Origin of the sequence: Brucella pseudogrignonensis (assembly GCF_002252525.1) — a bacterium.
Lineage (GTDB): Bacteria > Pseudomonadota > Alphaproteobacteria > Rhizobiales > Rhizobiaceae > Brucella > Brucella pseudogrignonensis.
Window position 1 is genome coordinate 115,344 of record NZ_NNRM01000016.1, and the last position, 56,300, is coordinate 171,643.

Here is a 56,300-nt window from a genome sequence, read left to right on the forward strand (position 1 = left end):
CGAAAGCAGGACGGCCAACGGTGCGGTCGATGAGGATCGAGAGATAAAGCTCGCGCTCGATGTCTGCGCCATCTTCGATGTATAGACGGTTGACCTGCTTGCCAGCTTCACCGGTCTGCTTGGTCACGAGCGTGTTGCCGAGCATTTCCTTTGCATGGGAAACAACTTCTTCGATCGACTTTGCAAGGCGAACGCCGCCCTTTGCATCAGGACCGAGTTCCTTGAACTTGCCCTTGCCGCGTCCACCAGCATGGATCTGGCTCTTGACGACATAAAGCGGTCCTGGAAGCGTCTTTGCCCATTCTTCCGCCTGTTCGACGGAATAAACAGCCACACCATTGGCGATTGGGGCGCCGAAAGTGTGAAGCAGGCGCTTGGCCTGATATTCGTGAATATTCATCTGGTTGTCCTCTGCGGATTAACAGCCGGAAAAGGCCGGGCTGCTCTCAAGAGCGATCCGGCCTTGTCTGGAACTTATTTCAGTGACGGAGCGATACCGACGCAAGCTTCGCAAAGACCGGCAACAGATGCGACCGACTTTTCGAACTCGGCCTTTTCGTCCTTATCGAGATCGATCTCGATAATACGTTCAACGCCGTTGGCACCGATCACAGTTGGAACGCCGACATACATGTCCTTGACGCCATACTGACCGGAAAGCTGTGCTGCGACTGGCAGAACGCGCTTCTTGTCCTTGAGGTAGGATTCAGCCATCTGGATTGCAGAAGCAGCCGGTGCATAGAAAGCAGAACCGGTCTTGAGCAGGCCGACGATTTCTGCGCCGCCATCACGGGTGCGCTGAATGATCTTGTCGAGCTTTTCCTGGCTGGTCCAGCCCATCTTGACGAGGTCTGGAAGCGGGATACCGGCAACGGTCGAGTAACGAGCAAGCGGAACCATGCTGTCGCCGTGGCCACCAAGCACGAATGCAGTGACATCTTCGACCGACACGTTGAATTCTTCCGACAGGAAGTAGCGGAAACGGGCGCTGTCCAGAACGCCAGCCATGCCGACAACCTTGTGTGCTGGCAGACCGGAGAACTTCTGCAAAGCCCAGACCATCGCATCAAGCGGGTTGGTGATGCAGATGACGAAAGCTTCAGGCGCATATTTCTTGATGCCTGCGCCGACCTGTTCCATGACCTTCAGGTTGATACCCAGAAGATCGTCGCGGCTCATGCCTGGCTTACGCGGCACGCCTGCGGTTACGATGACAACGTCTGCGCCTTCGATTGCGGCATAGTCGTTTGCACCGGTGAACTTCGCATCAAAACCGTCAACCGGTGAAGATTCTGCAATATCCAGTCCCTTACCCTGCGGAGTACCTTCCGCAATGTCGAAAAGGACGACGTCGCCGAGTTCCTTCAGACCAGCAAGATGAGCGAGCGTGCCGCCGATCATGCCGGAGCCGATGAGGGCAATCTTGTTGCGTGCCATGATTGTTTCTTTCCTCAAGTTTGATCCAGAAACGCATGAAGCTATCCGGTTTCCTCCCGGAAAACGCGTCTGCGCTGCGAGGGTTCGATAGGACTCTTTGCAAAAAAACTCAACTCATTATTTTGCGACCAATGTTTTCAATCGGTTAGATTTATATGTTCTTACGTAAACGTAAGATATTTTGGCAAAATGGAGGCAACTGAGTCTTATCGTCCGGCTGTTACGCATTGCTCAGAACACGCCAGCCGGGCCGTCATTCATTTTTAAAGGCCATTCACGTCTATAGGAGGAAACACGATCAGCAAACAACCGCATTCAACCCAAGCTCTTGCCGAAGCAACATAGCCCTCGAATGCTATAAGTCGAGTCTGTGGCAGTTCGATGATGGAGCGCATCCCAAAAGCAGAGGAATGCGAACCGTCTCAGCCTGCTGATTTTTCTGCAAATGCTTCCAGATATTCCGCGCTCTGCATTTCAAACAGGCGGGAAGCCGTGCGATCAAACTCGAAGGCTTCTACGCCTTTGCTTGCTTGATAAAGCTTTTCAGGCTGTGCTTCGGCAGAGATGAAAAGCCGCGCGTGATGATCGTAAAGCACGTCGATCAGCAGAATGAAGCGCTTGGCCTCATTGCGACGCGAATAATCAAGCACCGGCACATCATCAACAAACAGCGTCTGATAGCGTGTGACGATGGCGATATAATCGTTGGCTGCAAGCGGCTGGGCGCACAGTTCATCGAAGGTGAAGCGTGCGGCCCCCGGCACTGCATGACGCACGGGAATATCGCGTCCCTTGATATGCACCACGTCTGGCTTTTCTTGCCGACCATCCTTATGCGCGGTCCAGGCGGCATCCATGCGCTTGGCCGTCTCGGAACCAAGCGGCGTCAGATAAACCGGCTGACGGTCGAGCTTTTCCAGTCGGTAATCGGTGCGTGAATCGAGATTGATCACATCAACATGCTGCTTAAGGATATCGACAAAGGGTAGAAACAGCTGACGGTTCAGCCCGTCGCGATAAAGATTGTCAGGCGCCACGTTGGATGTCGCGATCAGCACCACGCCGCGCGCAAACAATGCATTGAACAGGCGCGACAGGATCATCGCGTCGGCAATGTCGGTCACAGTAAATTCGTCGAAGCAAAGCACCCACGCCTGTTCGGCCAAAGCTTCAGCCACCGGCGGGATCGGATCTTCCTGCTTGGTTTCGCCTCGCTTCAATGCCTGACGATGCGCATTGATGCGCTCATGCGCATCAGCCATAAAATCATTGAAATGCGCACGGCGTTTGCGTTCGACCGGCAAAAGCTGGAAGAACATATCCATCAGCATGGTCTTGCCGCGACCAACTTCGCCATGAACATAAAGTCCTTTGACGGTGGCAACTTCCTTGCGCTTGCCAAACAACCAGCCAAGCGCACTCGATTTGCGCGAAAGACGTTTGGTGCAAACTTCCTCGATCAGCCGGTCATAGCGTGCAGTCAGTTCAAGCTGTGCGGGATCGGATTCGACCTCGCCTGCCTTGACCAGCGCGTCATAATGCTCGCGAACCGAGGGGAACGCCTTCAAATTACCATCGAAAGACATGATTGCCTGTCCCACCGCTCAATTACGAAAAAGGCGGAGCGTCTCACGACTGCCCCGCCTGTCTTTAACTCAATAGGCTTATCAACGCGACAGCGAAACTGCCTGACCGCTCGTGGTCTGACCGTCGAATCGGCCCTGACCGGAAGAATAAAGCGTAGCGACCGTGCCGCCATTCGCATCATAGAGCGAAAGCTGCTTGCCGCTGACCGACCAGGAAGCGAGGCTTCCGAGTTCACCCGGGCAACGCAGCGGACCAGCGCGATAGCCCTGACCATACTTGGTCTGTGGCGTTGCGATCTTACAATTCTGACCGGCAAGCGATGCATTCCATACGCCTGCGACAGTGCCCGGCGTCAGATCAGGTGCCGATTCGGGCGGCAGGCTTGCAACCTGCGTTCCGGCCGCTGGCTGCGACATGTCGGTCGTCGGCGCCGTCGGAAACGAGTTAGGAGCGTTCAGATTACCAGACTGTACGGAACTGACGGGAGCAGAACGCAGCGGTGCTGGTGGCGGTGGCGATGCATTGTTGTCAAAACCTCCGACTCGGGAGCTTTGGCAACCGGCCAAAATGACGCCCGCCGCAGCAATGCTGAGCAAACTTGCTTTTGAAATTCCCATCTGGTTCTCCAATTTCGCCAAAAGTCCTGGCATGTTCGTGGGGCTGACTATTCGGGGGAGTGCCCCTCGCACCGTCGAGTTTGAAAGCTCGACCTAAAAACAATATTGCACCGATAAAATGGCGATATGGTTAAAAAATCAACAGCAAGCTACCGTGAATTTATGCAAAAGCATCCATAGAAGGCTTGAAATAGCTTAGAAATTTTCAAAATGGCGCAGGAAGGACACAGTTTTTAGGTAAACACCGATCCACAAATTCAGCAATCAGACCGGGCTTGAGCCAATAACGCGCCGGTACTGGCAATTTGTGGGCTTTTCCGCCATATAGAGCGCATCCCGAAAAGTGTGAAACGGTTTTCGGACAAGATGCGCGTTAAAACAAATGCTCGGAACGCCGATCTGATCCAGTCAGAACGAAACACGATCCAGAGCCTTTCCGATATAGACAGGACCCGGAACCAGCAATGAGTAAGGCCATCTTCGCCAAGATGAACGGACTGGGCAACAAAATCATTGTTGCCGATATGCGCGGACGCAGCGATCGTATCGCTCCGACTGCTGCCATCCGTCTGGCCGGAGAAGAGGCAACTTCCTTTGACCAGATCATGGCGATCCATGATCCAAAAACGCCCGGCACCGATCATTATATTGAGATCATCAATTGTGACGGCACACAGGCGCAAGCCTGTGGCAACGGCACACGCTGCGTGGTGCAGTGGCTTTCCAATGAAAGCGGAAAACAGGATTACACTTTCCAGACACTGGCTGGCATCCTGACCGCCAATGAGCACGAAGACGGGCTGATTACGGTCGATATGGGCAAGCCGCATTTCGACTGGAAGGAAATCCCCCTCGCCCATGAAGTGGACGACACCCGCGCCATTGATCTGTCTGCTGGCCCTGCAGATGCGCCTGTTCTGCAAGCGCCGTCGATTGCATCCATGGGCAATCCGCACGCGATCTTCTGGGTCGAAAACGATGTCTGGTCCTATGCGCTCGATCAATATGGGCCCGGGCTGGAACATGATCCGATTTTCCCGGAACGCGCCAATATTTCCATCGCTCAGGTCACATCGCGCGACAGCATGAACCTGCGCACATGGGAACGTGGTGCGGGCCTTACCCTCGCATGTGGTTCTGCCGCCTGCGCTGCCGCCGTCTCAGGCGCACGTACTGGCCGTACCGAACGCAATGTCACCGTCAATGTCCCAGGCGGCCCGCTCAAGATTGAATGGCGCGAAGACGATCACGTCATGATGACCGGTCCCGCTGAATGGGAATTTGATGGCACATTCGATCCCGCAACCGGCGAATGGGAGTACGCCCCTAATCAGAGCAGAGGTGCTGCCTGATGGCCGTTGAAGTCGTAACTTTCGGATGCCGCCTCAACACCTATGAATCCGAGGTGATGAAGCGCGAGGCAGACAGCGCCGGCCTTGGCGAACTCAAAGATGGCGCGATCATCTTCAACACCTGCGCCGTTACGGCAGAAGCCGTGCGTCAGGCACGTCAGGCCATCCGCAAGGCACGCCGCGACAACCCGGAAGCCCGCATTATCGTCACCGGTTGTGCTGCGCAGACGGAATCGGCCAAATTCGAGGCCATGGATGAAGTCGACCTCATTCTGGGTAATGAGGAAAAGCTCAAGGCCAACTCCTATCGTATGTTGCCCGACTTCGGCGTGAACCAGTTCGAAAAGGTGCGCGTCAACGACATTATGGAAGTGCGCGAAACCGCGAGCCATATGGTCGATGCGATTGAAGGCCGCGCGCGCGCATTTGTGCAGGTGCAGAATGGCTGCGATCATCGCTGCACCTTCTGCATTATCCCTTATGGTCGCGGCAATTCACGCTCGGTGCCGATGGGCGGCGTGGTCGATCAGATCAAGCGCCTCGTCGATAATGGCTATCGCGAAGTGGTTCTGACCGGCGTGGACATGACCTCTTACGGTCCCGATCTGCCGGGAAGCCTGCGTCTCGGCAAGCTGGTGAAGACCGTTCTCAGTCAGGTGCCGGATTTGCAGCGCCTGCGCCTGTCATCCATTGATTCCATCGAGGCCGACGAAGACCTGATGGAAGCAATCGCCAACGAAAAGCGCCTGATGCCCCATCTGCATCTGTCGCTACAGGCAGGCGACGACATGATTTTGAAGCGCATGAAGCGTCGCCATCTGCGTGATGATTCCATCCGATTCTGCGCAGATGTACGCGCACTTCGCCCTGACATCGTGTTCGGTGCCGACATTATTGCAGGTTTCCCGACCGAGACTGAAGAGATGTTTGCAAACTCGATGAAGATCGTCGAGGAATGCGGGCTGACGCATCTGCACGTCTTCCCATACAGCGCACGCGAAGGCACACCGGCTGCACGTATGCCGCAAGTCAGGCGCGAAATCGTCAAGGAACGCGCAGCGCGTTTACGTGCCGTTGGCGACCGGGCTTATGAAAAACACCTCGCTTCTCTCAATGGCACTGTGCAGCGCCTGTTGATCGAGAAGGAAGGCATTGCCCGCACGGAAGGCTTTACGCTGGCCGCTGTTGATCAGGGTAATGCTGGCGAAATTATCGAACGAATTGTGACGGGGCATGACGGTGAAAAACTCCTCACCCGTCAGACAGAGCCGCAAGCGGCTTAAAGCTTAAGGGCATCAGATTTCATGGCAATGGGTTTCATCAAGAAAATGTTCTCCTTCGGCAAGAAGGAGGTTGAAGAAAAGCCGGTCGAACAGCCCGCTCCTGATGCCGTGGAAGCGGCTTTAGAAACACAGCTTCCTGAAACCGTCGAAGCGCCTAGCGAAACCGAAAACACTGTCGTTGAAGTGGTTATTTCCGAACCGGAAGTACCAGTGATCGCCAGTGAGCCTGAGCCTGAGCAGATTGAAGAGCCTGCCGCTGAACCGGTTGAGGAAGAAAAGGCAGAACCGGAGCATCCGGTTGCCGAGATCGAAATCCCGATTGAACAGCCACCGGTGATGGAACCGATCGTGGTTGAAGCACCTGTGCCAGAGCCCATTGTTGCGCCCGTCGTCGAGCCAGAGCCAGAGCCTGTTGCTGAACCCGAACAGGTTGAAATCGCGAAAGTTCCTGAAGTTTCAGAGGCACCCGTTGTTGAGGAAATAGTCGAGCCCGCAACTCAGCCAGAGGCAGCGAAGCCCAAAAAGGTCAAGGTCGCAAAGGCCGTTGAAGAACATCAGGAAGAAGCGCCGGTCGAGGCAGCGCCTGAGCCAAAGCTCTCCTGGTTCGAGCGCCTGCGTCGCGGCCTGCTGCGTTCATCGAATTCATTGAGCGATTCCATCAGCGGTATCTTCACCAAGCGCAAGCTCGATGAGGACACGTTGCAGGATCTTGAAGACGTGCTCATTCAGGCCGATCTCGGCCTTGAAACGGCCATGCGTGTGACCGATGCGCTGTCGTCCGGTCGTTATGGCAAGGACGTGACTGGCGAAGAAGTGCGCAACATCATGGGCGCGGAAATCGAAAAGGTGCTTGGGCCTGTCGCAAAGCCTTTGGAGCTTGATCTCTCGCACAAGCCGCATGTCATTCTGGTTGTCGGCGTCAATGGCACCGGCAAGACCACGACCATCGGCAAGCTTGCCGCAAAACTGACCGCTGGCGGCCTCAAGGTCATGCTTGCGGCAGGCGATACTTTCCGCGCTGCCGCCATCGAACAGCTCCATATCTGGGGCGAGCGCACCGGTTCCCCGGTTGTTTCGAGCAAGCTCGGGGCCGATGCAGCGGGCCTTGCCTATGATGCATGGAAGCAGGCCAAAGATGCGGGCAGCGATGTTCTTATCATCGACACTGCAGGCCGTTTGCAGAACAAGGCCGAACTGATGGACGAACTCGCCAAGATCGTTCGTGTTCTTGGCAAACACGATCCGGAAGCCCCACACACGGTTCTCCAGACCTTGGATGCAACCACCGGCCAGAATGCACTCAATCAGGTCGAGATTTTCAAGAATATCGCTGGCGTCAACGGCCTTGTCATGACCAAGCTTGACGGCACGGCACGCGGCGGCATTCTGGTGGCCATTTCGGCCAAGCACAAGCTTCCGATCTATTTCATCGGCGTCGGCGAAGGCGTCGACGATCTTGAACCATTTGCGGCCAAGGATTTTGCCCGCGCCATCGCAGGAGTTGCCTGATGGAGCATCCCGTTTTCGAACGCGATCCGTCGCAAAAGACCGAAGCAGAACGCAAGGAAGTCCCGCCGCTACTCAAGCTTGCGCTGGAACTCGGACCGCTGCTGGTGTTCTTTTTTGCCAATGCGCGTGGTGAAAGCCTGATCGAGCGCTTTCCGGTACTTGGCCAGATTGGCGAACCGATCTTTCTGGCAACCGCACTCTTCATGGTTGCAACCGTCATTGCGCTTGCCATTTCATGGTCGATGACACGCACCCTGCCGATGATGCCGCTCATTTCCGGCATCGTGGTTCTGGTGTTTGGTGCGCTGACGCTCTGGCTGCACAACGATACCTTCATCAAGATGAAGCCGACCATCGTAAACACGCTGTTTGGCGCGATCTTGCTCGGCGGGCTTTTATTCGGCAAATCCCTGCTTGGTTATGTGTTTGATTCGGCTTTCAAGCTGGATGCAGAGGGTTGGCGCAAGCTGACCTTCCGCTGGGGTTTGTTCTTCATCTTCCTGGCAATTGCCAATGAAGTGGTGTGGCGCAATTTTTCGACCGATGCCTGGGTTTCCTTCAAGGTCTGGGGCATCATGCCGATCACCATTGTCTTCACGCTTTCACAAATGCCGCTTATCCAGAAGCACACTTTGCCTGAGGCGAAAGCCGAATGAATAAGAACGTGATGAAAGCCGAATGAATAAGAGTTCGGTGCAGGCCGAATAACAAACGCATGAAAATGGAGGACGCCATGCCCCAGATCGACAAAAGACTCGATATCGAACAGTTCATCTGCCGCAGCGATAATTATGGCGTTCTCATCCATGATCCTGAAAGTGAGCTGACCGCGGCAATCGACGCGCCGGATGCGCACGCAATCGAAGCGGCGCTCAAGCGCCGTGGCTGGACGCTCGACTTCATTTTCACGACGCATCATCACCTTGATCACGTCGAAGGCAACGAGGCGCTGAAAGCCAAATTCGGCGTCAGCATCATCGGACCAAAGGCTGAGCAAAGCAAAATCCCGACACTTGACCGTACCGTTCAGGACGGCGACGAGTTCACCTTCGGACTTTTCAAGGTCAAAGTGATTTCCACGCCCGGTCACACGGCTGGCGAGATTTCCTTTTATCTGCCAGAAGCAAAAGTGGTGTTTACAGGCGACACGCTTTTTGCACTGGGCTGCGGTCGACTGTTTGAAGGAACACCGGATATCATGTTCCAGTCGCTGCAAAAGCTTGTGGCGCTGCCGGGCGATACTGCCGTTTATTGCGGCCACGAATATACGCAGAGCAATGCACGCTTTGCCTTGACCATCGATCCCGACAATTCGGCATTGAAGGAACGTGCAGCCGAGATTGCGCGGCTCCGTGCAGCTGATAAGATGACCCTGCCCTCCAGCATAGCGCTTGAAATGGCAACCAATCCATTTCTTCGCTGGCACGATGGCCGCATTCGCACGCGGCTTGGAATGCAGGGCGCAACTGATGAAGCGGTTTTCGCGGAAATCCGTAAGCGCAAGGATTTATTCTAGGACATTACCATGATGACGATTTCTCGCTTCAAACAGTTTCATGCAGCAGCTCTGCTCGGCCTTTCTCTTGCGATCCTTCCGCAGTCAGCGAACATGGCCTTTGCCGAAGACATTCTGGCAATTGCAACGCCACCGCAGACACCAGCTGACATCAACAATTTCAAGCTGACCGAAGACCTCCTGACGCGTATGGAAAAAATCCATACGCAGCTTGAGGATATGCAGCTTTCACCGACTGCCGAAGAAGGTCAGGATGCGCAGCCGTCGATGGATTCTATGGTCAAGAGCATCGAATCGCGCCCGCAAGTGGTTGAGGTGATGAAGGCGGAAAATATCGAGCCACGCGATTATCTTCTCGCCTATTTCGCCATGATGAGCGCGCTTGCAGCAGCCGATGCCGAAGAAGAAGATCAGCTTGTCGATGAAGTGAAGCAGATCAATCCCGAGCACGTCGCCTTTGGCAAACAATATGGCGACCGCATTCGCGAACTGATCGGGGAATAGAGTATCAAAAAAAACCGGCGAAGTTTCCTTCGCCGGTTTTTTCTTTCAAGATGATTGCCTTAGCAGCCGTAGTGCGTTGATTGTCACCAGAACGGTCGCGCCGGTATCGGCCAGAATTGCTGGCCAGAGGCCAGTGATCCCCAGCACCGTGGTCACAAGGAATACCGCTTTAAGACCAAGTGCGATTGTAATATTCTGATGAATATTACTCATAGTCCGCTTCGACAGATCGACCATCGCAGCCACATCACCGACGCGACCATGCAACACCGCTGCATCCGCCGTTTCCAGCGCCACATCCGTACCGCCACCCATGGCGATGCCAACATCGGCCGCAGCAAGCGCTGGCGCGTCATTGATACCGTCGCCAACCTTGGCAACAACCTGACCCGCATTGCGAAACTCGCCAACGATCCGCTGCTTGTCTTCCGGCAGGAGTTCGGCACGCACTTCGATGCCCAGATCCTTGCCGATAGCTTCTGCCGTGCGACGATTATCGCCGGTCAGCATAACGGTCCGAATACCGGCATCCTTCAGCGTCTTAAGCCCAGCGATCGCATCCGCGCGCGGCTCGTCACGCATGGCTATGGCACCTGCAATTTTGCCGTCTGCAACCAGAACAGAAACCGTCTTACCCTCATCATTACAGGCAGCAATCCGCGCCGCTAGATCGTCCGGAATGACAGAGATTTCATTGGCAGCCTTGCGCGAACCCAAGAACAGCTCAATCCCATCAGCTTTACCTGACACACCCTTGCCGCCATGTGCCTTACCTGCCGAAACGGCTGAGAGTTTCAGGCCACGCGTATCTGATGCACCGACAATCGCTAAGGCTAACGGATGGCTTGAACCTGCATCAAGAGATGCAGCCAGACGCAAGACTTCTTCTTCTGAAAGTGCGCCGGGCAGAACATCCGTTACCTGCGGCTTGCCTTCTGTCAGCGTACCGGTTTTGTCGAAACAGGCGGTCGTAATCTTGCCTATGGTTTCAAGAACTGCGCCCCCCTTCAGCAACAGCCCGCGCCTCGCACCGGCCGAAAGCGATGCCGCGATGGCAGCAGGTGTCGAAATAACCAGCGCACAGGGGCAACCGATCAGCAGAATGGCCAGACCTTTATAAATCCACTCACCCCATTCAGCACCCGCGACCAGCGGCGGCAGAATGGCAACCAGAGCCGCCACGACAACAACGCCCGGCGTATAGTAAGTCGAGAAGCGATTGATGAAACGCTCTGTGGGTGCTTTGGCTTCCTGTGCTTCCTCAACCAGCCGCACAACACGCGCAATCGTGTTGTCCTGCGCTGCGGCTGTCACTTTCACCCGCAACAGCCCGTCGCCATTGATGGTGCCTGCAAAGACGCTGTCGCCGACTGCCTTGCCGACAGGCGTGCTTTCACCCGTGACGGGTGCTTCATCGATTGCACTTTCACCCGAAATGATCTCGCCATCCGCAGGCATACGATCACCGGGACGCACCGCAATCACGTCGCCCACGCTCAGCTCTTCCGCTGGTACTTCTTTTGTGGAGCCATTGCTTTCCAAAAAGGCGGTCTTCGGCACCAATGCCGTCAGCGACTGAATGCTTGCGCGCGCCTTGCCTGCGGCCACACCTTCCAGCAATTCACCAACCAGAAACAGGAAGACGACAGCCGCAGCTTCTTCGGTCGCACCGATGATGACAGCGCCAATGGCCGCAATAGTCATCAGCATTTCAATCGAAAACGGCGTGCCATTGATGGCTGCGGAATAAGCACGCTTTGCAATCGGTATGAGGCCGATCAGCATTGCAGCCGTAAAGGCCCATAATTCAATCGGCGGATAAAGATGGCCAACAATATAGGCAACCACCAGACCACCGCCACAGGCGAGCATCATCTGGCCCTTGCCGCTCTGCCACCAGCGCTTCGGTTTTGCAGGCACCTTTGGCTGGATTTTGAGCGCCCCTGTCGATTGCGCGCTGGCTTTGTAGCCAAGTGCCGTAACCTTCGCGGCAATCTCGTCAACACTGGCCGAGCCGTCATGATTGACGGTCATGGTGCCATTTGTCACGGAAACAGACACATCCTGCACCCCGCCGACACGACGAACAGCCGTGTCGATCTTGGCGGCACAGGACGCACAATCCATACCCTCCACGCTGAAGCGTAAACTATCAGCGCCCGCTGTAATCTGCTTTGCTTCGGGTTCGTCATGAGCGTGATCATGATGAGCGTGGTCGTGCTTGTGGTCATGATCATGGCCGCTACAGCCTGCATGGTCATGGTTATGGTCATGGTCGTGATCGTGATCGTGATCGTGATGCTCATGCTTGGCAGGCGCTTTTTCGTCAGCCAATGGTTCGATGCCATAGCCAAGACTACGGACCTTTTTGGCAACACTTTCCAGATCACTGCTGCCATCATGGCGCACCGTCATCATGCCCGTCGTCACCGACACGGAAACATCCTCCACGCCCGAAACGCGGCGCACAGCCGTATCGATTTTCGTCGCGCAGGATGCGCAATCCATGCCTTCAACGCGAAAGCGGTTTTGTTTCAAAATCTCGTTCATGACCTGCCCCTATCGAGACCACTCTTGAATTGTCTGAAACAAGGTCTACATCCTCTAGTGACTAGAGGAGCAAGAGAAAAAATGATTACCAATGTTCCGATTGGCGAAGCATCGAAAGCCAGCGGTGTGAAAGTGCCAACTATCCGTTATTACGAGCAAATCGGGCTTCTCCCGGTGCCTCCGCGCACGGAAGGCAATCGCCGCCTTTATGACAATGCCGATATTCAGCGGCTGTTATTCATCCGCCATGCGCGCGATCTGGGCTTTGAAGTGGATGCGATCCGCACGCTTTTAGACCTTCAGGACAATCCAGACCAGTCGTGCGCTGCAGCTGATTCTATTGCACGCGCGCGCCTGATCGATGTCGAGCATCGCATCACCAAACTATTGTCTTTGAAAACTGAACTTTTGCGGATGCTGGATTGCACGGCACATGGCCGTATTGACCAGTGCCGCGTTATCGAAATCCTGGGCAATCACGAGGAATGCGTACATCCGAAGCACTGAACTTCAGACGCAACCATCAATAAGCGGCCATCGCCTTACTGTATCTTCTCGAATCGCGTCGCCTCGATTTTCAGCGTCCCGAGCTGCGTGCCTATGCGGGCAACAACCGGCGCATAGATGCCGGAATTGCCTAATGAAGCGAAAGAGATCGTCATCTTGCTGCGCGTGCTCAGATAGTCGATGGCCTTCTTGCCCTTTTGGTAGCCCGAGATCGGTACGAACTTGGCCGAACAGATCACCGATTCGCCCGTAAAGCCTTCCGTCGTGAAAGATTCTGTACCGTTGAACGCCAACCGGATGTCGGCACGGGTCTGACCATCGAAAACTTGAAGCGTGCGATTGCACACGGCTTTTGGATCTTTGGTTGGAATCATCAGCGCACTGAGCGGGTCACTCACATTGACCAGATCATTGGGGGCTGTTTCCACCCATGGATCGCGCTTTTTAACCGGCGGCAGATTTTCCGATTCCGTCACATTGCCACTCGAAAAACGTATCTTGGTACTCTTGTTCTTTCGCCCATGCTTGTAAGCAAGATCGAAAGCGGATGGAATAACTTTACCCTGAACCGAGTTGCCGCCAACATAGACGGTGCCGTCCGTATCATCGAAAACGCGCGCGATGCCTGATGTCTTGAAGCGGCCATTCACACCGTAACTTGAACCTTTGACGGTGGTTTCAATCGCAGAACGCGCGATCGAAAGGCCGAACATCGAGATTTCATACTCTGTTCGGTAGAGAGCGTCTGCCTGAGCGCTGCTTATTGCAGCCACACTCGCAATCGCCAATCCGGTTAGCAATGCAACACCCCGCCGCGCTGCCCCATTCTGCATCCACTCGCTTTTCACCGGCTTGAAGAAATGCGATTGCTCGATCATGCCAGATTTTCCTTTCACGATATTCGCCCCGTGAAGCACCGTGCACCCGCACGAACAGTGCCCCAGCAATCCAAATCCACGCATCGCGTCAGCAAAACCGATTCTGTTTTTCCGACCCATGCTGTAGTTTGTCTTTGCGCTTTTGACTATAAATGGCTCCAAATCTGCGTAGAATTCTCTTTCAGCATTAACTGTCGAACAGCAAAAATCGGCGAAGTTATGATCGGGAGGGTCTTCCGATACCGCAAAAGGCCGTAAATGCGCGCCTTTGGGCCATCATGGCGGAATCTATCTTGACTGTAATCGCTACTCTCACTATAGAAACGCGACTTTCCCAATAGGCCGCCTGTCCGAGATCGCGCGCCAGCAGCAGAAATACTGCTATGATTGCGTTGAATTCGGACATTCGAGTCGGGGCCTGAGAAACAAAAATTTGAAGGTGAGACCAAAATGTCCCGCGCTTGTGAATTGACCGGCACCTCGGTCCAGTACGGCAACAATGTAAGCCACGCGAACAACCGTACGCGTCGTCGCTTTCTGCCGAACCTCTGCAACGTTACGCTGATGTCCGAAGTTCTCGGCCAGAGCTATCGTCTGCGCATCTCCGCTTCTGCTCTGCGTTCGGTTGAGCATCGCGGTGGTCTTGATGCATTCCTCGTCAAGTCTGACGACAAGGAACTTTCGCAGCGCGCTCGCCTGCTGAAGCGTCAGATCGCTAAGAAGCAGGCTGAAGCTGCTGCATAAGCAATCAGCTTTTTAAAGTTTGACAAAAAAGGCTGACTCGCGTCAGCCTTTTTTGCTGGTTCCATCACCCAGGATAAAAAAATGCCTATTACAGGTCCTTCTTTTGCCCGGCTATTGCCGGCGGTGATAGCGATGTGTGCAGCTGTGGCTGCATCGAACATCCTTGTCCAATATCCTTTCCAGCATTTTGGCCTTGGTGAACTGCTCACCTATGGTGCTTTCACCTATCCGGTGGCATTCCTCGTCAATGATCTGACGAATCGCCGCTTCGGTCCATCAGCCGCACGCAAGGTCGTCTATGCCGGTTTTGTGCTGGGCGTCCTCATGTCGATCTGGCTTGCAACCCCGCGTATTGCCATTGCATCCGGCTCGGCATTCCTGATCGCACAGCTCATGGATATTACAGTCTTCAACAGCCTGCGTCAGAAGACCTGGTGGAAGGCACCCTTCGCAGCTGCAATGTTCGGCTCGGTCGTTGATACGATCCTGTTCTTCTCCATCGCCTTTGCTGCAAGCTTTGCGTGGATCGACGCGATGACCGGCATGCCCGATTCGTCGCTGGCAGAACCCGCCTCGTTCCTTGGCCTTGGCGTACCCCTCTGGGCTTCACTGGCTTTCGGTGACTTCTTCGTAAAGGTCGTGATGGGAACGCTGATGCTGGTACCTTATGGTGCCATTCTGGCGATTTTCGCACCGGCACTCTATGCGCCAGACCGCGTCAACGCTGCGAAAAACACTAATCTTTAGAAGTCACGATCCGTTGATCTGAAAAGAAATTGGTTTTTCTCAGCGAGTAAAGCCTATAAGAACCGCGCTTCGATAAAAAGACGGATGATCTTCCGTCTTTCTTTATCGGGGCCATTTTCTATATTGTTCACAAGAAGCATGATCCGCGAAGATTTATTTCCTTAGCGGTCTTAATGCTTCTTCGTTGAGATATTTATATTTAGATAAGGATGAATTAGATGTCCTTTAATAAGGAAAAACTTCCGCTCGTCATTATTACCGGCGCAAGTTCTGGCATTGGCTTGGCTACTGCGAAGATGTTTGCCGATCGCGGCCATCCGTTGCTGCTTCTTGCGCGTCGACTGGACGTCATGGAAAAGCTCAACCTGCCCAACACGCTCTGCAAGTCGGTCGACGTAACCGACCGAAAGGCGCTTGTAACGGCAGTTCAGGAAGCCGAAGCCAAGTTCGGCCCTGCGGATGTCATCGTCAACAATGCCGGTATCATGTTGCTGGGCGATGCAACGAAGCAGAACCCGGATGAATGGGACCGGATGCTTGAGGTCAATGTCAAAGGCCTTCTCAATGGCATCCATGCCGTCTCGGCAGGCATGGTGGCACGCAAACATGGCACCATCATTAACATCAGCTCCGTGGCAGGTCGCAAGACATTCGCTAATCATGTGGCCTATACGGCCACGAAATTCGCCGTACACGGGCTTTCTGAGAATCTGCGTGAGGAACTCTCGCCGCATGACGTTCGCGTTGTGACGATAGCTCCAGGTGCCGTCGAGACCGAACTTCTCAGCCACACCAACGACGCAGGCATCAAGGCAGGCTATGAAGCGTGGAAGAAGGATATGGGTGCGCCTGTGCTTTCAGCGGACGACGTTGCCCGCGCCATTGTCTATGCTTATGACCAGCCACAGGGCGTCTGCATTCGCGAAATCGTGCTCGCGGCAACCCGCCAGCAGGCTTAAAAGAGGCCCGAAAGCGCTTTCCCAAAAGTGGAATCCGGTTTTAAGATAAAATGCGCGCTCAAAATGCCCCTCTATCTTATGCCAAAACTCCATGAGTATGGTTCATGGAGTTTTGGTTAAGCCCGAGCGGCCATTGGACTTTTTCAAGGCGTGATGCGCCAGTGTCTCGGCGCCTTGGTATTATCGTCCGCCTGCGCGACGGCGTCCGCGGCCTTTGCCTTCTGCGCCCCGTTCTTCGAACAGGGATGCAAGCTGCTCGGTCATTGCACCGGCCAGCTCTTCCGCGTCCACGATGGTCACGGCACGCTGATAATAGCGGGTGACGTCATGACCGATACCAATAGCGATCAGCTCAACCGGCGAACGGGTTTCGATCTCTTCGATGACCGCGCGTAAGTGGCGCTCAAGATAATTGCCCGGATTGACCGAAAGCGTTGAATCATCCACCGGCGCACCGTCGGAAATCATCATCAGGATCTTGCGCTGTTCAGGACGAGCCAACAGGCGCTGATGCGCCCAGATCAGCGCTTCACCGTCGATATTTTCCTTGAGCAGGCCTTCGCGCATCATCAGGCCGAGATTGCGTCGTGCGCGGCGCCATGGCGCGTCTGCCCTCTTATAGATGATATGGCGCAAATCGTTGAGGCGGCCCGGATTGGACGGCTTGCCACGACCCAGCCATGCTTCGCGCGACTGACCACCCTTCCAAGCCTTTGTGGTGAAGCCGAGGATTTCGACCTTCACGCCGCAACGCTCCAGCGTGCGGGCAAGAATATCGGCGCAGGTCGCTGCAACCGTGATCGGACGACCACGCATCGAACCGGAATTATCGATAACCAGCGTTACGACCGTATCACGGAAATCCGTATCGCGTTCCATCTTGTAGGAAAGCGGCTGTGTTGGGTCGATAACGATACGCACAAGACGTGCACTATCGAGATAGCCCTCTTCCAGATCAAAATCCCAGGAACGGCTCTGCTGCGCCATCAGACGGCGCTGCAGACGGTTTGCGAGACGTCCAACAACGCCCTGCAGATTGGCCAGCTGCTTGTCGAGGAAGCCGCGCAGACGATCAAGCTCAGCCTCATCGCACAGATCGGTGGCTTCTACTTCCTCATCGAATTCGCGCGTGAAAACATTGTAATCGACATGCTCTGCGAAATTGGCAAAAGGCTGGTTCTGACGGCGCGTGTCGCCCGGCGTTTCCGCATCGACATCTTCGCTGTCGTCCATATCGTCGGAAGCCGCATCGGCGGCATCCATTTCGCCCTGTTCGCCTTCTTCGCTGGAACTGTCCGATTCTTCGCTTTCAGCCGAATCAGAGCCTTCCTGGCTTTCTTCGCCGCCTTCCTCATTTTCGTCTGAGTCGGGCGTCTGTTCGTTATCTTCGTCCTGCTCGTCGCTTTGCTCTTCCTGAGAAAGCTCCTCGGCCATATCCATGGAAGCGAGCATATCGCGCACGGTGCGTGCAAAAGCCTGCTGATCTTCCAGATTTTCGCCAAGACGGGCAAGCTCTGCACCGGCCTTTTGTTCGATCCACTCGCGCCAGAGATCTAGCACAGGGCCAGCTTCGACAGGAGCTTTGCGACCTGTCAGTTTTTCGCGCAACAGAAGCGAGATCGCTTCTTCAAGCGGCGCATCTTCCTTGTCGGTCACATCGGAGAAATTGGCGCGGGCATATTTATCTGCGAGCATAGTCGCAAGATTATCGGCAACACCGGCCATTGCGCGGGCACCAATGGATTCCACACGCGCTTGCTCGACCGCATCATAGATTGCGCGCGCCTGTTTGCCTTCCGGCGCTAGGCTTGCGTGAATACGGGCATTATGGCGCGCCTGTCGCAGCGCCATGGAATCACCCAGACCGCGCGTAACGGCAACATCATGCGCCGTCGGACGTTTTGGCAGATCAGGCAGGCGGGCACGATTGGCGGTCAGCGCCGGACGATCATTGCTGAAAGCCACTTCCAGCTCATTCTCGCCGGAAATAGCGCGCATGGTCGCGGTCATTGCCCGCTTGAACGGTTCGGAATCAACCGGCCCGTTTTTACGCTCGCGCGAATTATCGCCTATTGCTGACTTCTGGCCCGACATCTGCCTATCCTGACTTTATACAAAGCACCGCCGCCCGTTATGGGCGGCAGGTTTCATCCAGCCTTATGCCAATACGATATTGGCAGCAGATTCTGGAAGTTCCTCACCGAAAGCACGCTGATAGAACTCAGCCACCGTCTGGCGCTCAAGCTCATCGCACTTGTTGAGGAAGGTCAGGCGGAATGCAAAGCCGACATCATTGAAGATCGCGGCATTTTCAGACCATGTAATGACGGTACGCGGGCTCATCACGGTCGAAAGATCGCCGTTGATGAAAGCCTGACGGGTCATGTCGGCAACGCGAACCATCTTGTTCACGATCTCACGGCCTTCCGCATTCTGGTAATGCTTGGCCTTGGCGAGAACGATGTTCACTTCGTTGTCGTGTGGCAGATAGTTGAGCGTGGTGACGATCGACCAGCGGTCCATTTGGGCCTGGTTGATCTGCTGCGTGCCGTGATAAAGGCCGGTCGTGTCGCCCAAACCAACGGTGTTGGCGGTCGCAAACAGACGGAAAGCCGGGTGCGGGTGGATAACGCGGCTCTGGTCGAGCAAGGTCAGACGGCCCGAAGTTTCCAGAACGCGCTGGATCACGAACATGACGTCCGGGCGACCCGCATCATACTCGTCGAAAACCAGCGCAACATTGTGCTGATAGGCCCAAGGCAGAATGCCGTCCTTGAATTCAGTAACCTGCATACCGTCTTTTACGACGATTGCATCCTTACCGACGAGATCGATACGGCTGACATGGCTGTCGAGGTTGACGCGAACGCAAGGCCAGTTGAGGCGTGCAGCGACCTGTTCGATATGGGTCGACTTACCGGTGCCGTGATAGCCTGAAACCATCACGCGGCGGTTAAATGCAAAACCTGCGAGGATCGCGAGCGTCGTCTGACGGTCGAAAAGATAATCCGGATCGCGTTCCGGCACATAGGAATCGCCTGCCGCATAGGCCGGCACCCGCATGTCGGAATCAATTCCGAACACTTCGCGCACCGAAACCGTTGTATCCGGCAAATTGGCTATATCCCGCTCAACCTTGTTCATCATGCCTCCAGAGCGGCAGGACTGTCCGGCCGCGACATTCAAATTCGATCAGGGAGCCTTTCGGTGAACCGGATGACGCCCTTCTGTTCAGTTGCGGGCATCCGTAATCGCATCTGCGCGCAAGCGCAGTAGATGAATGTCCGTCAGGGCATTGAACATGCCCTGATACTCGGCCTCATAAAGCCCACAGAGGCTTTAGCAAAAACCTGCTGTCTTGAGCAATTGATAAGCCTGAATGACCTCGCGAAATCTTTCTTCAGACCCGCGGTCACCACCATTTGCATCGGGATGGTGTTGCTTCACAAGTTCTTTATAGCGCGACTTAATCATATCGCTAGTCGAATTTGCATCAAGACCGAGCGTCGCAAGCGCCTTTACTTCCAAAGTGCGCGGTTTACGCTGCACAGCTTTGGCAGTACCGGGATTGCTTTTCGCATCTTTGACGAAATTGAACGGATCGCGCAGACGATTGTGATAGGCAGCCGAACCCGAACGACGGGTCGCCATATCCGGCGACGTGCGTGCGGAAGCGGTGGAGTTGGATGCCGTCGACCAAGTCGGGCGATTGCCAGTGATCGCATCCTTCTGGAATTTCGAGATTTCGCCGTCGGACAAACCGGAGAAATAATTGAAATTCTTATTATATTCCCGGACATGATCCACGCAGAAATGAAGGTATTCACCCTCGCGCATGCGCCCGACCGGCGCACGATGCGTGCCCGGCTTATCGCAACCGTCCCACTGGCAGCAGGGACCGCTGGACTTCTTTTCCGCTTCCTTCTTGGGACGGATGCGGATGCTGTCGAAAAGTTTTGAGTGCGTTGTCATCGAATCGGATTATGCGAATTAAGAGTGACTAAACAAGAATTGACATTTCATCCTGAATGGTTTTGGCCATGAATTCAGGGCGAAATTTTGATGCAGATTGCAATTCCTGTGCGGATTTGCCCCACGGGTTGCCGCCGAGGCGACGTCTATATGAGGCACAACGTCTATATGGGGAGAACTGGCCAAAATGTCCATTCACAATAGCAAACAATCTTCAATGGAAGCCAAGCTTAGTGCAGCTTTCTCTCCGGAACGGCTTGAAATCATAAATGAAAGCCACCTCCATGCAGGCCATCATCACGAAGATCGTGGCCATCATGAGGTCTATGATGGTACCGGCGAAACACATTTTCGCGTGCGCATCGTATCTGCCAAGTTTGAGGGTATGAGTCGCATCGCGCGCCATCGCGCCATCAACGATCTTTTAAAAGAAGAGCTGGAAACCGGCGTTCACGCACTCGCACTGGAACCTACCGCGCCCGGTGAAACGACGCGCCGCTGATGTTTTATGCTGACGCCTTAAGCCATTTGCGCAGACGACCACGCGCATTGGCATAGGGCGAGGACGTGTTGAACTGGATCATGCGGCCCAGCGTATATTTTTCATACCAGAGGACGCCGTAAAGCTCAGTGTCCGTGCGCGCCTTGATTAAGGTCAGCAGCGCATTCTTTGCCGTTTCAAATCGCGATAAAAGCGCTTCAAAGGATAGCGTTTCGTAATCCCGGTAAAACTTGGCCGCTAAAGCACCAAGTTCATTCCATTTAAAATCTGTTTCCGGAAAATCGACTGCAAGCCCCTGATCACGCCGCTCGCACCATTTGAGCACCAGCTCGTTCCATCCGGTCAGATAGGCGACGAGATCATGCACGCTCATCAGCGTGCCCTTTGCATGACCTTCCATGGTTCTGGATTTGGCCTGCTCCGGCTTAACGCGTGAAAGATCGAGCACGAGCCGCGCATAATTTGTTTCAATTGCCTCAAGCAGTTCGTGTTTGCTGGATGGCACAGCCATCAGGATGAAACCTTCGCAACGACGACACCAGAAAGCGGTTTGCCATCGGCATCCAGCGGCACGATGCGCAGACGTGTGAGGCGGTTCTTTTCTTTTTTCAGCACCGAGAAGCGCTTTCCGTGGAAGGTAAATGCCTGCTTCACTTCCGGTATGGTCTGCGTTTCATGAATCACCAGGCCGGCAACGGTGGTCGCTTCCTCATCCGGAAGCTTCCAGCCGAGCGCGCGGTTGAGATCACGGATCGGCAAAGAGCCATCGACCAGAATGGAACCATCCGGCTGCAACCGCAGACCCTGCATGTCGATATCGTGTTCATCGGAAATGTCGCCGACAATCTCTTCGAGAATATCTTCCAGCGTTACCAATCCCTGCACATCACCGTATTCGTCAACAACGACGGCAATATGCGCCTTGCGGCGAAGAAACGCGTCAAGCTGGTCCTGAAGTGTGGTTGTGTCAGGCACAAACCACGGTTTGCGCGCCACTTTCATGATGTCGATGCGGGAAAAATCATTATCGACATCGTAAAGCGCGCGCAGCAGGTCCTTGGTATGGATGATGCCGACTATATTATCGATCTCATCCCGCCAGACCGGCATACGCGTGTGTGGGCTTGCAAGAATATCACCGACGATCTGATCGGCAGGCGCATCAGCATTGATCGTGCCCATGGATGTGCGATGCACCATGACATCGCTGACTTCCAGTTCTTTAAGATCCAGCAGACCGCCAAGCTGATCACGATCTTCCTTGATCAGCGATTTATCGCGGTGCAGCACTTCGACCGCACCGCGCAATTCTTCCTGTGCGGAAAGCATCGAACGGCCGGATGCGAGATTAACACCGAACAATCGGAGAATTTTGCGCACGATCCAGTTCACCAGCCCCGAAACCGGGCCGAGAAAAGTTACAACCGCTGAAACAGGGCGTGCAACATTCAACGAGAATCGGTCAGGGCTGGAAATGGCCCAGGATTTGGGCAGCACTTCAGCAAAAATGACCAGAATGATTGTCATCGCCAGCGTCGAATAAGCCACCCCTGCATCACCAAACAGGTGCAAGAAGATATTGGCAGCAATCGACGAGGCAAGAATATTGGCGAGGTTGTTGCCAATCAGAAGCACACCGATCAGCCGGTCGCGCCTTCCAATGAGATATTGAACCACTGTTGCGCGTTCATCGCCATTATGCGCGTAAGTGAGCATTCGGGCGCGGGATGCGGCGGTCAGTGCCGTCTCCGCGCCGGAAAAAAAGCCCGACAGAATGATGCAGAGCAGGATGATGCCACACATGATCCATAGCTCGAAAATCATTCTCGTATTCCTTTCAGGGTCAGACGGAGAGGCGTTCCTTCAGAAATTCCAATACTGCTGCAGGCGGTACGTCCTTGGCAATGAAGGATTGACCGATGCCGTGCGTCAGAATGAATGTCAGCGCGCCACGCGCCACTTTCTTGTCCTGTGCAATATAATCCATCAGCTTTTCAGCATCCGGCAGGCCACCCGGCACTTCATGCAACGATGTCGGCAGCCCGACAGCTTTCAGATGCGCTTCAACACGTTCGGCAGCCTCGACGCCACAAAGGTTCATCTTGACCGAAAAGCGATGCGCTAAGGCCATGCCAATGGCAACGCCTTCGCCATGCACCAGACGGCTTGAATCATAGCCGGTCGCGGTTTCAAGCGCATGACCGAATGTGTGTCCGAGATTGAGCAAAGCACGGTCGCCATTCTCACGCTCGTCGCGCGCCACAACCGCGGCCTTCGAACGGCAGGATTCGGCAATTGCTTGTGTGCGTGCAGCACCACCTGCAAAGACTTCACCCCAGTTCTTTTCAAGCCAGGCGAAGAAATCCGGACGGTCAATCAGGCCGTATTTGGCCACTTCTGCATAGCCTGCCCGGAATTCACGCTCACTCAGTGTATCAAGCACTTCCGTATCGGCCAGCACAAGCTGTGGCTGATAAAACACGCCGACAAGGTTCTTGCCAAACTGCGTGTTGATGCCGGTCTTGCCGCCAACGGACGAATCCACCTGTGCAAGCAACGAGGTTGGCATCTGAACGAAATTCATGCCGCGACGTACGATACCGGCAACAAAGCCGGACAGATCACCCACAACACCGCCGCCAAAAGCCACAACCGCATCGCCACGTTCAAGACGAGCAGCCAGCACAGCATTGGTCACAGTTTCCAGTGTCGAGAAGGACTTTGACTTCTCACCGGGCGCCACAATAACCGGCGTGGATTCGATACCTGCACGGGCAAAACTTGCCCTCAGAGCTTCGAGATGAGCCTTGGCAACATTTTCGTCGGTGACGATTGCCACACGAATCCCCGGCAGACGCTTAGCGACTTCTTCGCCAGCGCGCGCGATCAGGCCTTTTCCGATCAGAATTTCATAGGATCGGTCCCCCAGCGAAACCGGAACTGTCACACTGTCGGCGCTCAAAGGGGTATTCATGCAGATAGTCTCCTAATGCATGTTGCGGAAAATTTAGAAGCGGTTTTCCGATAACGACATGCGTAAAAACAACAAAATAGAGCGAGCGTGGCGTTTAAATTTAAGCGCGACACGCTCTATTATCAGGCTTCGCCCTTGGTGAGATGCGCGGTGAGAACGTCGATCAGTTCACGGGCAATCACTTCCTTCTTGTCGTCCCGCGTCATCACATGCAGATCAGCGAGCGCATAAACCGGATAGCGCACGTCCATCAACCGCTGCATCACGCCGCGCGGATCGTCATTCTTGAGAAGTGGGCGGTTCTGACGGCGCGAAACACGATCCATCAGCACATCAAGCTCGGCATTCAGCCAGATGGACACGCCATTGGCAGCAATCGCCTCACGGGTTTCGGCATTCATATAGGCACCGCCACCGGTGGCAAGCACCATCGGACCATCTTCAAGCAGCCGCAGGATAACCCGGCGCTCCAGATCCCGAAACTCGGCTTCGCCATAGGCATCGAAAAGTTCAGGCACGGTCATACGGGCTGCAGATTCAATCTCATTATCCGCATCTTTAAACGGCAGTCCGAGCATGGTCGCGACCTTGCGGCCGACGGTCGATTTTCCTGCCCCCATCAGCCCAACAAGAACAACGACTTTCGCACCAAGAAGCTGACGGACGGCATCCGCTTGCTCGTTAAGATTTGTCTGTTTTGTTGTGCTGCTCATTGACCTCATCCATTTCCTCCGGTTCCACATGAAAAACCGTGCGGCGTCAATCGCTTTCATCGGCTAAAGTGAACCGGACATGGGTTTTTATGCGCCGGAACTGCCCGTCCTTGCTTTCGTCTCAATAGCACAGCATAAACGCTTCATGCCCACGCTGACGCGCATCATTGCCTTGCTCGCTGTTATTGCCGCCATAGTCTATGGCGCAATGTTCTCACTTGCCAACTTTGTGAAACCGACGACCCACGAAATTACGGTCGAGATTCCCTCATCAAAACTGAAGCAGACCGTCGTGGCACCGCCACCGCCTGCCGTATCGGACAATGAACCGGTAACAAGCGAAACGGGACAGGAGTAATATGCGCGCTTCACTGGCCATCGAAAACTTTCTTGAAATGATGAGCGCTGAACGTGGAGCTGCTGGCAACACGCTTGAATCCTATCGCCGCGATCTTGAAGCTGCGGCCGATGTGATGCAGACGCGTGGCGTCAATCTGGCAGAAGCGAAGACCGAAGATGTCCGCCATGTTCTCGATGGCATGTCGAACGAAGGCTTTGCCGCCACCTCGCAGGCACGGCGTCTTTCGGCACTCAGGCAATTCTTCCGTTTTCTCTATTCGGAAGGCTTCCGGCAGGACGATCCGACCGGCGTTATCGATGCCCCTAAAAAGCAGAAGCCGCTGCCAAAAATCATGAGCGTCGAAAATGTCGGCCGTCTTCTTGATCGCGCCGATCTTGAGGCAAAGGAAGCGCCGGAACCGGCTGAGCGTATCAAGGCGCTGCGTCTGCACGCACTACTTGAAACACTTTATGCAACGGGCCTGCGTGTCTCGGAGCTGGTCACGCTGCCAGTCAGTGTGGCACGCACCGATCATCGTTTTCTGATCGTTCGCGGCAAAGGCTCGAAAGAACGCATGGTCCCACTGTCGCAAAAAGCGCGTGAAGCACTGCAGAATTTTCTCTCTCTGCGCGATTCATTGCCCGGCTATGACGACAATCCCTGGCTGTTTCCGGCTTTCTCCGAAAGCGGTCATCTGGCGCGACAGGTCTTTGCGCGCGAATTAAAAGGGCTTGCAGCACGAACCGGCCTGTCCAGCGCCTCGATCTCTCCGCATGTGCTGCGCCACGCTTTTGCCAGCCATCTTTTGCAAAACGGTGCTGATCTGAGAACCGTGCAGCAATTGCTCGGCCATTCGGATATTTCTACCACCCAAATCTATACGCATGTTCTGGAAGAAAGACTGCATAAGCTGGTAAGTGAACATCACCCGCTTGCCGATTAAGCGCTCTGCAGGTAAGAGAATTTCAGAAAAATTTGCAAGATGCGCATGAAGTAAATATGTAAGGCGTCGTAAAACAGCCGTTTTCTAGCGTGTTTTATGGCCAACATCTCTGGAAACGCACAATAGTCAGGCCCGATGTATAACTATCTCGATTTTGAAAAACCCGTCGCCGACCTCGAAGGCCAGATCCTTGAGCTGAAGAAACTCGCTCAGGAACAGGGCAGTGTCGAGATGAGCGACGAGATCAGCCGTCTCGAGAAACGCTCGGCCGATGCGCTTAAAGATATCTACCGCAAACTGACCCCATGGCAGAAGGCGCAGATCGCCCGCCATCCGGATCGTCCGCATTGCCTGGAATATATCGACAAGCTGTTCACGGAATTCACGCCACTGGCAGGCGACCGTCAGTTTGCCAATGACGAAGCCATTCAAGGCGGCTTTGCCCGCTTCAATGGTCAGGCCGTTGCCATTCTGGGCCAGGAAAAAGGCTCGGATACCAAGACGCGCCTCAAGCACAATTTCGGCTCGGCCCGTCCGGAAGGCTACCGCAAGGCTGTGCGCATCATGGAAATGGCTGACCGTTTCCAGCTGCCGCTGATCACCTTCGTCGACACTGCCGGTGCCTATCCAGGCGTGAGCGCTGAAGAACGCGGTCAGGCGGAAGCCATTGCGCGCTCCACTGCTGAATGCCTCAAGCTGCGCGTGCCTGTCATCTCGATCATCATCGGTGAAGGCGGTTCGGGCGGCGCGATCGCGATTGCTGTCGCAAACCGCGTCTATATGCTCGAACATTCGATCTATTCGGTGATTTCACCTGAAGGTGCAGCTTCGATCCTCTGGCACGATTCCACGCGTGCAAAGGATGCAGCTTCCAACATGCGCATCACTGCGCAGGATCTGTTCGATCTCAAGGTTATCGACGGCATCATCCCGGAACCGCTCGGCGGCGCACATCGCGGCAAGGATGCCGTTATTGCGGCTGCGGGCGACATCATCACCGCCTCGCTGCGCTCGATGAAGGATGTCGATGGCGAAACGCTCAAGCAGGAGCGTCGTCAGAAGTTCCTCGACATCGGTCGTAACCTTTAATTTACCAACAATTTCAAAAATTGGCTCCGGCGCGCCCTTGGTGCGCCGGATTTGCATCGTGCTATTATTTCCGCCATATTGCGGACATTCTGTTTTTTAGGTATTTGAGCAACGGTTTATCAACGATACCGAAAGGTTTAGTTGTTAATATCCGGGCACCGAAAAGTCAGATTTGCTTAAATGCGTCGGTGACGCAGCTTCGATCAGATTCTGATGAAAGTTGAATACTGGTTGTTCTACCTATTTGTTTTTACGCATTATCCTATGCAAAACCGCTTCGCACTTTTGCTGGAAATGCTCTAACAGGCTCGATGCGATATGAAGATCAGAACCGCACTTCTTGGAACACTCTTGGCATCGGCTCTGCTTGCCGGTTGTCAGGGCTCGTCCGTTTCCGATCTCAGCTTACGCGCTGAAAAACCTCTTTCCGAGAAAATCGTCGCCAAGATGAAATCGAAGGGCATGACGCGCACTTCGCCGGTGATGGTTCGTATTTTCAAGGAAGAAGGCGTCCTCGAAGTCTGGAAGCAGAAGAACAACGGCAAATACGACCAGATTGCCTCTTATGAGATCTGCAAATGGTCAGGCAAGCTTGGTCCGAAATTCGTAGAGGGTGATCGTCAGGCGCCAGAGGGCTTCTATAATGTTCGCCCGGCACAAATGAACCCGAATTCGCAATATCACCTTGCCTTCAACATTGGCTTCCCGAATGCCTATGACCGCGCGCACAACCGCACCGGACAGAATCTGATGGTGCATGGCGCTTGCTCGTCATCGGGTTGTTATTCGATGACCGACGAAAGCGTCAGCGAGATTTATGCCTTTGGCCGCGATGCCTTCAAGGGCGGTCAGCGCGACTTCCAGATTCAGGCTTTCCCGTTCCGCATGACCGCAGCCAACATGGCACGTTACAAGAGCGACCAGAACTACGCATTCTGGAAGATGCTCAAGCAGGGCTATGACGCTTTTGAAACAACCAAGGTTCCGCCAAAGGTTGATGTCTGCGAAAAGCGTTATGTCTTCAACGTGCCAACGCCGGATGGTCAGCCGCTTTCAGCGACCGATGCCTGCCCACCTTCGGTCGGCTCGGAATCCATGGCTTACACGTCTTCTTATGAAAAGACGTTCCAGTCCGCATTCAGCGCGGCACAGAAGAAGCCTTCGCCGTCCATTCAGGGCATCGCAGAAGCCAAGCTGGTCTCCGAATGGAGTGCTGCGCGTGCACGCGGCGAGAAGGTAACGCGCGAACCGCCGTCGCTTTCGCCAGCATCGGCTGAAACGCCAAATGCACCGGATATCCAGCCTGCGGCAACGCCGATCTCGGCACAGCCTGCGACAGCCATTGCTGCAACGCCAGCAGTTGCTACTCCGGCTCAGACTGCTGCTCAGACTGCGGCAGTCCCTGTTCCGCAGGAAAATCCGGCAGCGGTTTCACCGATGACCACCGCAAGCACGGTCCCAGATGCTGTTGCAGCACCTGCACCGGAAAAGAAGAAGGCCTGGTGGAAGCTGGGTGGTAACTAATACCAGATGGATAAAGACGCTCCCGTCTATGATCTGAGAGGGCTTAAGTGCCCTCTTCCCGTTTTAAAGACGCGCAATCGCCTGCAGGATTTGCCGAGCGGCGCGCTTCTCTGGGTCGAAGCAACCGATCCTTTATCCGGTATCGACCTTCCGCATTTCTGCACGCAGGAAGGCCACGCTCTGCTCAAGCAGGAGCGCGACGAAAACCTTCACCGTTTTCTTATTCAGAAGAAATAAGGTCTGGAGCATAAGTCCCATCGAAGTGAAACGAGGGTCGATAAGATTATGCTTCAAATAAAAAGGCTTAGAGCGCCGGTCTGATACAATCAGATCGAAACGCGCTCTAAAGCATATCGCAGAAAAGTGCGAAGCGGTTTTCGGAACAAGATGCGCATAAAAAACAAAGAGATAGAGAAAGCGCAGCGGATATACTAACCGCGACGCGCTCTAACGTGTTGAATAGCCCGGAATAGCCAGCGGATTGTCCATCATCGCAGCACGGTCTGGACGATCAATGCCTGCCTTGCCGAGAAACGCGTCGAAAAGCTCGCGCACATAGGTTTCCGGCAGATCCTTCACGATCATCACCAGCAGCGTTTCATGCTCATCCTTCGGCCATTTCGGCAGGCGTGCTGGCGGATGAAAGATTTTCTGCACACCATGAATGACCAGCGGGCGATCCGGGTCTTCGGCGATCTGAACAATGCCCTTCACGCGCAAGAGCTTTTCGCCATGGGTCGAGCGCAGCAGATCGAGAAACATCTCGAATGTCGAGAACGGGATCGGTTCCTTGTGACACAGAGAGAAGGAACGAATGGCATCATCGTGATGATGATGGTGGTGGTGGTGATGGCCGTGGTCATGATCGTGATCGTGATCACAATCCGGTCCGCAGACATGGCCATGCCCGGAATGCGTATCGTGATGATGGTGCGAATGATCGTGGTCATCATGATGGTGATGATGATCATCCTCATAAGCTTCCGCACGAAGCCAGCGCTGAACATCGGCCGTCTTTGTTTCCGGATTATAAAGCCCACATTCAAACAACGCCGCATAGCCGGTGCGGCCATCGGATGCTTCAAGAATATCGGCACCCGGATTAAGCTGTTCGAGCCGTGCCTTGAGGTCTGCAAGTCCGGCTTGCGCCTCCGGCAGATCAGCTTTGGTAATGATGATGCGATCAGCCATCGCTGCCTGACGAACAGCTTCCTCATGATTGTTGAGGGTTGCCATACCGTTGACGGCGTCAACCGTTGTCAGCACGCCATCAAGGCGCAGAACCTGCATGAGAACAGGATGACCCATGATTGAGTGCAGCACAGGTGCCGGATCGGCAAGGCCTGTCGTCTCGATGATAATCCGCTTCAATGCCTTGATGCGCCCGGTCTGGAGGCGGTCGATCAGGTCAGCCAGCGTATCGACCAATTCACCACGCACGGTGCAGCACAGGCAGCCGTCGGCAAGCTCGATCACACCTTCACTGGCCTTTTCCACCAGCAGGTGATCGATGCTCACTTCACCAAATTCATTGATGATGACTGCCGTATCGGTCAGCTCTGGATCTTTCAGCAGCCGGTTAAGCAGTGTCGTCTTGCCCGAGCCGAGAAAGCCGGTCAGTACAGAAACAGGAATTGGTTGTGGCATGATCTCAGACTTAGTTGATTGTGGCTGCATTCACACCGGCAGCTGCGCGCTGCGGGCGTGGCATCGGCACAGGAACCTGCGAAATATCAAGCTGACCGACTTTCGTCACCTTTGCAGGTGGAGCCGAAACAAGGCCGACTTCAACGGGAACCGGCTCGCGGGTCATCGCATGAATATAGGGCGAGTTGAGCTGCAAACGGCCCTCGACATCGCGACCGTCCCAGCGGTCGGCCATGGCCTGCTGGCTGCAGATGGCCTTGCGCATATCAACAGCCTGATAGGCGGCACTGTTTGCTGGCGGCACCATGCTGCCAAGCGTTGGCACTCCGGCACCATTGTTGCGGAAAGCATCGGTCATCAGCTGTGCTGCCTGAACCGCACGCGTTTCCTGACGATCAGCACCCAGAACGACAGCCAGAATGGTGCGACCCTGACGGGTCGCGGAGCTGGCCAGATTGAAGCCGGAAGCACAAACGAAGCCGGTCTTCATGCCATCAGCACCATCGAAACGGCCAAGCAGAATATTGTAGTTGGCCTGTGGCTTCTTGCCGTCGCCCGTATCGATGGCTTCGGTTCCAAAGTAATGGGCATATTGCGGGAACTCACGACGCAGCTGCACGCCCAGAACGGCCAAATCATGCGCGGTCGAATAATTGTTCGGATCATGCAGGCCATTTGGGTTTGCAAAATGCGAACCGCTCATACCGATGCGCTGCGCTTCTGCATTCATGCGCTGCACGAAAGCCGATTCCGAACCACCAACGGATTCTGCAACAGCAACCGCCACGTCATTGGCGGACTTTACCAGCATGATCTTGAGCGCAGTGTCGAGCGTCATCACGGAGCCCGGACGATAGCCCATCTTGCTCGGCGGCTCTTTCGAGGCATTGACGGTCATTTTCACTGGCGATTCAAGCGTCATCTGACCCGACTGAAGCGCGCGGAACGTGACATAAGCGGTCATCATCTTGGTCAGCGAAGCCGGATACCAGCGCTGGAAAGGATCCTGCGCGGAATAAACCTTACCGGTGGCAACATCGACAGCAATCGATGGATTAGCCAGAGCAGCAGACAAGGTCAGGGCCGAAAGAGCCGCTGCTGTGCAAAGGATTTTCAACGACTTCGAGATCATTCGTAGTTCCAATCAGCAAGAGCCGCAATGTCTGCGGGCGATCGATTCCGCTTCCTGTTGTATCAACCTGCTAAAGTGACAACGGCGTGCGAATACGTCATTCAAAAAGGAAGATTTACACTGCTTCTATCTAAGCCATATGGCAATCAAAAGGCAAATAGGGATTGCCCGCTTTCACTGAAACGTCATATCCTCACTACTTCTGCTTATTGAGAATCTCAGGATATTTCCGAAATGCCAGTGCTTAATCGTGTCGTCGAAACTGCAAGCGAGATCGCCGCATGGCGTCGCCATCTGCATCAGAACCCTGAACTGCTCTATGACGTTCACGAAACGGCACGCTTTGTCGAAGAAAAGCTGAAATCTTTCGGCTGCGATCTGGTCGAAACCGGCGTCGGACGCAGCGGCGTCGTCGCGGTCATCAAGGGTCGTCACGGTGATGGTCCGGCCATTGGCCTGCGCGCCGATATGGATGCGCTGCCAATCACTGAAACCAGCGGCGTTGAATGGGCATCGAAAAATTCGGGCAAGGCACATTCCTGCGGACATGATGGCCACACGGCGATGCTGCTGGGTGCCGCACAGTATCTCGCTGAGACCCGCAACTTCCGTGGTTCTGCCGTTCTGCTGTTTCAGCCAGCTGAAGAAGGCGGCGCTGGCGCGCTGGCCATGGTTCAGGACGGTGTCATGGATCGCTTCGGCATTTCGGAAGTCTATGGCGTTCACAATCTGCCAAGCCTTCCTGTCGGCCAGTTTGCCATGTGCAAAGGCCCGATCATGGCTGCCACCGATGAATTCGACCTTTCGATCAAGGGGCGCGGCGGCCATGCAGCGCAACCGCACCGCACGATTGATCCTATCCTTGCCGGTTCACAGCTGCATCTCGCCATTCAGGGCATTGTTTCGCGCAATATCGATCCGCTCGATTCCCTCGTGATCTCGGTCACGAAGTTTCACGCAGGCGAGGCTTATAACGTCATTCCTGAAACGGCCAAGCTTTCAGGCACAGTGCGCACCTTGAGCAAGGAAACCCGCGCCTATGCCGAAAAGCGTATTCGTGAAGCAGCAGCAGGCATTGCATCGGTCAGCGGTGCAGAAATTACCGTTCGCTACAAGAACAACTATCCTGTGACCTACAACCACGATGACCAGACTGATTTTGCAGCCCGCGTTGCAAAAAATGTGGCTGGCGAAGGCAAGGTGAAAACCGATGTGGCTCCGATGATGGCTGCAGAAGATTTCTCCTACATGCTGGAATCGCGCCCGGGCGCCTATATCTTCCTGGGCAATGGCGACACGCCCGGCCTGCATCATCCGGCCTATGACTTCAACGATGAAGCAATTCCTTATGGCGTGAGCTATTTCGTGTCGGTGATCGAAACAGCACTTGCTGCCTGATCCAGAGTTCAAAAGAAATGCGCCTGCCCCGCTTTTTGCGGGGTTGGCGAAAGCCATGAAAAACAGTATGTGTCGAAAAATGCTCGAACCATTGGAATCAATGGCAAATACGAGCGTTTCTGATGACTGGTCCCGTAGCTCAGTAGGATAGAGCGCAAGATTCCTAATCTTGAGGCCACTGGTTCGAATCCAGTCGGGATCACCATTCATCTTCCGGGCAGGCAAATCCCTTCGCGCTCAAATTATCTTGAAGTCCTGTGATTTTCCGTAACCTGTGCTATACCCGCTCACGGTCTTGCGGTGGGCTTCTTAGTCCCTCTAACTGGTTGGCATATTTTTTTGCCGTGCGCTCGTCTTGCGACAAGGCGCAGAACTGTTCCTGGAACCAAAAGCCTGACCGTGAACACATCCCCCAGGATCGTCCGAGACGATCGACCGTAATGCTGGCTGCTTTGACGGGCAGACCCGCGCCTTCGCAAAGCTGAAACTACCATGAGTGTTATGCCGGAAGCCCAGACTTCGACCAGTGAACCAACCGCGTCACTGGAAGCGAAAAGCAATTTCCGGATTATTGCCCTGATCGTTGCAAGCGCGATGCTGATGGAACAGCTCGACGCTACCATCCTTGCGACTGCACTGCCGACAATGGCCCGGGATTTTGATGTCGCCGCCCCTTCGATGAGCGTGGCGCTCACCTCCTATCTGCTCAGCCTTGCGATTTTCATTCCTGCAAGCGGCAAAATCGCCGATCGCTTCGGCACCCGAACCGTGTTCCGCTTTGCCATCGGCATTTTCATACTCGGCTCGATCCTTTGCGCGCAGGCACCAAATCTGCCCTTTCTGGTCTTTGCCCGTCTGTTGCAAGGTGCCGGCGGAGCCATGATGCTGCCAGTCGGGCGTCTGGTTCTGATCCGCTCGGTCGAGCGCAAGGATCTCATCTCGGCAATGTCATGGATGCTGGTCCCTGCCCTGATGGGCCCAATCCTCGGCCCTCCCATCGGTGGTCTGTTCGTGACCTGGCTCGATTGGCGCTGGATTTTCTACATCAATGTGCCGATTGGCATTCTGGGCATGATTTTCGTCTCGCTCTATATTGGCGAATATAAAAGCGACACCAGAGAGCCGTTTGATTTCGTCGGCTTGATCCTGTCCGGCATAGCACTTGGCGCGCTGCTTTTCGGCCTTGAAAGTGCAAGCACGACCAGCGGTCTGGCAGCCAAGTTCTTTGTGGTCGGCATCGTGTTTGCAATTGCAACCGTCATCCACTCGCGCCGCCATCCCGCCCCGCTTCTCGATTTTTCGCTGATGCGGATTGAGAGCTTCGGCACCTCGATGATTGCCGGATCGATCACCCGCATCACGCAAGGGGCGCATCCCTTCTTGTTGCCCTTGATGCTGCAGGTCGCCTTTGGCATTTCAGCGGTTTCTGCTGGTAATATGGTACTGGCCACAGCGCTCGGTTCCATGGCCATGAAAGCCTTTGCGCCCAAGATCATCCGCCGGTTCGGTTTCCGCTCGTCACTGGTGGTGAACGGCATATTCTCATCATGCAGCTATGCGATTTGTGGCTTCTTCGGCCCTGAATGGCCACATTGGCTGATTTTTGCCGTGCTGTTCATGTCCGGCTTTTCAATGTCGTTCCAGTTCACCGCCTATAATACGGTGGCCTATGATAAGGTTGATGAAAAGCGGATGAGTTCGGCCAATAGCTTTTACTCAACCTTCCAGCAGCTCATGCTGTCCTTTGGTGTGTGTATCGGCGCGCTGGCCCTTCATTCATCCATGGCCTGGCACGACCGAGACGTGCCACTGACCTCGGATTTCTCGATCGCCTTCTTTATCGTCACCGGCATATCGCTGACAGCAACTTTCTGGAACCTGCGCTTTGCAAAACACGCAGGCGAACAGATGCGCGGAAGATGAGGAATGGGGGCTTACCCCCCATAAGGCCAGTTGGCCTGCGAGAATACACCACCATCGACCCAGAGCGTCTGCCCTGTCACAAAACGCGCAGCGTCGGACGCCAGAAACAGCACCGGCCCTGATATATCCTCGGCAGAACCAACGCGACGCAGCGGCGTGATCCGGCTCCAGGTGTCTGCATAGTCGGGCTGTTCCTGCATTGTGCGTTCGTTGAGAATGGCGCCCGGCGCAACACAATTGACCCTGATACCATTCGGCCCAAGCTCAACAGCAGAGACTTTGGTAAACTGCTCGATACCGCCTTTTGATGCCGTATAGGAAACGAGGCTGGGAAAAGCGAGCTTGTTGCAGCCCGAGCCTATATTGATGATCGCACCGCCTTTGCCGACCTCGACCATGCGCCGGGCTGCAGCCTGTGTGTTGAGAAAGCAGCCCTTCATATTGGTGCGAATGACATCGTCCCAATCGTCTTCCGAAAGCTCCAGCAACGGCCCCCAGGTCTGAATACCGGCATTATTGACGAGCACGTCAGGCGCATCGCCATACCAGCTGCAGACTTCATCGAAAAATGCGTCAACGTCACTTCCAACGCCGACATCACAAGCGACACCCAGCGCCTGACCGCCTGAAAGCTCAATCTCTTCCATGAGTGTCTCTGCAGTGTCTTCATCGCCAAGATAGCTGAAAGCCACAGTGTAACCTGCTTCGGCAAATGCTGAGACCAGATGCCTGCCAATGCCGGTGCTGCCACCGGTGACGACCGCAAATCCACTCATAAAATTCCCTCCCGAAATCTTGTGAGTGAGACTTTAGTTGAGTTTTTCCAATGGTAAAGCCGGAAAGACTGAAATAAAATTCTGGCGAAAGAGGAGATCCGAATGAACCCCAATATTGAAGTTGCCAATGGTGCCTGCCACTGCGGAACCGTTCGCTTTCGCGTCAAACTATCAGATGGCCTTAACACTGCGCGCCGCTGCACCTGCTCCTATTGCAGAATGCGTGGAGCTGTCGCCGTTTCCGCAGATCTGAATGGCGTTGAAGTTCTGGAAGGAGAAGATGCGCTGACGCTCTACACATTCAATACGGGCGCGGCCAAGCATTATTTCTGCTCGAAATGCGGGATCTACACCTTCCACCAGCGCCGATCCAACCCTCAACAATTCGGTGTCAATGCCGCATGTCTCGAAGGCGTCTCACCTTTCGACTTCAAGGTCATTCCGGTCAATGACGGCGTGAACCACCCGTCCGACAATCCGAACTACAAAGGCTCCGGCATCGCGGGTTATCTGCGTTTTGAGGTGAACGAAGACTAACCCCGCGCGCGCCGTTTGTGTTCGTTTTTCTCCCATGAAAACACAACAGGCGGCAGCGGGTCGAGACCGCGAATAATATCCGCACCCTTTTCGCCGACCATGATGGTCGGCGCATTGGTGTTGCACGAGGGAACGCGCGGCATGATCGAGCTGTCGCAAACCCGCAGACCTTCAAGACCACGCACTTTAAGTTCCAGATCGACAACGGCCATCGCATCCGTCCCCATCCTGCAGGTTCCGACCGGATGATGATCGGTCTTGGCATTGGCGCAGGCATAATCGAACAGATCATCGTCACTGACGACCTTTGGCCCCGGCAGACGTTCGGCCATCACATAAGGTTTCAATGCATCCTGGCTCAGGATTTCGCGCGCGATCTTCAGACCTTCAAGCGACATCTTGCGATCATGCGGATCACTCCAGTAATTCGGGTCGATCAGGGGGGCTGCAGCCGGATCATTGGAAGCCAGCCGCACGGTTCCACGCGAACGCGGATGCAGATAAGCAGAATTAAGCGTCACGCCTGCATTCTTGAGCTTCTCGACGCCAGCTTCAATGCCCGAACCAAGCCCCAGATGAAACTGAATATCCGGTGAGCGGGCATCCGGATCAGCATACCAGAAGCCGCCGGTTTCAAAGAGGCTGGACGCCACCGGGCCAGAGCGCAGAAAGATATATTGCAGGCCCGCGCCCAGCGTCCGATGCAACTTTGCCACGCCATCATAGGTGTGATCGCCCGTACATTCGGCAATGACAAACAGATCGAGGTGATCCTGCATGTTCTCACCCACACCCGGCAGATCGTGCCTCACATTAACGCCAGCCTTTTTAAGATGGTCAGCAGGGCCGATACCCGATTGCAGCAGAAGCTTCGGTGAGCCGATAGCGCCGGACGAGACAATCACCTCGCGGTTTGCGCGCAAAACCTCGCCGCTCATCAGTGTTACGCCGGTGACTAGGGTCTTTTCGAGATCGATACTGCGCACCGGCGCATTCATCCGCACGGTAAGGTTCTTGCGATCCCTGATCGTCGCGAGATAGGCAAGGGATGCTGACGAGCGGCGGCGATTGCGCTGGGTGAGCTGATAAAAGCCGACACCTGCCTGCTCACGACCATTGAAATCCGGGTTATACGGAATGCCGAGTTCTTGACCCGCGCGGATATAGGCGTCGCAAATCGGCAATGGTGCAGACGGCATCGAAACGCCAAGCGGCCCGCCATAGGAGTGAAAATCATCGTTGAAACGCTGATTGTCTTCAGCCCGTTTGAAATAGGGCAGCACATGGCGATAGTCCCAGCCGGTACAGCCGTCCTCATTAGCCCATAGATCATAATCGGCTGCATTGCCGCGTGTATAAATCTGCGCATTGATGCTGGAGCCGCCGCCGATGACTTTTGCCTGCGTATAGCGCAACACACGGTTTTTGAGGTGCTTCTGCGGAACGGTTTCCCACCCCCAGCTCGCCACACCCTTGGTCATCTTTGCAAAACCGGCAGGCATGTGAAACAGCGGATTCCAGTCGCTTCCGCCTGCTTCCAGCAGCAGCACTTTGATCGCTGCATCTTCGCTCAGACGATTGGCGAGAACGCAACCGGCAGGACCGCCGCCAACAATGATATAGTCATACTTCATGCGTTTCTCCTCCCGAGAAACTAAAGCTTCGCAATCGACAGGCCACCATCGGCATTGATCGCCGAGCCCGTCGCAAAAATGAAATCGCCGCCTGCAAGCCCGGCCACAATAGCGCCGACATCGCCTGCCTCGCCCCAGCGTTTCATCGGCACCAGACCACCTTCGATCAGTCCGTCATAACGCTCGGCAACACGCGCTGTCATATCAGTGCGTATGATACCGGGACGCACCTCGAACACGCCGATCCGTGCTTCGGCCAGCCGAAGCGCAAGCCCCTGCACGAAGGCCGTCAGACCCGCTTTGCTGATGCAGTAATCAAGCCTTTCGGGCGAAGTCATTACCGACGAAACCGAACTGATCGTCACGATACTGCGCGGAAAACGCACATCCGTCACCGCCAGCATGGATTTCACCACCGCTTGCGTAAAAAACACCGTACCGCGCAGGTTCACATCAATAATCGTGTCAAAATTCTCAGGTTTCAGCCCGAGAAAATCGCCGCGCTCGACCGAGCCCATACCTGCATTGTTGACCAGACAATCGATGCCCCCAAGCTCATTCACAACGGCTGCAACCGTCGCTTCGTGCGTTTCGATAGATGCCAGATCGCTTTCAAAGAAAGCCACCCTTCCCCCAAGCCCGCGCAATTCATGGATGACCGCCTCATCACGTTCACGGTCGGTAATCGCCAGATCAAACCCTTTGGCGGCCAAAGCACGCGCTATGCCAAGCCCGATACCACGCCGCCCGCCAGTCACCAGTGCCACAGGTCTTTGACGGCTCATACCAGTACCTCCGCTTGAATGTGATCAGCAACGCGCAGAGCCTGCGCGGCAATGGTCAGCGCGGGATTAACCGCCGCCGATGTCGGCAGAAACGACGCATCGACCACATAGAGATTGGGGTGATCATAAGCACGGCAATAAGGATCAAGCGGCGCTGTTGCTGGATTATTGCCGATACGTACCGTGCCGCATTGATGCGATGGTGTTCGCCTGTCGAACGCCCGCGACAGCACGATTGGAAACCCTGCTGCACGCAGCGCCGATTTGAGCTTATCAACCAGCATCAGATGCGCCTTCCAGTTGGAACGCACCCAATGCAGAATGATGCGATCACCATCCACGCTCACGCGACTTTCCGGCGATGGCAGATCTTCGCTCATCGCGTAGAAATCAATCGTATGTCCGGCAATGCGGTTTAAAAGCCATTCCGGCACCTGGCGCATATTGGATTTCAGGATCGCGCCCGAAACCCGCCCCAGCAATTGCACATTGCCAAGCGGTGGCCCGCCAGCCCCATCGCTGAGATAGTAGTCGTTAAAGCCAAAGGTCTTCTGGTAGACGCTGTCATTGCGATAGCGCGGATCAAACCCAATCACCGCACTGGCATTGTGGTTCATGAAATTGCGACCGACCTGATCGGAACGGTTCGCCAGTCCCGAACGCAGCAAAAGCGCTGCCGACTGAACCGCACCCGCTGAAAGAATGACGAGCTTTGGACGCAGGACCAGCGCTTCGCCATTCTTCACATAATGAACAGCTGTAATGGTTTTACCATCAGGCCCGGTTTCCAGCTTCGTTACCCGCGCGGAGGTTTCAAGCCGGACATTTGGATGTTTGAGCGCAAGTGCTAACGGACAAGTCTCCGCATCCATCTTGCCGTCATTGCTGTTGGGATGCGCGTCCCACGGCGTTTTTGCCTTCGCCAGCCAGCGCTCAATATCAACACCTAATGGCAAGGAAGCCGGATGCAACCCTGCCTTCTTCAGTCGTGCACGCAGATCGGCAATCGGGCTTTCATCACGGATAGCTGGATAGGAATAGGGCTTAGAATGATAGGGTTCGGTCGGGTCATCGCCCAATTCACCGCGCACCTGAAAAAGCTCTTCCGCCTTGCAATACCAGGGTTCAAGTTCATCATAGGCGAAGGGCCACGCCGGAGACACGCCTTCAAGATGCGCAAGCTCCTCAAAATCCTCGCGCCGATAGCGCACCAACACTGCGCCATAGAATTTGGAATTGCCGCCGACATTGTAATAATTTCCGGGATTGAACGGCGTGCCATCCGTCTCATACCAGAATTCTTTCGGGCGAAAGAAACCACGCTGGAAAATGGCGCGTGGATCGCGGTTTTCCGGTCTGTCCGGCAGATGCTCCCCTGCCTCAAGAATAAGAATGTCGGCACCTGATGCGCTCAGACCGGCGGCCATCGTCGCGCCGCCGATACCCGATCCGATAATGACGATATCCGGCTGTCCTCCCAAAGCCGTCACTCCCTACTTAGCCTGCGGCATCCACCAGCCGGTGCGCGCACCGATATGCATGTTGAGCGTTTTGGTTTCGGTATAATCCTCCACCGCATGACGGCCCAACTCGCGACCCAGACCCGACTGGCGATAACCGCCAAAAGGCAGTTCTGGTGTGCCATCCATGAAAGTGTTCATCCAGACTGTACCGGCGCGCACCTTGCGCCCGATGCTCATGCAGGTATCGAAATCGCGGCTCCAAACGCCAGCCGAAAGCCCGTAATCAACCGCGTTGGCAATGGAGATCGCCTCATCCACCGTATCGAAGGAAAGCACCGACAGGACAGGACCGAACACTTCTTCACGCGCCACGGCCATGTCGGCTTTCACGCCTGCAATGATGGTCGGCCCCATATATTGGCCGAGGCCGAGATCCAGCACATCGCCGCCATGGGCAATCGCAGCGCCCGCCTTCTTGGCCTGATCGACATAAGCGCCAACCTTGCTCAGATGCTGCGGCGTGATGATCGCGCCCACCTGCGTGCTGACATCGAGCGGATCACCGACGATGACCTTTTTCGACAGATCAGCGACGCGCCCGACAATCTCATCGACAATCGAGCGATGCACGATCAGCCGCGAACCGGCATTGCAGCATTCGCCCGCATTGAACCATGCGCCAAACACCGCAGCGTCGATGAAGGCATCCATATCCGCATCCGGGAACAGGATTTGCGGGTTCTTGCCGCCAAGTTCCAGCGACACTTTCTTCAGCGTCTGCGCCGCATTGGCCATGGTCAGCTTGCCGACACCAGTGGAACCGGTGAATGACACCATGTCCACATCCGGATGCGTGCTCATATGCTGGCCGACATCAGCACCCGTTCCGGTGACGATGTTGACCACCCCGTCCGGCACGCCTGCCTCGGCCAGAATTTCACCCAGCACCAGTGTCGAACCAGAGGTTAGTTCCGAAGGCTTTACAACCGCCGTGCAACCCGCCGCCAAGGCGAAAGGCAGCTTCTGACCGACGATCAGGAACGGAAAGTTCCACGGCGTGATGATGGAGACAACACCAATCGCCTCACGCAGCACAACGCCCAAAGTGCCATCGCCCAGCGTATTATAACTCTCGCCATGCAGATCACGCGCAAGCGCTGCCGCATAACGCCAGATATCGACGGAACCGGCAATCTCGCCGCGTACCTGACTGATCGGCTTTCCAGCTTCTATCGCATCGAGATAGGCAAGCTCTTCCGCCCGCGCTTCGATCAGATCAGCGGCTTTCAGCAGCACCAGCGAGCGCTGCGATGCCGTTTTGGACGACCAGCGCCCGTCATCGAAAGCCTTGCGCGCTGCCGCAACGGCGCGTTCCACATCCGCCTTGTTGCCAGTGGGATAACGGCTCACCGTCACGCCATGGCCGGGAGCAACGCGCTCGATGCTGCCGCCGCTCTGGCTTTGCACCCATTTGCCATCGATCAGCATGGAGAATTCGCGGACAGCCAGTCCTGCCAGCGGCTGCGGTTTTACGATCGTGCTCATCACCATTCTCCCTTAAAATTCGCTTCGCGCTTTTCGCTGAACGAGCGCACGCCTTCCTTCAGATCGCCGGTCTTGGCGACAAGGATGGAACCCAATGCCTCGACGGCGGTTCCATTGTCCTCGCCATTGGCGACGGAAAGCATCAGTTTGGAAATTTCCAGTGCAGCGGGTCCGCGCTTGGCCACCCGCGCCGCATAGTCTTGTGCTGCCTGCAAAGCTGCGCCCGTCTCCACAACGGCATCGACAAGCCCATGTGACAGCGCTTCTTCAGCCGTGAACATTTCGCCGCCCAGCACCATGCGGCGCACGATCTGCGCACCGAAACGGCGCACAAGGCGCTGCGTACCCGACCAGCCGGGGATCATGCCAAGCGAGGTTTCCGGCAAGCCGATCTTCGCCTGTCGTTCGACAATGCGGATATCGGCAGCGCCTGCCAGTTCCAGACCGCCGCCCAAAGCATGGCCGTTCATCGCTGCGATCAGTGGCACACGCAAAGTCGCAAGCCGCTCGAACACACGATGACCGTAGCGCACCCAGGCATGGCCGAATTCCGCCGGTTCCATGCCGCCCCAGGCCTTGATGTCACCGCCGGCAGAAAAGGCTTTGCCCTCACCGGTCAGGATTGCAACCCGCACGCTGCTATCCGCCTCCACCCGATCACAGGCTGCAGACAATTCCTGCAAAAGCTCAATATCGAATGCATTGAGCTTTTCGGGACGCTTGATCGTCATGACCGCGATGTGGTTCTCGGTCGCAATTTCTATCCGATCAGCCATTTCACGCCTCCAGCTTTCGCGCAGGCTTTTGCGGCAGCGAGAGCCCAATCGGCTCTTCGCGGAACAGCGCTTCATCCATAATTTTGAGCTGATCGGAAACGATCAGCGGAAACTCAGCCTGATCGAGAATATGCGCCTGCAAATCCACACCCGGCGCAATCTCGGTGAGTACAATGCCTTCCGCCGTCAGCTTCATCACAGCGCGTTCCGTGACATAGGTGATGTCCTGTCCCTGCGCGACACTGCGCGGACCGGAGAAGGTGACATGCTCGACTTCATTGACGAGTTTTTTGAGCTTACCTTCCTTCTCGATCACCAGCTTGCCATCGGCGACGGAAAGCTTGGCCCCTGCATTGAACATGCCGGAGAAAACGATCATCCTGGCCCTTGCCGTAATGTCCACAAAGCCGCCTGCCCCTGCCGTGACATGCGGACGGAATGACAGCTTCGACACATTGACCGAGCCGTCGCGTCCGATCTCCAGGAAGGACAAGAGCGACGCATCGAAGCCTGCGCCCTGAAAATAGGTGAACTGATAGGGCGATGGCATATAAGCGTCGGCATTCGCCGCGCAGCCAAAGGCAAAATCCAGCAATGGCACGCCGCCAACAGCGCCCTGCTCGATCACCCATGTCACGGCGCCGTGCAGGCCTTCCTCCAGCAGAATACGCGGCACATTGGCGGAAATGCCAAAGCCGAGATTGACCGCGCTGCCCGCCTGCAATTCCTGTGAGACACGGCGCGCTATCGCCTTCTGGATATTAAATTCGGCCAGACGAAACGTATCGATCGGGCGGAAGATCTCGCCCGAAATCGCCGGATCATACAGCGTTTGCGTCGTCTGTTTCTGGTCGGGATCGACCACGATATAATCAACCAGAACGCCCGGCACTCGCACATCATGCGGCTTCAGCGTGCCTTCCTTAGCGATGCGCTTTACCTGCGCAATGACGATGCCGCCATTGTTGCGCGCAGCCAGCGCCTGATCCAGCCCACCAAGATAAGCGCCTTCATGCTCATAGGTGAGGTTGCCACGCTCATCCGCCGTCGTGGCGCGAATGATCGCCACTTGCGGGATGATGGAAGGAAAATAGAGCCAGTCTTCGCCTTCGAAGCTGACATGTTTCACAACCGGTTCCTGCGCGGCCTTGTCATTCATCGCCGTGCCCTGACGCTTTGGATCGACAAACGTATCAAGACCCACCTTGGTCAGCACGCCGGGGCGCTTGGCCGCAGCTTCGCGGTGCATATCGAACAAAATGCCCGACGGAATATTATAGGCCGGAATCTCATTATTGGTGATCATCTGCCAGATCAGCGGCGGCTCGGCACTGGACGGGCCCGACGGATAGGAACCGCCGATGATCTTCCTCAGCAATCCCGTCTTGGCAATGTAATCCACGCCCTTTATGCCGCTCATATCGCCCGCCGCAATCGGATGCAGCGTGGTGATATTTTTCGGATGGCCGGTTTCATCAAAGCGCTCGCCGATGGCTTTCAGCGTCAGATCGGGACAGCCAAGACCGCTTGATGATGAGACGGAAACGACAGCGTTATCGGGAATAAGTGATGCTGCTTCCGCAAATGAAATATGTTTGCTCATAATTTTCAAAGTCCTGAATGAACAGCAGTTGCCTTACCGGTCTTTGCAGCCTCAAGCACGGCAAGCCCGGTCGCAAGCGACCAGATGCCATCCTCCAGAGTTGCGGAAGGCTGACCTTTACCTGCGATGGCATTATGGAAAGCCTGCAAGGCAGTTTCGTAGAGATTCTTCTGGTCGAGCGGCATTTCGTGCTCGCCATCCTTGTCACGCAGAATGACGGTTCCCACCGGCTTTTGCGTCATGACATTGCGTGCAATGAGCGAGCCTTGGCTGCCATGCACTTCAAAGCCGGTTTCCGCATATTTGGTGGTGAATGCATCGTGGAATTGGGCAATCGCGCCGGAGGAGAAGCGCAGCACACCCATCACACCGTCTTCCAGCCCTGCGCCGCTTAAGCCACCCTGCTGGCTGAATGCCACAGCTTCGACCGGGTCTTCACCCAGCACAAAGCGCAATGTATCGGCATCATGCACGGTAATATCGAGGATCACACCGCCGCCAGCATCGGGGCGCTCAATGCGCCAGCCTTGCAAATGCGGCGGCAGATAAACCGCATGAAAAACCCGCGCGCCCAGCACCTTGCCGATCTTGCCTTGAGCGATAGCATCACGCATGGCGCGGTGGCTTGCAGCATTGCGCAAATGATGATTTGTGCCCGCCACAACGCCCGCTTCACGCACGGCTTTCAGCATTTCGTGGGCATCGCCAATCGTCAACGCCAGCGGCTTTTCGCACAGAATATGCTTGCCTGCTTTGGCGGCAGCAATCGCCTGATCGCGATGCAGTTCATTGGTAGTGGAGATATAGACAGCGTCGATTTCCGGATCAGACAACAGCGCATCAAGGCTTGTCACCGAGCGGGCAATCCCGTTCTCGCGGGCATAGGTTTCGCCACGCTCAGCATTGGTGCTGTAAACGGACGCAACTTCGCCACCGGTCGCGCGAATGGCGCCGATAACCCATTCTTTTGCAATGGTGCTTGCGCCTATAAGGCCCCACTTTGCCATGCGAATTTCTCCTCCTTTTTAGATTGCGTACCGCAACTTGCACGCACTGCAAGACGCACCGCCAAACGCTGCGCCTCCGCCTCCACCCGTTCCGAATTGATCTGTTTCAGCAAAAGCTGCGCCGCACGTTCTCCCAAACCTTGCGGATCAACAGCCACAGTTGTCAGTGCCGGAACAGCGGTCTTTGCTTCGATCACATCGTCAAAACCAACCACCCCGAAATCCCGGCCCGGCTCCAGATTTGCAGCGCGCAAACCATCGCAGACCCCAAAAGCCACAGCATCATTGAAGCACACCGCTGCCGTCGGCTTCATGCCGTGCCGCAACATGCGCTCAACTGCTTCAACACCGCCAGCACGCGAAGGCGCTGAGGTGAACACCAGCGCATCATCAAACACGATGCCCGCCTGCTCAAGCCCCGCACGATAGCCCGCAACTCTTTCAGCAAAAACAGCGGTATCCGCATAGCCGCCCATGAAAGCGATTACGCGATGCCCCAGCGACACCAAATGCTCAACTGCCTTTGCCACGCCACCGCGATTGTCCGAAACAATCGACGACACACCCGACCCCGGCACATCGCGCACCATCTGCACAACCGGCAGGCCGCTTTTTGCCAATGGTTTCAGATCACTAGCCTCGGTGCCACGCGCCGGCGAAACGATCAGCCCGGCAATGCCATGCTCACGCATCGAAGCAATCACCTCACGCTGACGATCAATGCTTTCCGCTGTATTGGCGAGAAACTGCACATAACCTGCCGATTGCATGACGCGATCAACACCAACGGCAAGCTCGGCAAAGAAGCTGTTGGTCAGATCATTGACCACAAGCCCGATAATCTTCGATTTCGACTGCCGGAGATTGGCGGCCGAGCGATTATAGACATAGCCGAGTTTCTCGATCGCTTCCTGAACCTTAGCCCGGGTCTCGGCATGAACCAGAGGACTATCGCGTAGAACAAGCGATACAGTCGACTTCGACACGCCTGCTTCGCGTGCGATATCGATGACCGTGATGCTGCTCTTGCTCATATCCGTCTCCTGTTCCCTTAGATAATTGGAACGATCCAAATTTGTCAACTTTTTTAATAACCACGGAATTGCCATATTCTTGACATCGGTTTTCCTTAATTTTTGAAGCATTTCGCGACGCTAAATGCAAAATCAGAGCCTGAAATCGCATTTTTTACGCACCATATTGAAATTTGGAACGATCTAAATTATTCATGTCGTCGTGGAGTTGGAGGACTGACATGAGCGCATCATCAGAAAACGTGCTGACCCTGCCATTCGTTGATGGCAGTGTAAAACCATATCACCTGATCGGCACCCCGACACCGCGCCCCGCCTCTCCTCCAAAATTCAACCGCATTGCCTATGCCGCAGCGCATGTTGTTTCAGACCCGCTGAGAGACAGCAATCCGTGGAACGCGCCGGCAATTGACTGGGATGCGACAATGGCTTTCCGCCACCACCTCTGGAGCCTCGGCTTTCAGATCGCGGAAGCGATGGATACCTCGCAACGCGGCATGGGTCTCAATTGGGCCGGAGCGCAGGAGCTGATCCGCCGCTCGCTGGCAGAAAGCAAGACCGTAGCAGGTGCTGATCTGGCCTCTGGCGCTGGCACTGACCATCTCGACCCGTCGGAGGCAAAAAGCCTTGATGACGTGATTAAGGCCTATGAAACCCAGGCTGAATTTATCGAGAAGAACGGCGGTCGTTTCATTCTGATGGCCAGCCGCGCACTCGCTCGCATCGCCCGCTCGCCAGAGGATTATGCCAAGGTTTATGGCCATATTCTCACTCATGCCCGCGACAAGGTCGTGCTGCACTGGCTGGGCGACATGTTCGACCCACAACTCAAAGGTTACTGGGGTTCAGACAAGTTTGAAGACGCGCTTGATACGGTCATCGGCATTATAGAGGCCAATCGCGACAAGGTTGAAGGCATCAAGATTTCGCTGCTCGAAGAGCGCTACGAAATCGCGCTTCGCAATCGCCTGCCGGACGGCGTTCTCTGTTTTACGGGCGATGATTTCAACTATGCACCACTCATCGAAGGCGACGGCAACAAACACAGCCATGCGCTGCTTGGCATTTTCGATGCAGTGGCACCACAGGCTTCAAGCGCGCTTGCCGCCCTCGCAGACGGTGACAATGCCCGCTTCCGCGCGATCATCGAGCCAACCGTGCCACTATCGCGCAAAATCTTTGAAGCACCGACGCAGTATTACAAAGCAGGCGTTGTGTTTCTCGCCTGGCTCAATGGACACCAAAGCCATTTCACCATGCCCGCCGGAATGCAATCGGCACGCAGTATCCTGCATTATGCCGATATTTTCCGCCTCGCGGATCAGGCAAATGTTCTCGATCATCCGGAAATTGCCCTTACCCGCATGAAAACTCTTCTGGCGGTTTACGGCTTAAACTGACCGCCGAAAAAGAAAAATGGCAGCTCTTAACCCCAAGCAAGCTGCACCCCTTTCGGGCGCGGAGTAATATTACACGCCTCTGCTTTATCACTCATCAATCGAGTAGCTCAACATCACCAAATTATCATAGCTGTAAAATTTAAATACACATTTAAGTAGAATCAATATATATTGCATACCTATTAAATATACTAAATTTATAAGACTCTAATAGAGAGTTATTACTTTAATGACAAAATATAAGATATTTATAAAGTCTATAATACTTAGTTTTTTCACTTCTCAAGCATGGGCTGATGTACCCACTTTCGAGGTTCATGGTTCATTTGGCGGTGAACGTGCTGATGCGGCTGGCATATCAGCGGATGGCAAAACAATTGGCATACACCGATCATCTGCGGGCGGTGATTACGATAAATCCTTTATCGTGACGCCGGCCGGTATAACCGATATCGGCTCGTTAAGCGGTTCAGAACGAACAGCACTTTTGGCAGTTTCATCCAATGGTCTTGCCGCAATAGGCAGCGCATTTGTCAATCAAGCTGAATCACATGCCTTCTGGTGGTCCCGCGAAACCGGAATAAGAGATATCGGAACACTGGGCGGAACGAATTCATATTCCAGAGGAATTTCGGCCAACGGAACTGTTGTTACCGGAGACAGCTACCTCGCAGGCGACACCATAACCAATGCATTTCGCTGGACACTTCAGGATGGTATTACCAGCATCGGTACACTTGGCGGGTCATCGTCATTTACCCATGCGATTTCGGCTGATGGCAGTACGATCGTGGGTTACAGTTTGACGGCATCGTCCGATGTCCACGCCTTCCGATGGACCGAGGCCAGTGGCATTGTAAGTCTTCAAACTTTGGGTGGAAACACGTCGACAGCGCGTGCCGTTTCCGCTGATGGGAGTGTCGTTGTAGGCACCAGCGACACCGCCGATAGCTCCCAGCATGCATTCCGCTGGACTGCCGAGACCGGCATGGTCGATATCAATATTCACGGAAATGCGCTGTATAGTATTGCCGATCTGGTTTCAAACGATGGCAAGGTTGTGGTGGGAACAGCCTCATTCAACAATGGGTTCAACCAGGCTTTTCGCTGGACCCAGGAAGCAGGCATGATCAGTCTGGGCTCGCTAGGCGGCGGCCTGTCTCACGCTCTCAGCCTCAGCGACGATGGCACAGCGATCGTAGGCTATAGCTATACCGATACGATGGCGCTCCGTGCATTTCGCTGGACAGCCAGTGACGGCATAATTGATTTGGGAACAATTGGCGGCAACAACGCGATTGCCTGGGATGTATCAGGGGATGGCAGCGTGATCGCCGGAACAGCTGAAACAGCTGAAGGAGCGCTTCACGCCACGCTGTGGAAATTTCCAAAGCCCGATCCGGGAACGATACCAACTGAGCCTGAAGGCAACCCAGGTACCACGCCGACAAATCCGGGCTCCGGTCCAACGGAAAACCCTTCTGCTGAAAAACCTGTCACGTCTCCAACAACCATCGACCTTGATCATACGGTTGCGACGGTCTTCACACAGGCAAGTAACAGCTTTTCGGCGATGGAGGCTCAGCGCCTTACATTGAACAAGCTGCAAAACTTTTGCGACATTGAAAGAGCCGGCCAGACCTGCTATTCGCTTTTTACCGATATCAGCGGCTTTGGCGGTCAGAAGGATTTGCTGACAGGTTTCACGCTTGGTCACGGCTTCACCGACAATTTTTCAGCAGGTGTCACCCTCGCCCATTCTTTCTGGCGTGATCTGCCGGACGGTTTTGATACCGGAAGCGATAATTTCGGCACTGGCATCTTTGCGCAGTGGAAAGACAAGACCGCTATAGGGGATTGGTATATGCGGGCGAGCCTGGCAACCAATCGCTATGATACCGACATCACGCGGCCAAAGCTCGCCTATACAGAAGCTGGAACCGGCGAAAGCAGGTTACAAGGCTGGAGCACTGCGCTGGAACTGGGGCGGACAGACAATCTCAATTTCCATAATGCCCGTCTCGGCTATTATGGCGGTCTGCGCTACAGCAATCTGTCCATGGATGGCTATACGGAAAGCAATGCGCTGTTTCCGTTCACTTATGGTGACATGAAATATGAGCTGACCACGGCTTATGCGGGTACAAATTTCACTATGCCGCTGACCGACAGAATCCGATGGTCGATCAATCTCGAAATCGAGCAGGATGTTGCGCACAAGGATCCCGAATTTGACGCCAGAGCTGATTATATCGGCGTATTGACGCTCGATTCCGACTTCTCACATACCAGAGGTTCCGCCTGGACAAGTGTGAGTTATGCCGTCAGCGATGCGGTTGAACTTTCATTGACACCCTATGTGACCCGCACGGCATCGCGGGACAATGCGTTTGGTGCCATGGTCCGGCTTTCCGGGAAATTCTGACCAAAAGAAAAGCCCCGCAGCAAGTGAATGCTGCGGGGCTGTTTTTGAAGTAAAATGATCTCAGCGCCAGCCAAGTCCCGGTGCAACATGCTTGAGGATCGACTCGATCACATGCGCGTTGTACTCAACACCGAGCTGGTTTGGCACGGTCAGAAGCAGCGTATCAGCTTCAGCAACCGCCTCATCCTTGGCAAGTTCCTTGATCAGCTGGTCTGGTTCAGCTGCATAGGACCGGCCAAAGACTGCACGCAGATTTTCCTCGATATAGCCAATCTGATCCTGCTCTTTGCCACCATTGCCGAAATAGGCGCGGTCACGATCATTCACCAGCGCAAAAATGCTGCGGCTGACTGAAACGCGCGGCGTGCGCGTATGTCCGGCTTCTTTCCAGGCTTCGCGATAAGCGCGAATCTGCTTGGCCTGCTGAATATGCAAAGGCTCGCCGCTTTCGTCCTTCTTCAAGGTCGAGCTTTGCAGGTTCATACCAAGCTTTGCGGCCCAGATTGCGGTTGCGTCAGAAGCAGCCCCCCACCAAATACGATCTCTGAGACCTTCCGAGTGCGGTTCGATCTTCAGAAGCCCCGGAGGGTTTGGAAACATTGGCCGCGGATTTGGCTGTGCAAAGCCTTCGCCTTTCAGCGCCTCAAAGAACACCTCACCATGCTTGCGGCCCATATCGGCATCAGTCATGCCTTCTTCCGGCTCATAGCCGAAATAACGCCAACCATCGATCACCTGTTCGGGCGAACCACGGCTGATCCCGAGCTGCAGGCGGCCTTTGGAGATCAGATCCGCAGCGCCTGCATCTTCGACCATGTAAAGCGGGTTTTCATAGCGCATATCGATGACGGCAGTACCGATCTCGATCTTGCTGGTCCTGGCACCTACGGCTGCAAGCAGCGGAAATGGCGAAGCAAGCTGGCGGGCAAAATGATGCACACGGAAATATGCGCCATCCGCACCCAACTCTTCAGCAGCGACAGCAAGGTCTATCGACTGCAAAAGCGCATCGCTTGCAGAACGCGTGCCGGACTGTGGCGAAGGCGACCAATGGCCGAATGAGAGAAAGCCGATATTTTTCATGACTATGTTCCTCTGAGCATGATCCGGCCAGCGTGAAACAGGACGCGGCAGAACAATGCTTCAAACTTTGTGCAGGGGCACTTTTCATCTGTTTTGTCAGAATATGGCGGTGGGCGATAGCCATTGAAAGGGCACTGAACACTGTGTTCATGAAACAGAATATAGCGGGCTGGAAAGCGCCTGCGATGACGACACGTTGACAGCCCAAACGGACCCGATTAAGCCTCAATCTCAGGCGGATAGATCTTCAATCCCATTCTGGAAAAAATGGTATTGGATATAAGGTGTATGCCGACAAAATGCCCAAATGGGCAACGCACCAAAACAGGGGAGATTTTCATGCGTTCTATGCTTCTGGCCTTGCTGGCCGCAACAGCACTTGTAACGACGGCTCAGGCCAAGGATGTAACGGTTGCCGTTACTGCTATCGTTGAACATCCGGCACTTGATGCTGCGCGCGACGGCGTGAAAGACGCGCTGGCTGCTGCTGGCTTCAAGGAAGGCGAAAACTTGAAGTTCGTCTACCAGTCCGCTCAGGGCAATCCAGCAACCGCTGCGCAGATCGCACGCCAGTTCGTTGGCGAAGCTCCAGACGTGATCGTTCCGATTTCGACACCATCGGCACAGGCCGTTGTTTCCGCAACGCGTGATATTCCGATTGTCTTCACCGCTGTTTCCGATCCAGTTGGCGCACAGCTCGTCAAGGACATGGCAAAGCCGGGCGGCAATGTAACCGGCCTCTCCGACATGTCGCCAGTTGCTGAGCACATCAAGCTCATCAAGGAAGTGATGCCGAACATCAAGAAGCTTGGCTATCTCTACAATTCCGGCGAAACCAACTCCGTGTCGCTTCTGGCAGCACTGAAGGAAGCCGCTTCTGCTGAAGGCATCGAGATCGTTGAATCGGCTGCAACCAAATCGGCAGAAGTTCAGGGCGCAGCCCGTGCGCTCGTTGGCCGCGCAGATGCGATGTATGTGCCGACCGACAACACCATCGTTTCAGCGCTTGAAAGCGCCGTCGGTGTTGCCGAAGAAAGCAAGCTGCCGCTCTTCACCGCGGATACGGATTCCGTCAAGCGTGGTGCGCTTGCCGCTCTCGGCTTCAACTATTACGACGTTGGCAAGCAAACCGGCGCTGTCGTTGTGAAAATCCTCAACGGCGAAAAGCCAGGCGATATCGCTGTCGACATCGCCAAGGGCACCGACCTCGTCATCAATCTTGCTGCTGCAAAGAAGATGGGCGTCGAGTTCCCGCAGGCTGTTATCGACCGCGCAACCAGCAAAGTCGAATAATTGCGATTTATATCCTAAAGAAAAGGGCGGGACGATTTCCCGCCCTTTTCTTTTAAAACTGTCGAGTTTTCAAAATGCCTGCCATTCATATCCTTCCTGCTGATGACAACACCAATGGCTGGAGCAGGATATTGCCTGCCCGTGCACCACAAGCTGCACTTAAAGGCGATATTAAAGCTGACTGGATTGTGCTGGGCGCTGGCTATGCAGGCTTAGCCGCCGCCCGGAGGCTGGCCGAAAACCGGCCCAACGACAAGATTGCACTGATCGATGCGCAAGAAGTCGGAAAAGGCACATCCGGACGCGCTGCAGGCTTTGCCATTGATCTGCCGCACAATGTCAGCTCATCAATGGAGGAACTGGCCAAGTCGCACAGCTACCGTGCGCTGGCGCGTGCAGCCATAGACCATCTGAAACAGCAGATTGACCAGCATGGCATCGACTGCGATTGGCGGCAGGATGGAAAATTTCACGCAGCCGTTTCCGATCAGGGGATGCGTGAAGTTCTTGAACCAACCGTCAAAGAGCTGGAGCGCCTTAAAGAACCCTTCGACTGGCTTGAAGGTGATGCTCTTACCAAACGGCTCGGTACCAGCCATTTCAAAGCAGCGATCTTCACCTATGGCACATCACTGCTGAACCCTGCTGCTCTGGTGCGTGGCCTTGCCGACAACCTTCCTGAAAATGTCACGCTTTATGAGAACTCTGCCGTAACCAAGATCGATTATGGCGACCGTATCCTCATAAGCACGGCAAAGGGTCAGGTTCAGGCACCCGCCATGATCCTGACGGTCAACGGCTTTGGTGAGCAGTTCGGCTTTTTCAGGCGCAAGCTTCTGAATTTCGCAGCCCATGCGAGCCTCAGCCGCAAGCTTGACGATCAGGAATACAAAGCCATCGGCGAAGTCGCTCCTTGGGGGCTGACACCTGCCAATTCCTTTGCTGGCATCACCATGCGCCTCACCTCTGATCGGCGCATACTGGTTCGGCAGAACGTGCATTTCTGCCCGTCGCTGCGCCAGTCGGATGCGCGGCGCCAAACAATCAAGCGTGAGCACAAACGGCTGTTCGACGAGCGTTTCCCGATGCTTTCAAACGTCGATATGGAACACACATGGACCGGCTTCATCTGCCTGTCACGCAATGGCGCTCCTGGTTTTGGGCAGATCGCCAAGAATGTTTACACCTCGCTTTGCCAGAACGGCGTCGGCATCACCAAAGGCACGATTGGCGGCATTCTTGCAGCCGACATGGCCTGCGATATCGACAATCCACTGATCGACGACATGCTGAAGCTCGGCAGCCCGACCGAACTGCCACCACGACCATTCCTCGACATTGGCGTCCGCGCACGATTTGCCTGGGAGCTATGGCGGGCACGCGGCGAAGTATGAGCGAAACCGAGTGAGCTGAATGTTGTAACGGGCGCACAGACTGGTGCTTTTTGGCGCATTTGCAGCGATAATGCTTGCTTATTGGAGCTTTTGGGTTGTATCGGGAAAAAGACAGAGCCAGAACAATCGCAAGCAATAAAATTGCGCATGAAAAACCGGGGAATGGTTCCAAAGGCAAATGTGTTTGGAACAAACTCAAATCAAAACCGGTCGTGATTGAAACAGGTCTTTCGGACATGAAAAGGCAAATGCCTGAATGTGCGAAAGCCAGTGAATCTATGTGCCTTGAATGGTGCGTTTTCATTTTCAATGACGGCAAAGAACAAGGAATCTCAATGTGAGTCAGATCGCCTTCTGGGGTGCGGTCGAATTGGGCCTCGTCTTCTCTTTTGTCGCCATCGGCGTCTATCTGGCTTTCCGCGTGCTCGATTTCCCCGATCTGACCGTGGATGGCTCGTTTCCGCTTGGTGCGGCCGTAACAGGCGTTCTGATCCTTGCTGGCTGGAATCCATGGCTTTCCGCCGGTTTTGCGATGATTGCAGGCTCGATTGCCGGTCTGGTGACGGCGACGCTCAACGTGCGCTTCAAGATCCTCAACCTGCTGGCTTCCATTCTGACGATGATTGCACTGTTCTCGGTCAATCTGCGCGTCATGGGTCGTCCGAATATCGCACTGATTAATCAGGATACGATGCTGTCTCCGTTCTTCGGTCACGGCATTCCTGAATATTATGTGCGTCCGGCCTTCCTGTTTGTGCTGGTTGCCATCACGGTATTCCTGGTCTGGCGCTTCCTCGAAAGCGACATGGGCCTTGCTATGCGTGCAACTGGTGCCAATCCGAAAATGGCCCGCGCACAGGGCGTACGCACTGATCGCCAGATTTACCTCGGAATGGCACTCTCCAATGCGCTCGTAGCGCTTGGCGGCTCGCTTTTCGCCCAGACAAACGGCTTTGCAGACGTGACCTCCGGCGTGGGTACAATCGTTGTTGGTCTTGCCGCTGTGATCATCGGCGAAACATTGCTGCGCTCGCGTCTCATCCTCGTCATTCTCATTGGCTGTGTTGCCGGTTCGATCATCTACCGCATCGCTATCCAGCTCGCGCTTTCCAATGGCAGCATTGTCGGGCTTCAGGCTTCTGACCTCAACATTGCGACGGCACTTCTTGTTACCTTCGCCCTGATATTGCCGCGCCTGCGTCGTGGAGGAGCATCATCATGATCGAAGTATCCAATCTTGAAGTTATCTTCGGTCGTGGAACACCGCTGGAAAAGCAGGTGCTCAACAAGATCAATCTGACAATGGAGCAAGGCTCGTTCGTCACCGTGATCGGTTCCAACGGCGCTGGCAAATCGACAATGCTTGGCGTGCTTGCAGGCGATGTCATCCCCACCGCTGGCAAGGTTGTGATCAGCGGACAGGATGTGACACGCAAGTCCACTGCCGAGCGTGCTGGTCTTGTGGCGCGCGTGTTTCAGGACCCGCTTGCAGGCAGCTGCGGCACGCTGACGATTGAAGAAAACCTGGCACTGGCTGCATCGCGTGGAACACGCCGTGGCCTGACCCATGCGCTCAATTCCAAACGCCGTGAATGGTTTCGCGAACGCGTGGCAAGCCTCAATCTCGGCCTCGAAAACCGCATGCAGGATCGCATGGAGCTTCTCTCCGGCGGTCAGCGTCAGGCGCTCTCGCTAATCATGGCAACATTGGCGGGTTCAGAAGTGCTGCTGCTTGATGAGCATACGGCAGCACTTGATCCCGGCATGGCTGAATTCGTCATGGAACTGACCCGCACGCTGATTGCTGAAAACAAGCTGACAGCACTGATGGTCACGCATTCCATGCGTCAGGCGCTCGATTATGGCGACCGCACCATCATGCTGCATGGCGGCAAGATTCTGCTCGACGTAACCGGTGACAAACGCAAGACGCTCGGCGTTGAAGACCTCATCGAAATGTTCCGCAAAGTGCGCGGACAGACACTCGATGACGATGCTTTGCTGATCGAATAATATTACAAACAGCTTTGTTTCACAGCCGCCGTTCAGTTTGACCGGCGGCTGTTTCGTTTGAAAACGAATTGCGCTACTTAATCCTAATGGCGCAAAAGAAAGCACACGAAGTCGATCAGTTTATTGGAAAGCCGAGCAGCTCGTTTCCGGTTGTGCTGCTCTACGGCCCTGATAAGGGGCTGGTGAGCGAACGTGCGCGTCGATACGCGCAGGCGACCAAGCTTCCGCTCGACGATCCCTTTGCCGTCATCCGCATGGAAGCCGATGAAATCGATGCCGATCCTTCAAAGCTCGCAGACGAAGCGCGGACAATTTCGATGTTCGGCGGCGAGCGCCTCATCTGGATCAAGAATGCAGCCGGGCAAAAGAAGCTCGCGGATGCCGTGAAACTTCTGGTGAGCGAGCCACCGCGTGAAACCTATATTCTGGTTGAAGCAGGTGATCTCAAGAAAGGCGCAGGCCTTCGCAGTGCTGTAGAGAACGGTTCTGCTGGTATGGCGTTGCCCTGCTATTCAGATGATGCGCGCGGCATAGACGGTGTGATTGACGACGTTCTAGCCGAATGGAAAATGCAGATCACCATGGACGGGCGCCAGCTGTTGCGGGCAAGTCTTGGCGGCGATCGTCTTGCCACGCGTGGCGAGCTGGAAAAGCTTTGCCTTTATGCGCGCGGCAAGGAACGCATTGACATAGATGATGTGCGGGAAGCCGTTGGCGATGTGGCCGGGCTTTCGACCGACGAAGTGGTGGATGCTGTCCTAAACGGCGATCTGTCACGTTTTGAGATGACATTTGACCGCGTCGTAAGATCAGGCACAGCACCCTTTTTGGTGCTCAACACAGCGGCTCGTCAGTTCCAACAGATACAGACCCTGCGCCATATCGCAGACACTGAGCGCAAAAGTGCTTCAGTTGTTGTTGCATCGGCACGGCCTCCGATCTTCTTCAACCGCAAAAAGCTGATTGAAAACGCCGTCGGCCGCTGGAATGCCGACAGTCTTTCCCGTGTGATGGAACGTCTGCAACGCGCGGTCCTTGAAAGCCGTCAGAATGCGTCATTGGCTGTGCCGATCATCCGCCAGTGCCTGCTGGCGATTTCGGTAGAAGCCGTGAAACTCTCGCGCCGATAGAATTCTAACCAAGCTTATAGCATTTCCAGCAAAAGTGCGAAGCGGTTTTGCGTCG

At 54.9% G+C, this 56,300-nt stretch carries 52 protein-coding genes and 1 tRNA gene (1 of these 53 only partly in view); 28 read left to right on the forward strand and 25 right to left on the reverse strand.

Annotated features, from left to right (window positions below; genetic code table 11):
• The 4 genes from sucC to CEV34_RS06360 all read right to left on the reverse strand — a co-directional run.
• Nucleotides 1–400 carry the 5' portion of an ADP-forming succinate--CoA ligase subunit beta gene (gene sucC, locus CEV34_RS06345; RefSeq protein WP_007872231.1) on the reverse strand. Its footprint begins 797 nt before the window's first position, so only the first 400 of its 1,197 coding nucleotides appear in the window; the start codon lies at nt 398–400; the stop codon falls past the left edge of the window.
• 74 nt (nt 401–474) lie between these two features.
• Entirely contained in the window at nt 475–1,437 is a 963-nt protein-coding gene (mdh, locus tag CEV34_RS06350; RefSeq protein ID WP_007872232.1) for a malate dehydrogenase, read from the reverse strand.
• Between the two features lie 422 nt (nt 1,438–1,859).
• The gene (zapE, locus tag CEV34_RS06355) at nt 1,860–3,023 is read right to left on the reverse strand and encodes a cell division protein ZapE (RefSeq protein ID WP_007872233.1); all 1,164 of its coding nucleotides are present in this window, start codon (nt 3,021–3,023) and stop codon (nt 1,860–1,862) included.
• An 81-nt stretch (nt 3,024–3,104) separates the two neighbouring features.
• The gene (locus CEV34_RS06360) at nt 3,105–3,641 is read right to left on the reverse strand and encodes a protease inhibitor Inh/omp19 family protein (RefSeq protein ID WP_007872234.1); all 537 of its coding nucleotides are present in this window, start codon (nt 3,639–3,641) and stop codon (nt 3,105–3,107) included.
• A gap of 464 nt (nt 3,642–4,105) precedes the next feature.
• Between CEV34_RS06360 and dapF the strand changes: the two genes are divergently transcribed.
• The 6 genes from dapF (at nt 4,106) to CEV34_RS06390 (ending at nt 9,805) form a co-directional block, all read left to right on the forward strand.
• The gene (dapF, locus tag CEV34_RS06365) at nt 4,106–4,993 is read left to right on the forward strand and encodes a diaminopimelate epimerase (RefSeq protein WP_007872235.1); all 888 of its coding nucleotides are present in this window, start codon (nt 4,106–4,108) and stop codon (nt 4,991–4,993) included.
• Complete coding sequence (gene mtaB, locus CEV34_RS06370) at nt 4,993–6,276, forward strand: tRNA (N(6)-L-threonylcarbamoyladenosine(37)-C(2))-methylthiotransferase MtaB (RefSeq protein WP_007872236.1); 1,284 nt, start codon at nt 4,993–4,995, stop codon at nt 6,274–6,276. Before dapF ends, mtaB begins: the two co-directional genes overlap by 1 nt.
• Before the next feature lie 21 nt (nt 6,277–6,297).
• Nucleotides 6,298–7,785, forward strand: a complete 1,488-nt coding sequence (gene ftsY / locus CEV34_RS06375; RefSeq protein WP_007872243.1) for a signal recognition particle-docking protein FtsY — start codon at nt 6,298–6,300, stop codon at nt 7,783–7,785.
• A complete protein-coding gene (locus CEV34_RS06380) occupies nt 7,785–8,441 on the forward strand; it encodes a septation protein A (RefSeq protein ID WP_007872257.1) in 657 nt (218 codons plus the stop codon). Before ftsY ends, CEV34_RS06380 begins: the two co-directional genes overlap by 1 nt.
• 77 nt (nt 8,442–8,518) lie before the next feature.
• Nucleotides 8,519–9,301, forward strand: coding sequence for a hydroxyacylglutathione hydrolase (gene gloB / locus CEV34_RS06385; protein ID WP_007872259.1), 783 nt, complete (start codon nt 8,519–8,521; stop codon nt 9,299–9,301).
• Nucleotides 9,302–9,310: 9 nt separating this feature from the next.
• Nucleotides 9,311–9,805 (forward strand): hypothetical protein, encoded by a 495-nt coding sequence (locus CEV34_RS06390; protein WP_007872261.1) that lies wholly within the window; start codon nt 9,311–9,313, stop codon nt 9,803–9,805.
• 45 nt (nt 9,806–9,850) lie between these two features.
• On the opposite strand, the gene CEV34_RS06395 is transcribed toward CEV34_RS06390, so the two are convergent.
• Nucleotides 9,851–12,355, reverse strand: a complete 2,505-nt coding sequence (locus CEV34_RS06395) for a heavy metal translocating P-type ATPase (protein ID WP_039859350.1) — start codon at nt 12,353–12,355, stop codon at nt 9,851–9,853.
• Nucleotides 12,356–12,439: 84 nt separating this feature from the next.
• Here CEV34_RS06395 and CEV34_RS06400 point away from each other — a divergent pair, with 84 nt between their 5' ends.
• Entirely contained in the window at nt 12,440–12,862 is a 423-nt protein-coding gene (locus CEV34_RS06400) for a MerR family transcriptional regulator (RefSeq protein WP_171380038.1), read from the forward strand.
• A gap of 35 nt (nt 12,863–12,897) precedes the next feature.
• Here the strand turns inward: CEV34_RS06400 and CEV34_RS06405 are convergent, their stop codons facing one another.
• Complete coding sequence (locus CEV34_RS06405; RefSeq protein WP_235819019.1) at nt 12,898–13,695, reverse strand: DUF3108 domain-containing protein; 798 nt, start codon at nt 13,693–13,695, stop codon at nt 12,898–12,900.
• Between the two features lie 495 nt (nt 13,696–14,190).
• Between CEV34_RS06405 and rpmB the strand changes: the two genes are divergently transcribed.
• The 3 genes from rpmB (at nt 14,191) to CEV34_RS06420 (ending at nt 16,190) form a co-directional block, all read left to right on the forward strand.
• On the forward strand, nt 14,191–14,484 hold the full coding sequence (gene rpmB, locus CEV34_RS06410) for a 50S ribosomal protein L28 (RefSeq protein ID WP_007872272.1): 294 nt from the start codon (nt 14,191–14,193) through the stop codon (nt 14,482–14,484).
• 81 nt (nt 14,485–14,565) lie between these two features.
• Nucleotides 14,566–15,231, forward strand: coding sequence for a queuosine precursor transporter (locus CEV34_RS06415; RefSeq protein ID WP_039859351.1), 666 nt, complete (start codon nt 14,566–14,568; stop codon nt 15,229–15,231).
• A 218-nt stretch (nt 15,232–15,449) separates the two neighbouring features.
• Nucleotides 15,450–16,190, forward strand: a complete 741-nt coding sequence (locus CEV34_RS06420; RefSeq protein WP_007872280.1) for an SDR family oxidoreductase — start codon at nt 15,450–15,452, stop codon at nt 16,188–16,190.
• A gap of 180 nt (nt 16,191–16,370) precedes the next feature.
• Here the strand turns inward: CEV34_RS06420 and cobT are convergent, their stop codons facing one another.
• From cobT to CEV34_RS06435, 3 genes are all read right to left on the reverse strand, one after another.
• Complete coding sequence (cobT, locus tag CEV34_RS06425) at nt 16,371–18,284, reverse strand: cobaltochelatase subunit CobT (RefSeq protein ID WP_007872281.1); 1,914 nt, start codon at nt 18,282–18,284, stop codon at nt 16,371–16,373.
• Between the two features lie 63 nt (nt 18,285–18,347).
• Nucleotides 18,348–19,334 carry a cobaltochelatase subunit CobS gene (cobS, locus tag CEV34_RS06430; protein ID WP_007872282.1) on the reverse strand — a complete coding sequence of 329 codons (987 nt, stop codon included), beginning with the start codon at nt 19,332–19,334 and terminating at the stop codon, nt 18,348–18,350.
• 195 nt (nt 19,335–19,529) lie between these two features.
• The gene (locus tag CEV34_RS06435) at nt 19,530–20,162 is read right to left on the reverse strand and encodes a J domain-containing protein (protein WP_007872284.1); all 633 of its coding nucleotides are present in this window, start codon (nt 20,160–20,162) and stop codon (nt 19,530–19,532) included.
• A gap of 187 nt (nt 20,163–20,349) precedes the next feature.
• Between CEV34_RS06435 and CEV34_RS06440 the strand changes: the two genes are divergently transcribed.
• Nucleotides 20,350–20,664 carry a BolA family protein gene (locus tag CEV34_RS06440; protein ID WP_007872286.1) on the forward strand — a complete coding sequence of 105 codons (315 nt, stop codon included), beginning with the start codon at nt 20,350–20,352 and terminating at the stop codon, nt 20,662–20,664.
• Nucleotides 20,665–20,668: 4 nt separating this feature from the next.
• Here CEV34_RS06440 and CEV34_RS06445 read toward each other — a convergent pair whose 3' ends face one another.
• The 4 genes from CEV34_RS06445 to CEV34_RS06460 all read right to left on the reverse strand — a co-directional run bounded on the left by CEV34_RS06445 (nt 20,669) and on the right by CEV34_RS06460 (nt 24,351).
• Nucleotides 20,669–21,175 (reverse strand): ClbS/DfsB family four-helix bundle protein, encoded by a 507-nt coding sequence (locus CEV34_RS06445; RefSeq protein ID WP_007872288.1) that lies wholly within the window; start codon nt 21,173–21,175, stop codon nt 20,669–20,671.
• On the reverse strand, nt 21,175–22,488 hold the full coding sequence (locus CEV34_RS06450) for an HlyC/CorC family transporter (RefSeq protein ID WP_007872290.1): 1,314 nt from the start codon (nt 22,486–22,488) through the stop codon (nt 21,175–21,177). The genes CEV34_RS06445 and CEV34_RS06450 overlap by 1 nt, the downstream gene beginning before the upstream one ends.
• 19 nt (nt 22,489–22,507) lie before the next feature.
• A complete protein-coding gene (aroB, locus tag CEV34_RS06455; protein WP_007872291.1) occupies nt 22,508–23,638 on the reverse strand; it encodes a 3-dehydroquinate synthase in 1,131 nt (376 codons plus the stop codon).
• A 122-nt stretch (nt 23,639–23,760) separates the two neighbouring features.
• Complete coding sequence (locus CEV34_RS06460) at nt 23,761–24,351, reverse strand: shikimate kinase (RefSeq protein ID WP_094543474.1); 591 nt, start codon at nt 24,349–24,351, stop codon at nt 23,761–23,763.
• A gap of 145 nt (nt 24,352–24,496) precedes the next feature.
• On the opposite strand from CEV34_RS06460, the gene CEV34_RS06465 reads away from it, so the two are divergent.
• The 5 genes from CEV34_RS06465 (at nt 24,497) to CEV34_RS06485 (ending at nt 28,484) form a co-directional block, all read left to right on the forward strand.
• On the forward strand, nt 24,497–24,709 hold the full coding sequence (locus CEV34_RS06465; RefSeq protein WP_051063898.1) for a hypothetical protein: 213 nt from the start codon (nt 24,497–24,499) through the stop codon (nt 24,707–24,709).
• A gap of 1 nt (nt 24,710) precedes the next feature.
• Complete coding sequence (xerD, locus tag CEV34_RS06470; RefSeq protein WP_007872297.1) at nt 24,711–25,634, forward strand: site-specific tyrosine recombinase XerD; 924 nt, start codon at nt 24,711–24,713, stop codon at nt 25,632–25,634.
• A gap of 135 nt (nt 25,635–25,769) precedes the next feature.
• Nucleotides 25,770–26,723 (forward strand): acetyl-CoA carboxylase carboxyltransferase subunit alpha, encoded by a 954-nt coding sequence (locus CEV34_RS06475; RefSeq protein WP_007872298.1) that lies wholly within the window; start codon nt 25,770–25,772, stop codon nt 26,721–26,723.
• Nucleotides 26,724–27,041: 318 nt separating this feature from the next.
• Nucleotides 27,042–28,247 (forward strand): L,D-transpeptidase family protein, encoded by a 1,206-nt coding sequence (locus CEV34_RS06480; protein WP_094543475.1) that lies wholly within the window; start codon nt 27,042–27,044, stop codon nt 28,245–28,247.
• Between the two features lie 6 nt (nt 28,248–28,253).
• Nucleotides 28,254–28,484 (forward strand): sulfurtransferase TusA family protein, encoded by a 231-nt coding sequence (locus CEV34_RS06485; RefSeq protein WP_007872303.1) that lies wholly within the window; start codon nt 28,254–28,256, stop codon nt 28,482–28,484.
• Nucleotides 28,485–28,694: 210 nt separating this feature from the next.
• On the opposite strand, the gene CEV34_RS06490 is transcribed toward CEV34_RS06485, so the two are convergent.
• Nucleotides 28,695–29,894 carry a CobW family GTP-binding protein gene (locus tag CEV34_RS06490; protein WP_007872304.1) on the reverse strand — a complete coding sequence of 400 codons (1,200 nt, stop codon included), beginning with the start codon at nt 29,892–29,894 and terminating at the stop codon, nt 28,695–28,697.
• Between the two features lie 10 nt (nt 29,895–29,904).
• On the reverse strand, nt 29,905–31,026 hold the full coding sequence (locus CEV34_RS06495) for a D-alanyl-D-alanine carboxypeptidase family protein (RefSeq protein ID WP_007872307.1): 1,122 nt from the start codon (nt 31,024–31,026) through the stop codon (nt 29,905–29,907).
• A 234-nt stretch (nt 31,027–31,260) separates the two neighbouring features.
• Here CEV34_RS06495 and CEV34_RS06500 point away from each other — a divergent pair, with 234 nt between their 5' ends.
• The 3 genes from CEV34_RS06500 to CEV34_RS06510 all read left to right on the forward strand — a co-directional run bounded on the left by CEV34_RS06500 (nt 31,261) and on the right by CEV34_RS06510 (nt 34,347).
• Nucleotides 31,261–32,424 (forward strand): M20 aminoacylase family protein, encoded by a 1,164-nt coding sequence (locus tag CEV34_RS06500; RefSeq protein WP_007872315.1) that lies wholly within the window; start codon nt 31,261–31,263, stop codon nt 32,422–32,424.
• Nucleotides 32,425–32,552: 128 nt separating this feature from the next.
• Nucleotides 32,553–32,629, forward strand: a tRNA-Arg gene (locus CEV34_RS06505).
• A gap of 287 nt (nt 32,630–32,916) precedes the next feature.
• Nucleotides 32,917–34,347, forward strand: a complete 1,431-nt coding sequence (locus tag CEV34_RS06510) for a DHA2 family efflux MFS transporter permease subunit (protein ID WP_007872316.1) — start codon at nt 32,917–32,919, stop codon at nt 34,345–34,347.
• Between the two features lie 11 nt (nt 34,348–34,358).
• Here the strand turns inward: CEV34_RS06510 and CEV34_RS06515 are convergent, their stop codons facing one another.
• On the reverse strand, nt 34,359–35,123 hold the full coding sequence (locus tag CEV34_RS06515) for an SDR family NAD(P)-dependent oxidoreductase (protein WP_007872318.1): 765 nt from the start codon (nt 35,121–35,123) through the stop codon (nt 34,359–34,361).
• A gap of 102 nt (nt 35,124–35,225) precedes the next feature.
• On the opposite strand from CEV34_RS06515, the gene CEV34_RS06520 reads away from it, so the two are divergent.
• Nucleotides 35,226–35,660: a GFA family protein gene (locus tag CEV34_RS06520; RefSeq protein ID WP_007872320.1), complete on the forward strand. Its 435-nt coding sequence runs from the start codon at nt 35,226–35,228 to the stop codon at nt 35,658–35,660.
• Here the strand turns inward: CEV34_RS06520 and CEV34_RS06525 are convergent.
• Genes CEV34_RS06525 through CEV34_RS06560 form a run of 8 tightly spaced genes read right to left on the reverse strand, consistent with a single transcriptional unit; the run spans nt 35,657 to nt 45,507 of the window.
• A complete protein-coding gene (locus CEV34_RS06525; RefSeq protein ID WP_007872322.1) occupies nt 35,657–37,294 on the reverse strand; it encodes a GMC family oxidoreductase in 1,638 nt (545 codons plus the stop codon). The two genes, CEV34_RS06520 and CEV34_RS06525, sit on opposite strands and share 4 nt — an antisense overlap.
• A 20-nt stretch (nt 37,295–37,314) precedes the next feature.
• A complete protein-coding gene (locus CEV34_RS06530; RefSeq protein ID WP_007872330.1) occupies nt 37,315–38,079 on the reverse strand; it encodes a 3-ketoacyl-ACP reductase in 765 nt (254 codons plus the stop codon).
• Nucleotides 38,076–39,560, reverse strand: coding sequence for a GMC oxidoreductase (locus CEV34_RS06535; RefSeq protein WP_007872348.1), 1,485 nt, complete (start codon nt 39,558–39,560; stop codon nt 38,076–38,078). The genes CEV34_RS06530 and CEV34_RS06535 overlap by 4 nt, the downstream gene beginning before the upstream one ends.
• A gap of 12 nt (nt 39,561–39,572) precedes the next feature.
• Nucleotides 39,573–41,093 carry an aldehyde dehydrogenase family protein gene (locus CEV34_RS06540; protein WP_007872351.1) on the reverse strand — a complete coding sequence of 507 codons (1,521 nt, stop codon included), beginning with the start codon at nt 41,091–41,093 and terminating at the stop codon, nt 39,573–39,575.
• Nucleotides 41,087–41,863, reverse strand: a complete 777-nt coding sequence (locus tag CEV34_RS06545) for an enoyl-CoA hydratase/isomerase family protein (RefSeq protein ID WP_007872353.1) — start codon at nt 41,861–41,863, stop codon at nt 41,087–41,089. The genes CEV34_RS06540 and CEV34_RS06545 overlap by 7 nt, the downstream gene beginning before the upstream one ends.
• Nucleotide 41,864: 1 nt before the next feature.
• Nucleotides 41,865–43,466 carry an acyl CoA:acetate/3-ketoacid CoA transferase gene (locus CEV34_RS06550; protein ID WP_007872356.1) on the reverse strand — a complete coding sequence of 534 codons (1,602 nt, stop codon included), beginning with the start codon at nt 43,464–43,466 and terminating at the stop codon, nt 41,865–41,867.
• 5 nt (nt 43,467–43,471) lie between these two features.
• Complete coding sequence (locus tag CEV34_RS06555; RefSeq protein ID WP_007872359.1) at nt 43,472–44,473, reverse strand: Gfo/Idh/MocA family protein; 1,002 nt, start codon at nt 44,471–44,473, stop codon at nt 43,472–43,474.
• The gene (locus CEV34_RS06560; protein ID WP_007872362.1) at nt 44,452–45,507 is read right to left on the reverse strand and encodes a LacI family DNA-binding transcriptional regulator; all 1,056 of its coding nucleotides are present in this window, start codon (nt 45,505–45,507) and stop codon (nt 44,452–44,454) included. Before CEV34_RS06560 ends, CEV34_RS06555 begins: the two co-directional genes overlap by 22 nt.
• A 221-nt stretch (nt 45,508–45,728) precedes the next feature.
• Here CEV34_RS06560 and CEV34_RS06565 point away from each other — a divergent pair, with 221 nt between their 5' ends.
• Nucleotides 45,729–46,907 carry a dihydrodipicolinate synthase family protein gene (locus CEV34_RS06565; RefSeq protein ID WP_007872364.1) on the forward strand — a complete coding sequence of 393 codons (1,179 nt, stop codon included), beginning with the start codon at nt 45,729–45,731 and terminating at the stop codon, nt 46,905–46,907.
• 229 nt (nt 46,908–47,136) lie between these two features.
• Nucleotides 47,137–49,332, forward strand: a complete 2,196-nt coding sequence (locus tag CEV34_RS06570) for an autotransporter domain-containing protein (protein WP_094543477.1) — start codon at nt 47,137–47,139, stop codon at nt 49,330–49,332.
• 60 nt (nt 49,333–49,392) lie between these two features.
• Here CEV34_RS06570 and CEV34_RS06575 read toward each other — a convergent pair whose 3' ends face one another.
• A complete protein-coding gene (locus CEV34_RS06575; RefSeq protein ID WP_007872368.1) occupies nt 49,393–50,415 on the reverse strand; it encodes an LLM class flavin-dependent oxidoreductase in 1,023 nt (340 codons plus the stop codon).
• A gap of 339 nt (nt 50,416–50,754) precedes the next feature.
• On the opposite strand from CEV34_RS06575, the gene CEV34_RS06580 reads away from it, so the two are divergent.
• The 6 genes from CEV34_RS06580 to holA all read left to right on the forward strand — a co-directional run bounded on the left by CEV34_RS06580 (nt 50,755) and on the right by holA (nt 56,245).
• Nucleotides 50,755–51,708 carry an ABC transporter substrate-binding protein gene (locus CEV34_RS06580; protein WP_007872370.1) on the forward strand — a complete coding sequence of 318 codons (954 nt, stop codon included), beginning with the start codon at nt 50,755–50,757 and terminating at the stop codon, nt 51,706–51,708.
• 74 nt (nt 51,709–51,782) lie between these two features.
• Nucleotides 51,783–53,102: an NAD(P)/FAD-dependent oxidoreductase gene (locus tag CEV34_RS06585; protein WP_007872371.1), complete on the forward strand. Its 1,320-nt coding sequence runs from the start codon at nt 51,783–51,785 to the stop codon at nt 53,100–53,102.
• Nucleotides 53,103–53,176: 74 nt separating this feature from the next.
• The gene (locus tag CEV34_RS06590) at nt 53,177–53,443 is read left to right on the forward strand and encodes a hypothetical protein (RefSeq protein WP_143853316.1); all 267 of its coding nucleotides are present in this window, start codon (nt 53,177–53,179) and stop codon (nt 53,441–53,443) included.
• Nucleotides 53,440–54,324: an ABC transporter permease gene (locus tag CEV34_RS06595; protein WP_007872377.1), complete on the forward strand. Its 885-nt coding sequence runs from the start codon at nt 53,440–53,442 to the stop codon at nt 54,322–54,324. The genes CEV34_RS06590 and CEV34_RS06595 overlap by 4 nt, the downstream gene beginning before the upstream one ends.
• On the forward strand, nt 54,321–55,115 hold the full coding sequence (locus CEV34_RS06600) for an ABC transporter ATP-binding protein (protein ID WP_007872386.1): 795 nt from the start codon (nt 54,321–54,323) through the stop codon (nt 55,113–55,115). The genes CEV34_RS06595 and CEV34_RS06600 overlap by 4 nt, the downstream gene beginning before the upstream one ends.
• Before the next feature lie 86 nt (nt 55,116–55,201).
• A complete protein-coding gene (gene holA / locus CEV34_RS06605; protein WP_007872387.1) occupies nt 55,202–56,245 on the forward strand; it encodes a DNA polymerase III subunit delta in 1,044 nt (347 codons plus the stop codon).
• Nucleotides 56,246–56,300 lie beyond the last annotated feature (55 nt).

What these genes read in the sequence shown, in the direction of transcription:
- mdh (WP_007872232.1), bottom strand. Translation starts at nt 1,437, where the DNA reads ATGGCACGCAACAAGATTGCCCTCATCGGCTCCGGCATGATCGGCGGC.
- zapE (WP_007872233.1), bottom strand. Translation starts at nt 3,023, where the DNA reads ATGTCTTTCGATGGTAATTTGAAGGCGTTCCCCTCGGTTCGCGAGCAT.
- CEV34_RS06360 (WP_007872234.1), bottom strand. Translation starts at nt 3,641, where the DNA reads ATGGGAATTTCAAAAGCAAGTTTGCTCAGCATTGCTGCGGCGGGCGTC.
- dapF (WP_007872235.1), top strand. Translation starts at nt 4,106, where the DNA reads ATGAGTAAGGCCATCTTCGCCAAGATGAACGGACTGGGCAACAAAATC.
- mtaB (WP_007872236.1), top strand. Translation starts at nt 4,993, where the DNA reads ATGGCCGTTGAAGTCGTAACTTTCGGATGCCGCCTCAACACCTATGAA.
- ftsY (WP_007872243.1), top strand. Translation starts at nt 6,298, where the DNA reads ATGGCAATGGGTTTCATCAAGAAAATGTTCTCCTTCGGCAAGAAGGAG.
- CEV34_RS06380 (WP_007872257.1), top strand. Translation starts at nt 7,785, where the DNA reads ATGGAGCATCCCGTTTTCGAACGCGATCCGTCGCAAAAGACCGAAGCA.
- gloB (WP_007872259.1), top strand. Translation starts at nt 8,519, where the DNA reads ATGCCCCAGATCGACAAAAGACTCGATATCGAACAGTTCATCTGCCGC.
- CEV34_RS06390 (WP_007872261.1), top strand. Translation starts at nt 9,311, where the DNA reads ATGATGACGATTTCTCGCTTCAAACAGTTTCATGCAGCAGCTCTGCTC.
- CEV34_RS06395 (WP_039859350.1), bottom strand. Translation starts at nt 12,355, where the DNA reads ATGAACGAGATTTTGAAACAAAACCGCTTTCGCGTTGAAGGCATGGAT.
- CEV34_RS06405 (WP_235819019.1), bottom strand. Translation starts at nt 13,695, where the DNA reads ATGCAGAATGGGGCAGCGCGGCGGGGTGTTGCATTGCTAACCGGATTG.
- rpmB (WP_007872272.1), top strand. Translation starts at nt 14,191, where the DNA reads ATGTCCCGCGCTTGTGAATTGACCGGCACCTCGGTCCAGTACGGCAAC.
- CEV34_RS06415 (WP_039859351.1), top strand. Translation starts at nt 14,566, where the DNA reads ATGCCTATTACAGGTCCTTCTTTTGCCCGGCTATTGCCGGCGGTGATA.
- CEV34_RS06420 (WP_007872280.1), top strand. Translation starts at nt 15,450, where the DNA reads ATGTCCTTTAATAAGGAAAAACTTCCGCTCGTCATTATTACCGGCGCA.
- cobT (WP_007872281.1), bottom strand. Translation starts at nt 18,284, where the DNA reads ATGTCGGGCCAGAAGTCAGCAATAGGCGATAATTCGCGCGAGCGTAAA.
- cobS (WP_007872282.1), bottom strand. Translation starts at nt 19,334, where the DNA reads ATGAACAAGGTTGAGCGGGATATAGCCAATTTGCCGGATACAACGGTT.
- CEV34_RS06435 (WP_007872284.1), bottom strand. Translation starts at nt 20,162, where the DNA reads ATGACAACGCACTCAAAACTTTTCGACAGCATCCGCATCCGTCCCAAG.
- CEV34_RS06440 (WP_007872286.1), top strand. Translation starts at nt 20,350, where the DNA reads ATGTCCATTCACAATAGCAAACAATCTTCAATGGAAGCCAAGCTTAGT.
- CEV34_RS06445 (WP_007872288.1), bottom strand. Translation starts at nt 21,175, where the DNA reads ATGGCTGTGCCATCCAGCAAACACGAACTGCTTGAGGCAATTGAAACA.
- CEV34_RS06450 (WP_007872290.1), bottom strand. Translation starts at nt 22,488, where the DNA reads ATGATTTTCGAGCTATGGATCATGTGTGGCATCATCCTGCTCTGCATC.
- aroB (WP_007872291.1), bottom strand. Translation starts at nt 23,638, where the DNA reads ATGAATACCCCTTTGAGCGCCGACAGTGTGACAGTTCCGGTTTCGCTG.
- CEV34_RS06460 (WP_094543474.1), bottom strand. Translation starts at nt 24,351, where the DNA reads ATGAGCAGCACAACAAAACAGACAAATCTTAACGAGCAAGCGGATGCC.
- CEV34_RS06465 (WP_051063898.1), top strand. Translation starts at nt 24,497, where the DNA reads ATGCCCACGCTGACGCGCATCATTGCCTTGCTCGCTGTTATTGCCGCC.
- xerD (WP_007872297.1), top strand. Translation starts at nt 24,711, where the DNA reads ATGCGCGCTTCACTGGCCATCGAAAACTTTCTTGAAATGATGAGCGCT.
- CEV34_RS06475 (WP_007872298.1), top strand. Translation starts at nt 25,770, where the DNA reads ATGTATAACTATCTCGATTTTGAAAAACCCGTCGCCGACCTCGAAGGC.
- CEV34_RS06480 (WP_094543475.1), top strand. Translation starts at nt 27,042, where the DNA reads ATGAAGATCAGAACCGCACTTCTTGGAACACTCTTGGCATCGGCTCTG.
- CEV34_RS06485 (WP_007872303.1), top strand. Translation starts at nt 28,254, where the DNA reads ATGGATAAAGACGCTCCCGTCTATGATCTGAGAGGGCTTAAGTGCCCT.
- CEV34_RS06490 (WP_007872304.1), bottom strand. Translation starts at nt 29,894, where the DNA reads ATGCCACAACCAATTCCTGTTTCTGTACTGACCGGCTTTCTCGGCTCG.
- CEV34_RS06495 (WP_007872307.1), bottom strand. Translation starts at nt 31,026, where the DNA reads ATGATCTCGAAGTCGTTGAAAATCCTTTGCACAGCAGCGGCTCTTTCG.
- CEV34_RS06500 (WP_007872315.1), top strand. Translation starts at nt 31,261, where the DNA reads ATGCCAGTGCTTAATCGTGTCGTCGAAACTGCAAGCGAGATCGCCGCA.
- CEV34_RS06510 (WP_007872316.1), top strand. Translation starts at nt 32,917, where the DNA reads ATGAGTGTTATGCCGGAAGCCCAGACTTCGACCAGTGAACCAACCGCG.
- CEV34_RS06515 (WP_007872318.1), bottom strand. Translation starts at nt 35,123, where the DNA reads ATGAGTGGATTTGCGGTCGTCACCGGTGGCAGCACCGGCATTGGCAGG.
- CEV34_RS06520 (WP_007872320.1), top strand. Translation starts at nt 35,226, where the DNA reads ATGAACCCCAATATTGAAGTTGCCAATGGTGCCTGCCACTGCGGAACC.
- CEV34_RS06525 (WP_007872322.1), bottom strand. Translation starts at nt 37,294, where the DNA reads ATGAAGTATGACTATATCATTGTTGGCGGCGGTCCTGCCGGTTGCGTT.
- CEV34_RS06530 (WP_007872330.1), bottom strand. Translation starts at nt 38,079, where the DNA reads ATGAGCCGTCAAAGACCTGTGGCACTGGTGACTGGCGGGCGGCGTGGT.
- CEV34_RS06540 (WP_007872351.1), bottom strand. Translation starts at nt 41,093, where the DNA reads ATGGTGATGAGCACGATCGTAAAACCGCAGCCGCTGGCAGGACTGGCT.
- CEV34_RS06545 (WP_007872353.1), bottom strand. Translation starts at nt 41,863, where the DNA reads ATGGCTGATCGGATAGAAATTGCGACCGAGAACCACATCGCGGTCATG.
- CEV34_RS06550 (WP_007872356.1), bottom strand. Translation starts at nt 43,466, where the DNA reads ATGAGCAAACATATTTCATTTGCGGAAGCAGCATCACTTATTCCCGAT.
- CEV34_RS06555 (WP_007872359.1), bottom strand. Translation starts at nt 44,473, where the DNA reads ATGGCAAAGTGGGGCCTTATAGGCGCAAGCACCATTGCAAAAGAATGG.
- CEV34_RS06560 (WP_007872362.1), bottom strand. Translation starts at nt 45,507, where the DNA reads ATGAGCAAGAGCAGCATCACGGTCATCGATATCGCACGCGAAGCAGGC.
- CEV34_RS06565 (WP_007872364.1), top strand. Translation starts at nt 45,729, where the DNA reads ATGAGCGCATCATCAGAAAACGTGCTGACCCTGCCATTCGTTGATGGC.
- CEV34_RS06570 (WP_094543477.1), top strand. Translation starts at nt 47,137, where the DNA reads ATGACAAAATATAAGATATTTATAAAGTCTATAATACTTAGTTTTTTC.
- CEV34_RS06575 (WP_007872368.1), bottom strand. Translation starts at nt 50,415, where the DNA reads ATGAAAAATATCGGCTTTCTCTCATTCGGCCATTGGTCGCCTTCGCCA.
- CEV34_RS06580 (WP_007872370.1), top strand. Translation starts at nt 50,755, where the DNA reads ATGCGTTCTATGCTTCTGGCCTTGCTGGCCGCAACAGCACTTGTAACG.
- CEV34_RS06585 (WP_007872371.1), top strand. Translation starts at nt 51,783, where the DNA reads ATGCCTGCCATTCATATCCTTCCTGCTGATGACAACACCAATGGCTGG.
- CEV34_RS06600 (WP_007872386.1), top strand. Translation starts at nt 54,321, where the DNA reads ATGATCGAAGTATCCAATCTTGAAGTTATCTTCGGTCGTGGAACACCG.
- holA (WP_007872387.1), top strand. Translation starts at nt 55,202, where the DNA reads ATGGCGCAAAAGAAAGCACACGAAGTCGATCAGTTTATTGGAAAGCCG.